The 57671-nt window shown below is 39.2% G+C and carries 44 protein-coding genes and 1 tRNA gene (2 of these 45 only partly in view); 25 read left to right on the forward strand and 20 right to left on the reverse strand.

From position 1 onward, the window contains the following. Positions 1–369, forward strand: the final stretch of a protein-coding gene (locus GQO80_RS06600; protein WP_157207545.1) for a DUF2797 domain-containing protein. The gene continues 426 nt to the left of window position 1, outside the view; 369 of the gene's 795 nt are visible here — the last part of the coding sequence; the start codon falls outside the window, past its left edge; the stop codon is at positions 367–369. Between the two features lie 59 nt (positions 370–428). On the opposite strand, the gene rpsU is transcribed toward GQO80_RS06600, so the two are convergent. From rpsU to GQO80_RS06615, 3 genes are all read right to left on the reverse strand, one after another. Continuing rightward, complete coding sequence (gene rpsU, locus GQO80_RS06605; RefSeq protein WP_157207546.1) at positions 429–623, reverse strand: 30S ribosomal protein S21; 195 nt, start codon at positions 621–623, stop codon at positions 429–431. Positions 624–654: 31 nt separating this feature from the next. Further along, entirely contained in the window at positions 655–1518 is an 864-nt protein-coding gene (locus GQO80_RS06610) for a sigma-70 family RNA polymerase sigma factor (RefSeq protein WP_157207547.1), read from the reverse strand. 111 nt (positions 1519–1629) lie between these two features. After that, entirely contained in the window at positions 1630–4323 is a 2694-nt protein-coding gene (locus GQO80_RS06615) for an AsmA-like C-terminal region-containing protein (protein WP_157207548.1), read from the reverse strand. Positions 4324–4494: 171 nt separating this feature from the next. Here GQO80_RS06615 and folK point away from each other — a divergent pair, with 171 nt between their 5' ends. Further along, on the forward strand, positions 4495–5628 hold the full coding sequence (gene folK, locus GQO80_RS06620; RefSeq protein ID WP_157207549.1) for a 2-amino-4-hydroxy-6-hydroxymethyldihydropteridine diphosphokinase: 1134 nt from the start codon (positions 4495–4497) through the stop codon (positions 5626–5628). Positions 5629–5679: 51 nt separating this feature from the next. On the opposite strand, the gene GQO80_RS06625 is transcribed toward folK, so the two are convergent. After that, positions 5680–6117: a DUF2383 domain-containing protein gene (locus GQO80_RS06625; protein ID WP_157207550.1), complete on the reverse strand. Its 438-nt coding sequence runs from the start codon at positions 6115–6117 to the stop codon at positions 5680–5682. Between the two features lie 123 nt (positions 6118–6240). On the opposite strand from GQO80_RS06625, the gene GQO80_RS06630 reads away from it, so the two are divergent. The 5 genes from GQO80_RS06630 to GQO80_RS06650 all read left to right on the forward strand — a co-directional run bounded on the left by GQO80_RS06630 (position 6241) and on the right by GQO80_RS06650 (position 13918). Beyond that, entirely contained in the window at positions 6241–6972 is a 732-nt protein-coding gene (locus tag GQO80_RS06630) for a tRNA1(Val) (adenine(37)-N6)-methyltransferase (protein ID WP_157207551.1), read from the forward strand. A gap of 51 nt (positions 6973–7023) precedes the next feature. Next, positions 7024–8202, forward strand: coding sequence for an acyl-CoA dehydrogenase family protein (locus GQO80_RS06635; protein WP_157207552.1), 1179 nt, complete (start codon positions 7024–7026; stop codon positions 8200–8202). A gap of 209 nt (positions 8203–8411) precedes the next feature. Continuing rightward, positions 8412–11891, forward strand: coding sequence for a hypothetical protein (locus GQO80_RS06640; protein WP_157207553.1), 3480 nt, complete (start codon positions 8412–8414; stop codon positions 11889–11891). Between the two features lie 403 nt (positions 11892–12294). Next, positions 12295–13011 carry an SGNH/GDSL hydrolase family protein gene (locus tag GQO80_RS06645; RefSeq protein ID WP_157207554.1) on the forward strand — a complete coding sequence of 239 codons (717 nt, stop codon included), beginning with the start codon at positions 12295–12297 and terminating at the stop codon, positions 13009–13011. A gap of 7 nt (positions 13012–13018) precedes the next feature. Next, a complete protein-coding gene (locus GQO80_RS06650) occupies positions 13019–13918 on the forward strand; it encodes a metallophosphoesterase family protein (RefSeq protein WP_157207555.1) in 900 nt (299 codons plus the stop codon). Here the strand turns inward: GQO80_RS06650 and GQO80_RS06655 are convergent. The 3 genes from GQO80_RS06655 to hflX all read right to left on the reverse strand — a co-directional run bounded on the left by GQO80_RS06655 (position 13915) and on the right by hflX (position 18023). Further along, the gene (locus GQO80_RS06655) at positions 13915–14244 is read right to left on the reverse strand and encodes a 2Fe-2S iron-sulfur cluster-binding family protein (RefSeq protein WP_157207556.1); all 330 of its coding nucleotides are present in this window, start codon (positions 14242–14244) and stop codon (positions 13915–13917) included. The two genes, GQO80_RS06650 and GQO80_RS06655, sit on opposite strands and share 4 nt — an antisense overlap. Positions 14245–14399: 155 nt before the next feature. Then, positions 14400–16667, reverse strand: coding sequence for a transglycosylase domain-containing protein (locus GQO80_RS06660; RefSeq protein WP_157207557.1), 2268 nt, complete (start codon positions 16665–16667; stop codon positions 14400–14402). A 144-nt stretch (positions 16668–16811) separates the two neighbouring features. Continuing rightward, positions 16812–18023, reverse strand: a complete 1212-nt coding sequence (gene hflX, locus GQO80_RS06665) for a GTPase HflX (RefSeq protein WP_157207558.1) — start codon at positions 18021–18023, stop codon at positions 16812–16814. Between the two features lie 75 nt (positions 18024–18098). On the opposite strand from hflX, the gene GQO80_RS06670 reads away from it, so the two are divergent. Next, the gene (locus GQO80_RS06670) at positions 18099–19067 is read left to right on the forward strand and encodes an endonuclease/exonuclease/phosphatase family protein (protein ID WP_157207559.1); all 969 of its coding nucleotides are present in this window, start codon (positions 18099–18101) and stop codon (positions 19065–19067) included. Between the two features lie 63 nt (positions 19068–19130). Here GQO80_RS06670 and GQO80_RS06675 read toward each other — a convergent pair whose 3' ends face one another. From GQO80_RS06675 to GQO80_RS06705, 7 genes are all read right to left on the reverse strand, one after another. Continuing rightward, positions 19131–19409, reverse strand: a complete 279-nt coding sequence (locus GQO80_RS06675; RefSeq protein WP_157207560.1) for a F0F1 ATP synthase subunit epsilon — start codon at positions 19407–19409, stop codon at positions 19131–19133. Between the two features lie 29 nt (positions 19410–19438). Further along, complete coding sequence (gene atpD, locus GQO80_RS06680; protein WP_157207561.1) at positions 19439–20947, reverse strand: F0F1 ATP synthase subunit beta; 1509 nt, start codon at positions 20945–20947, stop codon at positions 19439–19441. A 164-nt stretch (positions 20948–21111) separates the two neighbouring features. After that, entirely contained in the window at positions 21112–22674 is a 1563-nt protein-coding gene (locus GQO80_RS06685) for an SGNH/GDSL hydrolase family protein (RefSeq protein WP_232333124.1), read from the reverse strand. Between the two features lies 1 nt (position 22675). After that, positions 22676–25471 carry a TonB-dependent receptor gene (locus tag GQO80_RS06690; RefSeq protein ID WP_157207562.1) on the reverse strand — a complete coding sequence of 932 codons (2796 nt, stop codon included), beginning with the start codon at positions 25469–25471 and terminating at the stop codon, positions 22676–22678. A gap of 216 nt (positions 25472–25687) precedes the next feature. Next, positions 25688–27535, reverse strand: coding sequence for a glutamine--fructose-6-phosphate transaminase (isomerizing) (gene glmS / locus GQO80_RS06695; protein ID WP_157207563.1), 1848 nt, complete (start codon positions 27533–27535; stop codon positions 25688–25690). Positions 27536–27701: 166 nt separating this feature from the next. After that, positions 27702–29432, reverse strand: coding sequence for a DUF4270 domain-containing protein (locus GQO80_RS06700; protein WP_157207564.1), 1731 nt, complete (start codon positions 29430–29432; stop codon positions 27702–27704). A gap of 24 nt (positions 29433–29456) precedes the next feature. After that, positions 29457–30266 (reverse strand): glycogen/starch synthase, encoded by an 810-nt coding sequence (locus tag GQO80_RS06705; protein ID WP_157207565.1) that lies wholly within the window; start codon positions 30264–30266, stop codon positions 29457–29459. Positions 30267–30838: 572 nt separating this feature from the next. On the opposite strand from GQO80_RS06705, the gene panC reads away from it, so the two are divergent. From panC to GQO80_RS06735, 6 genes are all read left to right on the forward strand, one after another. Then, on the forward strand, positions 30839–31687 hold the full coding sequence (gene panC / locus GQO80_RS06710) for a pantoate--beta-alanine ligase (protein WP_157207566.1): 849 nt from the start codon (positions 30839–30841) through the stop codon (positions 31685–31687). Between the two features lie 13 nt (positions 31688–31700). Next, complete coding sequence (panD, locus tag GQO80_RS06715) at positions 31701–32051, forward strand: aspartate 1-decarboxylase (RefSeq protein ID WP_157207567.1); 351 nt, start codon at positions 31701–31703, stop codon at positions 32049–32051. Between the two features lie 5 nt (positions 32052–32056). Beyond that, the gene (locus tag GQO80_RS06720; protein ID WP_157207568.1) at positions 32057–33049 is read left to right on the forward strand and encodes a lysylphosphatidylglycerol synthase transmembrane domain-containing protein; all 993 of its coding nucleotides are present in this window, start codon (positions 32057–32059) and stop codon (positions 33047–33049) included. 64 nt (positions 33050–33113) lie between these two features. Continuing rightward, positions 33114–34262, forward strand: coding sequence for an alpha/beta hydrolase (locus tag GQO80_RS06725; RefSeq protein WP_157207569.1), 1149 nt, complete (start codon positions 33114–33116; stop codon positions 34260–34262). Between the two features lie 38 nt (positions 34263–34300). Next, positions 34301–35659: a DNA repair protein RadA gene (gene radA / locus GQO80_RS06730; protein WP_157207570.1), complete on the forward strand. Its 1359-nt coding sequence runs from the start codon at positions 34301–34303 to the stop codon at positions 35657–35659. A 334-nt stretch (positions 35660–35993) separates the two neighbouring features. Continuing rightward, on the forward strand, positions 35994–40220 hold the full coding sequence (locus tag GQO80_RS06735) for a LamG-like jellyroll fold domain-containing protein (protein ID WP_157207571.1): 4227 nt from the start codon (positions 35994–35996) through the stop codon (positions 40218–40220). A gap of 125 nt (positions 40221–40345) precedes the next feature. On the opposite strand, the gene GQO80_RS06740 is transcribed toward GQO80_RS06735, so the two are convergent. The 3 genes from GQO80_RS06740 to GQO80_RS06750 form a co-directional block, all read right to left on the reverse strand. Next, a complete protein-coding gene (locus GQO80_RS06740) occupies positions 40346–40786 on the reverse strand; it encodes a LexA family protein (RefSeq protein ID WP_157207572.1) in 441 nt (146 codons plus the stop codon). Positions 40787–40845: 59 nt separating this feature from the next. Further along, positions 40846–42102, reverse strand: a complete 1257-nt coding sequence (locus GQO80_RS06745) for a Y-family DNA polymerase (protein ID WP_157207573.1) — start codon at positions 42100–42102, stop codon at positions 40846–40848. A 67-nt stretch (positions 42103–42169) separates the two neighbouring features. After that, positions 42170–43663, reverse strand: coding sequence for an aminotransferase-like domain-containing protein (locus GQO80_RS06750; protein ID WP_157207574.1), 1494 nt, complete (start codon positions 43661–43663; stop codon positions 42170–42172). A 79-nt stretch (positions 43664–43742) separates the two neighbouring features. Between GQO80_RS06750 and GQO80_RS06755 the strand changes: the two genes are divergently transcribed. The 7 genes from GQO80_RS06755 (at position 43743) to GQO80_RS06785 (ending at position 49402) form a co-directional block, all read left to right on the forward strand. Beyond that, positions 43743–45584 (forward strand): TonB-dependent receptor plug domain-containing protein, encoded by a 1842-nt coding sequence (locus GQO80_RS06755; protein ID WP_157207575.1) that lies wholly within the window; start codon positions 43743–43745, stop codon positions 45582–45584. A gap of 71 nt (positions 45585–45655) precedes the next feature. Further along, on the forward strand, positions 45656–46522 hold the full coding sequence (locus GQO80_RS06760) for a cupin-like domain-containing protein (RefSeq protein WP_157207576.1): 867 nt from the start codon (positions 45656–45658) through the stop codon (positions 46520–46522). Positions 46523–46565: 43 nt separating this feature from the next. After that, positions 46566–47057 (forward strand): DUF6646 family protein, encoded by a 492-nt coding sequence (locus GQO80_RS06765; protein WP_157207577.1) that lies wholly within the window; start codon positions 46566–46568, stop codon positions 47055–47057. A 153-nt stretch (positions 47058–47210) separates the two neighbouring features. After that, complete coding sequence (trxA, locus tag GQO80_RS06770; protein ID WP_157207578.1) at positions 47211–47528, forward strand: thioredoxin; 318 nt, start codon at positions 47211–47213, stop codon at positions 47526–47528. 77 nt (positions 47529–47605) lie between these two features. After that, positions 47606–48151 (forward strand): ClpP family protease, encoded by a 546-nt coding sequence (locus GQO80_RS06775; RefSeq protein WP_157207579.1) that lies wholly within the window; start codon positions 47606–47608, stop codon positions 48149–48151. Positions 48152–48237: 86 nt separating this feature from the next. Beyond that, positions 48238–49167 (forward strand): DUF58 domain-containing protein, encoded by a 930-nt coding sequence (locus tag GQO80_RS06780; RefSeq protein ID WP_157207580.1) that lies wholly within the window; start codon positions 48238–48240, stop codon positions 49165–49167. Between the two features lie 161 nt (positions 49168–49328). Further along, a tRNA-Asp gene (locus GQO80_RS06785) sits at positions 49329–49402 on the forward strand. Between the two features lie 224 nt (positions 49403–49626). Here GQO80_RS06785 and GQO80_RS06790 read toward each other — a convergent pair. Next, positions 49627–51837 (reverse strand): patatin-like phospholipase family protein, encoded by a 2211-nt coding sequence (locus GQO80_RS06790; RefSeq protein WP_157207655.1) that lies wholly within the window; start codon positions 51835–51837, stop codon positions 49627–49629. Positions 51838–51920: 83 nt separating this feature from the next. Beyond that, positions 51921–53714, reverse strand: coding sequence for an excinuclease ABC subunit UvrC (gene uvrC / locus GQO80_RS06795; protein ID WP_157207581.1), 1794 nt, complete (start codon positions 53712–53714; stop codon positions 51921–51923). Positions 53715–53843: 129 nt separating this feature from the next. Between uvrC and GQO80_RS06800 the strand changes: the two genes are divergently transcribed. The 4 genes from GQO80_RS06800 (at position 53844) to GQO80_RS06815 (ending at position 56793) form a co-directional block, all read left to right on the forward strand. Then, a complete protein-coding gene (locus GQO80_RS06800) occupies positions 53844–54269 on the forward strand; it encodes an ATP-dependent zinc protease family protein (protein ID WP_157207582.1) in 426 nt (141 codons plus the stop codon). Further along, positions 54266–55144 (forward strand): 30S ribosomal protein S6--L-glutamate ligase, encoded by an 879-nt coding sequence (gene rimK / locus GQO80_RS06805; RefSeq protein ID WP_157207583.1) that lies wholly within the window; start codon positions 54266–54268, stop codon positions 55142–55144. The genes GQO80_RS06800 and rimK overlap by 4 nt, the downstream gene beginning before the upstream one ends. Positions 55145–55196: 52 nt before the next feature. Beyond that, entirely contained in the window at positions 55197–56168 is a 972-nt protein-coding gene (locus GQO80_RS06810) for a succinylglutamate desuccinylase/aspartoacylase family protein (protein WP_157207584.1), read from the forward strand. Positions 56169–56229: 61 nt separating this feature from the next. After that, on the forward strand, positions 56230–56793 hold the full coding sequence (locus GQO80_RS06815) for a 5-formyltetrahydrofolate cyclo-ligase (protein WP_157207585.1): 564 nt from the start codon (positions 56230–56232) through the stop codon (positions 56791–56793). Here GQO80_RS06815 and GQO80_RS06820 read toward each other — a convergent pair. Continuing rightward, positions 56790–57671: the final stretch of an OmpA family protein gene (locus GQO80_RS06820; protein WP_157207586.1), read on the reverse strand. 1002 nt of this gene lie beyond the right edge of the window; the window shows 882 of its 1884 coding nt (coding positions 1003–1884); the start codon falls outside the window, past its right edge — the gene reads right to left on this strand; its stop codon occupies positions 56790–56792. The genes GQO80_RS06815 and GQO80_RS06820 overlap by 4 nt on opposite strands.

Below are 57671 nucleotides of genomic sequence, written 5' to 3' on the forward strand. Positions count from 1 at the left end.
GTGCCAAACCGCTATTTAGCCGGTATTACCGAGGTGGCTTTAAAAGACCACGTAAGCGATAAAACCAATTGGCGCACCATGCTTAAAAATGATATTGTAGATGAAGATTTAGTGCAATGGCGCGAAAAATTAAAGCAATACGTTCCAGATGAAGCAAAGGATTATTTTATCGAGTCCAATACCGAAACCACTTTACAGTTTCCCGTTGAAAAATATCCAAAAAAACCAATTAGTTTGAATTTAATAAAAGACCAAACCTACACAGGCAAACTTACCGGCATAAAAGGGCAATACCTTATTTTTGAGGACGATACCGTTTTTAATATTCGTGGGAATGAAGGCTTGGTGGTAGCAATTAGCGTTCTATAAAAAATCCCATTTACAAGCTTAATGCCAATGGGATTAATCTATTTCCTGAACTCCAAACGTTAAATATCTTCTTGGTCCCTCATAGTTTGAATGTACTGTGCCTTCTGTATCTGGCGCCGTCTTTTAACGGATGGTTTGGTGAAAAATTGAGCATCCCTTAGGTTTTGCATCACTTTAATATTGCGGTGTTTCCGTTTATAACGTTTTAGGGCGCGTTCAATGTTTTCGCCTTCTTTAATGATAATTTTTAACATGTATCGGTTTTTAATTGGTTTGTATGAAGGACTATCCCAAATACGTTTTTAATACTTTACTTTTGGAAGCATGGCGCAACCTGCGGATGCCTTTTTCCTTTATTTGCCTAACGCGTTCGCGGGTTAACCCGAAAACTTCCCCTATTTCTTCAAGGCTCATGGCTTGTTTGTCGCAAACACCATAATAATAGCGTATTACATCTGCTTCTTTTTCCGAAAGCATGTTCAAGGCCCTGGTTATTTCAATGTTTAAGGAATCGTTCATTAAATTAACATCGGGCCGTGGCGATTCTTGGCTATTTACAACATCGTAAAGTGTAGAAGTTTCTCCGTCTTTTAAAGGCGCATCCATAGAGACGTGCCTACCCGAAATTTTCATCGATTGCTTAACCTCGGTTAAGGTAAGTTCCAAGGTGTTGGCAATTTCTTGGGCACTTGGGGCTCTTTCGTGCGTTTGCTCCAAAAAGGCATAGGCCTTATTTATTTTATTGATGGCGCCAATTTTGTTTAAGGGCAACCTAACAATTCGCGATTGCTCCGCCAACGCTTGAAGAATGGCCTGCCGTATCCACCAAACGGCATACGATATAAACTTAAAACCCCGGGTTTCATCAAAACGTTTGGCGGCTTTCACTAAACCGGCATTGCCCTCGTTTATTAAATCAGGCAAGGTTAAACCTTGATTTTGGTATTGTTTTGCAACCGAAACCACAAAACGCAAGTTAGCAGTAGTGAGCGTATCTAAAGCCTTTTGGTCTCCTAAGCGTATTTTTTGCGCTAATTCAACTTCTTCGTCAACAGTTATTAATTGAATTTTACTAATATCCTGAAGATATTTGTCAAGCGACTTCGATTCTCGGTTGGTAACTTGTTTCGTGATTTTTAATTGCCTCATGTAATATATTTAAGTTATAGATTATATAACCTACAACTTAACTTTTTTAATGAGAAAACCTAATAATTACGCCACTTTAGGATTATATAACAAGGTATATCTTACAACGGGCTATTTAACGCTGTCCTTTGCCTTTTTCTTACCGCCCAATAAACCGCCCAATACATTTTTTACGGCATCTTTAGTTTGCGTATTTGTTTTGGTTTTGGTAGAATCGGTTTTGGTTTTGTTACCGCCCATAATGCCTCCAATAACATCTTTTACAGCATTGCTTTGCGCTGTTGAAGTAGAATCTTTTTTAGCCTTATTGCCAGAAATTAAATCGCCCAACATACTATTTACCTTGTCTTTGCCCTGATTGAGCAATTTTTGCTTTTGTATTTCAACCAGTTGTTTGGTTAAGTTTGAAACCCCGCTTGTTAAATCGGTTTTTACAGAAGGGCTCGTGTAAGACCCGGTAATGTTTGCCGTTACGGGAATGGTAAGGTTTTTGGCCGAAACATCATCTATTTTCGCAATCAGGTTGGCAACTTCTGTGCCCAAATATTTTGCTGGCACGTTAAACACGGCATTATAGGCCATGGTTTGGTCGAAGCCATGAGCTCCGGCAACTTCAATATCAATATCTTGGTATTTAATATGGAACGGTTTTACGCTAACTTTTCCATTGTTAAATTCAAGTTTTGTTTTTAAATCGTTTAAATTTATTTTTTTGAAATCGATGAAATTCAAGGAATTCCCCAGTTTGTTCAATATTTCCGCATTTGATGGATTTACCGCAGAAGATAGAATTTCTGCAAATGCATTACCCGACAAGCTGTTCAGGTTGGGCGTAAAATCATCGGTTAAATTGCCTTTCAAACGCAATGTGGTGTTTAATTTCCCTTGAATCACTTTCGCTAAAGGGGCCAATTTTTGAAAAAGCTCCATGCCCATAAACGATTTGGCTATATCGAAACTGTTGATATCCAAATCCATGTTAAATGTGAGCGTGTTGGTTTTTGTTGAAACCATTCCTGAAACCGCCAATTTGCCATCAAACAAATTAGTTGTAAAATTTTGCAAGTGCACTTGTTCATCTTTAATAACCAATACACCTTTGGCATTTTTAAGCTGTAAATTATCGTAAAGCACGGTGTTGGCCTGCGCGTTTATGGTACAATCTAAAAAGGCAGGTATTTTTAAAGCGGCAGGTTTTGTTGTTGAGGTTTTTTTGGTGGCATGGGTCTTGTTTTCCGCAGAAGCGTCATCACTCATAAAATCGTTTACAGCAAACGTGTTCGAGTCTAAATTAAAATTACCCTGCAAGGTTTTGTTGCTAAACATGAACCCTAATAGATTTTTAATGGTGCCCGTAGCATGCATATCGCTTTTGCCGGTTTTCGCATTAAACGTGTTTAATGAAATAGTGCCGGGGTTAAAGGTAATGGCAGCGGAGGCAATTTCGAGCGGATTTTTAAAAGCATCCGAAGTGTATTTAAAATTATCAAGGCTGGTGTTTCCGCTTATTTTTATGCGCTCATAGGCATTTTTTTCAACAGCATCCATATCAAAAGCGGTATTAACCTTGGCTTTTAAAATACCTGTTAACGGGGTTTTAAAATCAACAGGATATACTTTTGCGATGTTTGCCAAATTGATAACACCATCAATATCGGCATTTACCAACATGTTGCCCATAATGTTTTTTAGGGTTGCAGACGACTTAAAAACATCTTGGTCAATTTTAAAATTCAAGGTGTTTATGGCGATATAGGTATCATCGGTTTTCCCCGTTTCGTTTTTAATTTCGGTGTCGATAATGATGTTTTCAACACGCTTTGGCAAGTCGGGATATTTAAAGGACGCATTGTTCGATTTGATGCTAATATCCAGTGTAGGAATGGTTGCATCGGTTACTTTGCCTTTTATGATGCCCTTTATTTTGAAATCGCCCGTAGTTTCAACATTTTCTATGTTTTTTGAATAGCTTTCCGGAATCACCGCCAAAAAGTTTTTAAAGGACGATTCGGGGTTTTCAAACGTAATATCAACATCTTGTCCGTCTTCAAGCAGTTGCACAAAACCGTTGAATTTTATGGGCAATTGGTTTACAAAGCCTTTGTTTTCCTTAAACGTGTATTTGCTGTTTGCCAGATCCAAACCAATAAGCGCGTCCAACTTTATTGGGTTGTTGTTTAAGTAATTGGTACTATCCATGGTAAAACTTACCTTGGCTTGACTTTTGGTGTCCAATTCCGATTTTTCAGCTGAAAACGTGCCCTTTCCTTCATGGTTGAATTCAGAAATCCTGAAATACAGTTTCGATGCATCATCTAAATAGTTAATGGTGCTATTTTGAATTTGATAATCCTGAATGTCGAACGCAAAACTGCTGGGGGTTTCGGCGGAAGCGTTATCCTTTTCCTTCGTAATGTCGTAGTTGGTTTTCCCTGCGGTATTGGTTTTTAAATTCAACAAAATGGCATCGGCGGTAATGGAATTTACAATGATGGGGTCATCGGCTTTTTTAAACAATTCCTTGACCGACATGGTAAAGGCTATTTTTTTGGCGCTCACCAAGGTATCGCCCTTAAACGGTTCAAAATTGGTAATGGCCAAATCGCTAACGGTAACGTGTGCCTTAGGAAACCCTTTTATAAAACTTAAGCTCACATCGCTAAACTCTACCTGCGCATTTAGGTTTTGGTTAATAAACCGTTTTACCATATCCTTAATTTGCGATTGGAACACGAAAGGTGCCGCAATAAGAAGAATGATGACGATAAGCAGGGAGATTCCAGAAATTTTAAGCGCTTTTTTCATAGAGTAACTTTGTGAAAATATACGAACAAAAGTAACCAAAAGGATGCTGAAATGTTAAAAATTAACACCCATTTATAGTTTTAAATAAATACAATGCCCCATAAATTGTGAATAAATACACTTTAAAAACTTAAAAGATTAGCATTAGTTTTACTTATTTTGCCACTACTTATGGCACAGGCAAAAACGTTTTACATAGCATTAGGAAGCAACAAAGGCGATAAATTTAAAAATCTGCAGGAGGCTATCGATTTAATATATTTGAAAATAGGCACGATATCGCGTATTTCAAAAGTGTACAAATCGCCTGCTCTTGGTTTTGAAAGCGACGATTTTTTTAACGCCTGTTTGGTTGTTGAAAGCGATTTGCAACCAGAAACCGTGCTTCAAGAATTACTGGCCATTGAAACCCGTTTAGGGCGTGTAAGAACAGGAACAGCCCAATACGAAGCCCGAACCATCGACCTGGATATTATTTTTGTTGAAGACAGCATCATTCACACCCAAACACTTCAAGTACCGCATCAAGACATGCAGAAACGCTTGTTTGTTTTAATGCCATTGAATGATGTGGCACCCACTTTAAAGCATCCAACATTAGGGGAAAACGTTGCCAATTTATTGGAAACTTGCACCGATACCAGTGTGTTGGAACCCATAAACATTTGGTTAAAAAACCCAAGTAAAGCCTACGATTTCTCAAAATTAAGCTACATCGCCATTGAAGGAAATATTGGTGCCGGAAAAACCAGTCTAGCCACTAAAATAGCCCACGAATTTAATGCAAAACTTATTTTGGAACGTTTTGCAGACAACCCGTTTTTGCCCAAGTTCTATAACGACGCAGCACGTTACGCCTTTCCTTTGGAAATGTCGTTTTTGGCCGATCGCTACCAACAAATTAGCGACGATTTATCGCAACTCGATTTGTTTAAGGATTTCATAGTGAGCGATTACGATGTGTTTAAATCGCTTATATTTTCAAAAGTAACCTTGCAGGAAGATGAGTTTAAGCTCTACCGTAAACTGTTCTACCTTATGTACAAAGACTTGCGCAAACCCGATTTATATGTGTATTTGTACCAAAATACCGAAAGTTTACAGGCCAATATTAAAAAACGGGGGCGCGATTACGAACAAAATATTGAAAACGATTACCTAGAAAAAATAAACACCGGCTATTTGGAGTTTTTAAAGACCCAAACCGATTTTAACGTAAAGATTATTGATATTTCAGACAGGGACTTTATTGAAAACCGCATGGACTACTTATGGATTTTGGGCGAAATTTGCTCCAAAAACTAAGTGATTAAAAAGTTTTTGTTCTCTTTTAATTGGGTTCCTTTTAGCGGAGTATCAAGCTACATTGGCCTCGTGCCGCTTCATGGCATGCATAGCGGTTTCAATGGCGTCTCTTTGTTTAACCAATAATTTGCAAACAGATAAGGGCATGTTCATTTCCCTCAGTAAATCATTATAGTGCTCAATGTTCAATTGCTTTATTCTATAAACTTCATCAAGCACATCGCTCTCATTTTCCATCAGCACGATGTTTCTAAAATTTACATCTATTTTATAAAGATGGTTGCTTCTGGACCCCGAGTGTGTAACCTTACCGCCAAATTTTTCAATTTCCGCGCTTAAATCCTTGCCAAATTGGTGCCTTTTATAACCTTGAGCCCTAAAAAATGATTTTAAATTATTATCCGTTACATTTTCAAGTGCCCCTAAGTATATTTGCTCTATCTCATAATTCATGTTCAATAAATTATTTAATTTTCTTAAATGTTCCATAGCTATCCGTTTTAATTATTTTCCCTATTTCACTATATATACGATTACATAACTGGGTTTAGAACCTAAAATTTTATATTTTAACACACTTTAGCATATTTTATCATTTTTTAACAAAAACACATGTCAAACCATCCATTTGTTTTCAAGGAATTTTCCATAAACCAACACCAATGCGCCATGAAAATTGGCACCGATGCCGTTTTGTTGGGCGCATGGACATCTTTGGATAAAAACCCGTTTTCCATACTCGATATTGGCGCGGGCACAGGCATTTTGGCCCTTATTTTGGCACAACGTAGCGCTGCGGTGCCGATAGCTATCGAAATAATTGATGCTATTGAAATAGATGCCGATGCCTACGAACAATGTGTGGAAAACTTTGAAGCATCACCCTGGGGCGACCGCTTGTTTTGTTACCATGCCTCATTACAAGAATTTGTTGACGAAATTGAAGATAGATACGATTTAATAATTTCAAATCCACCGTTTTATTCGGAAGATTATAAACCAAAAAACCATCAGCGCGATCTGGCACGTTTCAATGATGCCATGCCTTTTGAGCACTTAATTGCGGGCGTTTCAAAATTATTGTCGGATGAAGGCATATTTTCGGCAATTATCCCTTTTAAGGAAGAAACTAGGTTTCTCACCATTGCTTCCCGTTTCAACTTATTTCCCAACAGGATTTTGCATGTAAAAGGAACCCCAACTTCGGAAGTGAAGCGTAGCCTTTTGGAAGTATCCTTCCGCGAAAGCGCTATTGAAATGAAGGAATTAATTATTGAAACCGAACGCCACCAATACACCCAAGATTATATCCATTTAACCAAAGATTTCTACTTGAAAATGTAACGAACCATGCTGAATTTGTTAGATTAGTGATACCAAAAAGCCTTTAAGCCCATGAAACCAGATGCATTTGAAGCCCCCGATTATTACCTTGTTGACGAACTGCTAACCGATGAGCATAAACTGGTTAGAAACACCGCCAGAACTTGGGTAAAACGCCACCTATCGCCCATTATTGAAGACTATGCCCAAAAAGCCGAATTTCCAAAACAATTAATAAGCGGTCTAGCCGAGGTTGGCGCTTTTGGTTCCTACATTCCTGTGGAATATGGCGGTGCTGGCCTGGACCAAATATCGTATGGGTTGATTATGCAGGAAATGGAACGCGGCGACTCGGGCATTCGCAGTACGGCCTCGGTGCAATCATCGCTAGTAATGTACCCTATTTGGAACTATGGAAGCGAAGCCCAACGCCAAAAATACCTGCCCAAATTGGCAACCGGCGAATGGATGGGGTGTTTTGGCTTAACCGAACCCGACCATGGCAGTAACCCCGCAGCCATGAAAACTCATTTTATGGACAAAGGCGACCATTTTTTATTGAACGGTGCCAAAATGTGGATTAGCAATGCACCTTTTGCACAAGTGGCCGTGGTTTGGGCCAAAGATGAAACCGGGCGCATTCATGGCCTACTTGTAGAACGCGGTATGGAAGGGTTTACAACCCCCGAAACCCATAACAAATGGTCGTTGCGCGCGAGTGCCACGGGCGAACTCATTTTCGATAATGTAAAAGTGCCCAAAGAAAATATATTGCCCAACAAATCGGGTTTGGGTGCTGCACTTAGTTGTTTGGATGCTGCACGCTATGGCATTGCGTGGGGCGCTATGGGTGCTGCCATGGATTGCTATGATACCGCGCTTAGATATTGTAAAGAACGCCAGCAATTCGGAAAACCTATTGGGCAATTTCAACTGCAACAAAAAAAATTGGCAGAAATGATTACCGAAATAACCAAAGCGCAACTTTTAACTTGGCGCTTAGGCGTTTTAAAAAACGAGAACAAAGCAACCTCGGCACAAATATCCATGGCAAAACGAAACAATGTTGCCATGGCCATACAAATTGCTAGGGAAGCACGCCAAATGCTGGGAGCCATGGGCATAACGGGCGATTATTCCATTATGCGGCATGCCATGAACCTTGAAAGCGTGATTACTTATGAAGGCACACATGATATTCATTTATTAATAACCGGCATGGACGTAACGGGCTTAAATGCTTTTAAATAAAATGAAGCAATATGGAATAATTTGATGTAAAAATCGTTCAACAAGTTGTCTTTTTTAAGCAATTGCACAGCATTTATCGTTCAGAATCAATCCTATAAAAAAGTAACGTATGACAAATATCATCTTTATTAAAAACCGCAGCGAGTAATTTTGGCACGTCCCAATGGAAAACAGGAAAATTTCAACCACAGCATCTAATTAATCTTCAAATGGAAAACAGCAGCAAAATAACAAACGATACCACCAACCAAAGCAGAAAAGACACCGTTCAGTACATCAATCTTCAATTGGCCGCCCTAGGGCAACCGCTTTTTCAGGACCATGAGGATGATTCCGTTAAATTTTGTAACCCAAAATTTCAAACTTTAACCAACGGACTAATTAAGGGTTTTAAGGAAAAATCGCGATTGTTGTCGCAACACTTGGCACCAGCCGATGCGCGTATCCAAAATTTCTTAAATGATTATTTAAAAGAATTGGATTTTAACAAACCGTATGCATTACCAAACAACACGCTTATATTAACCCAAAAAGGTCATGCCCGCGAAATTAGTTTGCCTCCCAATGGAAATAGTTTTAAAAGTGACGATATAATATCGCACCGCATAAAACAAGGCATCTTAAATAACCCCATTAACGATAAACGGACTACCAAAGGCACCTTTCATATCGTTGAAGGCCCTTTGCCCGTACCATTGGATAAAAAGGAAGTGCCAAAAATTGCTTTTGCCCACTTTTTAAATGCTGCTTTCAATCCGTCGGATGCGCTAAAAACCTTACCGTTTACAGCCAACCAAAAAGATCAGGCCAAATTAATGGTATCCCTGTTATTACGTCCTATGGTTTGCCCCGAGGTAAAAGGGGTTATTTCCAAAAAAAGTATGGAAGTGCGCTTTTTCGCCCCAGGAAGTTTAGTAAGTAATCTGGATTTTGTGGAATCTATTTTCGGTAATGCCGGCGACCCCAATTTAGCGCAAAACGATGCGGCCTTAGATACCGAACATTGGACAGGGCATACCGGTTGCATCATTTTAGCCCCTCAATTAAAAACACTTACCAAAAAAGAGGTGGGCCTACCACACTGGGATCAAGCAACAGACCGCCAAAAAAGCGAAGGCATGTGCTGGAAAAAAGACAACGAACTATACAACGATGGCGGTGCGTTTAAAGTAACCTGTAGAGACGACCGTGGCGTGGTGGTTACCATTATTGCCGATAATTATTTTGGCTATTCCAAAAAGGAAATTAAAACACAAATAAGTTATTCAGCCAATTTATTTGGGTTGGTTGAAGAAGAACACTCTGGCGGTGCCATTGCCTATCCACGTGGTGTTATGGGCGATATTGTTGATGGTGCTACTTTCACTAAAAAATTCGACAACCGTTTTATGTTTGAGGATGTAAAAACATTACTGGGCGACCGGATAGACCTAAAACCCGAAAATTATGCCATCGACAAAAACTATCCTAATTTAGTTTATATTCCAGAGAATGCCTACATAAACACAAATACCAACAGCATCACTTGGACTCACAATAACCAAGAACAAAAATTAACCTTATCGCCCAATAAAACGTACATCCACCCCACGGGCAATAAATTCAAACTGGAAAAACATAAAGCCATTTCGTTGTGGCGCATCGTAAACACCGCACCCGAAGGCACTTTTTGCCATAAACCGTGTACGGTTTCCGGTGGCGGAAAATCGGAAATCTCAAAATCGATGCTAAATGCGATTACATATAGCGCTTTTAACGTAATTGACATTGATGCCGATTTTAAAAAAGCCGATGAAATTATCGAATACGATTATTCAAAACGCTGGAAACATTACGACCCAACGTTACCACCATCCGAACCGTTTTTGAGCCCGAAACGAACCTTAGGTTCTGCTGTACGCTTATTGCAGCCTTTAGACGAATATAGCGATGAATACAACCAATTTGTAAAAAACATACCCGTTCACATTCGCTCGTTGGTGCTTTTTGTGAAGCGTTTGTACCGACAGGATTACGACTCGTTAAACTGGAAAGACTGCATGTCGGTTGATATCATAAATGGCCAAAAAGGCACCGGACTTAATTACTTTAACAACCCCGTGGTTGGTAGCTATGTGCGCATTGGCTTTAACCAAGAAGGGCGTTGGTTGCTCAATAAATTGCGATCCGATTTTTCAGCGAGCCAAAAAATACAAATGGAAGATGACATTTCCGCATCCATCACTTTACCTCGAAGCCAATTCAAAAACTTAAATCCAGAATTAAAAAATGCGAGTTTTAAAGTGGTTGCCAACTGCGAAAGCTATCTGTTCCAAAGGCCCGACGAAGCCATCATTAGAGGCTATGATGAAGGTGCCGAACGCGATATCGTTTCACCAGATACCTTCCTAACCAATTATGAGCTGCTTACAAAAAAGGATGCCATCAAAATTTACGAAGACACCATTAATTTCGATAAATACACCCAACCTGTTAAAGACCTTATTTTAAGCATGGTTAACAGCGAAAATGAAGAAGAGTATTTTTGTTTGCCTTCGCACACCCGCATTGTTGATGGCGAACCCACCAAAAACCCGCGTTATTTAGAAAAAAACATTTTTATAAACGAAACGGAAGCGAGTTATTTAGGTGAAATAGGGGTGCGATTATACCGAAAAATAAAATCGGAAGACCCCGTAATCCATGTGGTCAATGCCGTTTTACCGGGCAGAAGAAACAACCCCGTTGATAAAAAAGCGGGCATCCGTCCTTTGGCGGTTTATAACCCTATACATTACCAAGAAACGCCCGAACTGTTCATGGATTTTATTTGTAGCCTTACCGGTAAATCACCATCAACCACCGGTGCGGGCTCTGAGGGAGCTTTAACAAAAGGCCCTTTCAACATGTTAACGCCCACAACCGATTTAAACAATGCACTATTATCGCATATTTTAACAGAATCGAATGCATTTAGTACCGCGGCGGGCTATGTAGGGGCCGAAAATAAAGTGGACCACGACATTAGTTTATTGATTCCCGAAATTTGGGCGCGTTTGGATGAAAAAGACCGCGACCCAAAATTACTTATTGAAGATGGTTCACTTGAAAAAATAGATGATTTTGAATATCATGGTAAAAAAGTATTGGCAAGTCGTTTGGGTTACAGAATAACCAGTAGGTTTTCTTTAAGATGTTTGAACAAATTGTTTGATGAGCCCAATGCTGTTTTCAATGAAAAAATGCTGAAACCAGAATTACAGGGCATGGACGATTATGTTGACGGCATTAACAACATTGTTGAAGCACAGCAAAAAGTGGCCTTACGCTATTTTGAAGATGGCAGTGTAGCATCGGCCATTCCGCCATTAAAAATACTTTTGCACATCATGGCGTATGGCCATTTTGAAGGCAAAGCGATTAACGACCCCGAATTAAGACAGTATTTTGAGCGCGACTATATTATTAAAAGCGACTGGTACCAAGAGCGGTTGAAGCTAAAACAAACAAAAGATGCGGCTTTTTACAGTTCGCAAATAACCTATTTGGAAACATTTATTGCCAACCCCAACAATGCCGGTTTAGTTGCTGAAATGGCCATTGAAGCCCGCTTACAAAAGGTAAGGCAATGGCATAAGGAAGCAATATCGGAAGCCTATTTTAACAGCTTGATAGGCACCATTGGCGCAGACCCTTTGTGCCGAAAGTAAATGACAGCCATTTAGTATTTTAAGACTTGCTCTTTTTCCAGACCTCACAGGAGTTAAAAAAACCTGTGAGGTCTGTTTTTTCCAATAAAAGGCGCGTCGTTTTTTTTTATCCTATTTACTAAACCCGTAGTAAATTCTTGTAGGATGATAGAATGCTTAAAAAAGATACATTTACAGCTTATATTTAGCCTATTTTCATTTTCAAACAACCCTATAATCCACGCTGTTTTTAACAATCTGCGTAACGATTGATTTCTTAGAACAACCAAAACCAATGGGGCTTTTTACAGAGGCCTTTTTTTTTTTAGAAACCTTCATATCAAAAAATGTGTATATTTATTTAAAAAAAATTATGATGATAAAGAACTTATATTTTCTGTTAAGCTGTTTTTGTTGTTTATTTATGAATTGCCAAAACGACCCGATTCCAAAACAAGAAAAAACCGAAATAGTAGGTATTGAAACACAGCAGCCCGAACCACAGCCACAACCCGAACCCAACCCCGATATGCCGCAAAACCCTTCAAACATAAAAATACTTGCGCTTGGCGATAGCTATACCATTGGCGAAAGCGTATGTGAAACCTGCCGATTTCCTGAACAATTGAAAAAAGGCATGAGCGAAAAATTAAAAAATGCACTTGTTACTTTAAATATTGTTGCCCGTACGGGATGGACCACGTCGTCGTTAAAAAATGCCATCTCAAACGCCAATTTGTCCACGGATCACGATTTGGTAACGCTTCTTATTGGGGTGAACAACCAATACCAAAACCAACCGTTTGAAATGTTCCAAAACGAGTTTCCGGAGTTGGCCAATGCTGCCATTCAATATGCAAAAGGAGAAAAAAAGAACGTTATCGTTATTTCCATTCCAGATTATGCCTATACACCCTTTGGCAAGGGAAACAAGGCCATTTCTGAAGCCATTGACCGCTACAACAATTTTATTGAATCCTATTGCTCTCAAAAGGGCATTACCTATATTTACATTACCGACATCACACGAAAAGGATTGCTAGAACCCAATTTGGTAGCCTCCGATGGGTTACATCCTTCGGAAGTTGCTTATTCCAGATTTGTCGAACGCCTCCTTCCTGTGGCATTAGGAAAACTTTAGAACTGCTATGTTTACAACCAAACGAAGATTGGATAACGCTTATAAAAAAGCAAAAATCATTGATTTTGATGATAGTAGCAAATTCATTTTATTCAGTGATTGCCACAGAAGCGACAATAGTTTTGCCGACGATTTTGCCAATAACCGGAACATTTATTTTCACGCACTTCGCCATTATTACAACCATGGTTTTATGTATTGTGAAATTGGCGACGGTGATGAGCTATGGGAAAACATAGCGTTTGAACCCATTTTTGAAGCCCATAAAAACGTGTACATGCTCATGCAACTGTTCCATAAACAAAACCGTTTGCACATGCTTTGGGGCAACCACGATATGGTTTACCGAAACCCCAATTATGTTAAAAAACACCTTTCAACCTATTTCGACAAGGTAACGGGTGAAGAGGTTGAATTGTTTAAGAACATCAAGTACCATGAAAGCGTTATTTTAAAACATACCGAAACGGGACAGGAACTTTTTTTAACCCACGGACATCAGGCCGATGCCTGGAACTATATCTTTTGGAAATGGAGTCGGTTTTTAGTTAGGATTCTGTGGAAACCCTTGAACGTGATGGGTATTTCAGACCCCACACAACCTGCCAAAAATTACAAGGAACTGATAAAGATTGAACGGCGCACCAAAAAATGGATCATAGAAAACAATAATATCATTACCATAGTGGGCCATACCCACCGCCCCAGGTTTCCAGAACATGGTGATATTGCTTATTTTAACGATGGTAGTTGTGTGCACCCTAGAAGCATCACCGGCATAGAAATTGAAAATGGCGAAATTTGCTTGGTAAAATGGCAAATCAATACCAATAACGACGGTATTTTACAAATTGTTAGAGATGTTTTAGAGGGCCCCAGAAAAATAAGTGGCTATAAAACCAATTAGCACTCGGGGGCAAGCTGTACTTCCAAGCCGTTTAAATCGGGCGTCATTTGTATTTGGCAACCCAAACGGCTATTGACCTTCACATCAAAGGCTTCAGAGAGCATCGCTTCTTCATCATCGCTCATTTCGGGCAATTCCGTATTGCTTAAAACATAACATTGGCAAGAGGCACACATAGCCATACCACCGCAAACGCCAATGGTACCTTCTGGCGCAAGTTCATACGAACGTACCACTTCCATAAGGTTCATAGCCATATCGGTAGGTGCTGAAACTTGGTGTTTTTTACCGTCTCTATCTGTAATGTTTATGGTAATATCTATCATTTTTACTGCGCTGGTATTTTAATTCAGGGTTCTATTCTTTTTGGTCTTTCGTAATTTTTAAACGAAAGTTCGGCAAAAATAAAACATTTTTTTTTATCAGCAAATTTTAATTCCTATTATTTTTATAGACTTAATAGGGTAATTTTTGCATCATCTTACTTATCATTTTTATTAGTTTCTTTATTAAATTTCCGTTCTTTTTTCTTGCTGCCAAAAATTCGTTTAAAAAAACCATCGCGTTTTTCTGCATCACAATCCAAATCATCCAACACTTGCGCCGAAGGTTCCTCGAACTTACTTTTGGTAATCGCATCATATCGGGAATCGGCATTTAATTTTTGATAAAACGCAGCAAACATGGGCAATGCCGCATTAGCACCTTGGCCTATTGCCGTTGACTTAAACCCGATACTTTCGTTATCGTTCCCGACCCAGGAAACCGAAACCAATTTGGGCGTAATACCCACAAACCATGCATCTTTATTGTTTTGGGTGGTTCCTGTTTTTCCCGCAAGAGCGTTTGGAAGGTTGTATTTAGTGCGTAACCTACTAGCGGTTCCAGAGTTGACTGTGGCCTGCAAAATTTGAAGCATGACCTGGCGGGTATAATCGCTAAAAGCTTTTTCCTGCGAAATTTTAGGTTTAAAGGTTGCTATTATACGGCCGTTTTTGTCTTCAATTTTAGTAATTGCATAAGGCTTTATGGGTTTGCTCCCATTCACGTAGCTCGCATAGGCACCCGTTAATACTTCCAAATTAAGGGTTGCCACCCCTAATGCCAGCGACGGTTGTTTGGGCAACTCTTTTGAAATACCCATTTTTTTCGCTTGTTCCATAACGCTCTCAATGCCAACCTCTTTAAGGACTTTTACTGCAATGGTGTTAATGGAATTGCTTAAAGCAGTCTCTAAATTATAATTAAGGTGCGGATCTGCTTCCGTTTCACCTGAATTTGTTGGGGTCCAGTTATCAAAATCGGTATAGGTTACCGCCGCCAAAGGAAAATAAGTACATGGTTTCATACCGTTTTCAATCGCTGCCGTGTAAACAATGGGTTTAAACGTGGAACCTGCCTGCCGTTCGCTTTGTGAAATATGGTCGTATTTAAAAAACCGAAAATCAATACCGCCAATATAGGTTAGAATAGCTCCCGTTTGGGGTTCTATGGAAAGCATGCCCGTGTTTAAAAATTTGAGATAATGCTTTAAGCTATCTATAACCGACATATTTTGAACCGTATCACCTGTCCACCTAAACAATTCCGTTTTTCGCTTTACGGACAATGAGTCAAAGATTTGTGATTCAGATAATCCTGCTCCTTTAAATGATTTATAAGAAGGCATCCGTTGTAAAGATGCCTGAACAATCCTCTTGTTTAGCCATGGAGCAGCGTTTCCATAGGATTTTTCGTGGATGCTTTGCAAAGCGGCAAGATGTGTTTTCATGGCGTCTTCCGCATAGGCTTGCATGGTAGAATCTAAGGTTGTATATACCTTCAATCCATCTTGATACAAATCGTAGGCATCGCCATTGGGCTTTCTTAATGTATCGAGAATTGCGGCCAATTCATTTTTTACTGCTGCCCTAAAATAAGGTGCCAACCCTACATCGTGATTAAAGGAGCGATAGTTTAGAACGATATGCTGTTTAGCAAGCAATTGCACCGAATCGGCAGATATGTAACCATATTTAAGCATTTGGTGGAACACCACATTGCGCCGCAATTGACTTCGCGCTGCGTAAAGACGCGGATTATAATAGCTCGTCGCTTTCAATGTTCCTATAAGCGTTGCTGCTTCCGAGTGGGTTAAAGCCGTCGCTGGTTTATTAAAAAATTTGCGAGCTGCACTTTCAATACCATAGGTGTTATCGGGAAACGGAACGGTATTCAAATAGAGCGTTAGTATTTCTTCCTTTGAATAAATTTCTTCAATACGCTTGGCTATAATGGCTTCCTTAAATTTATTGATAAGCATACCGAAAAGCGCATAATTCTTTCTACCAAAAAGATTTTTAGCCAATTGCAGGGTGATGGTGCTACCCCCGCCAGCCGCTTTATCTTGCAATACGATATTTTTTACAAAAACACGTACTAAACTTACGTTATCAACTCCATCGTGCTCGTAAAAACGGGCATCTTCGGTAGCAACCAGCGCATTGATAAGTGGTTTGGGAAAATCGGCAAATTTCAATGGTTGCCTATCATAAATAAAATATTTGCCAATTAATTTCCCGTTCCTATCGAATAGTTGGGTCGCTTCTGCTTGCTTAATGGAACGTAACGCTTCCTTGGTAGGCAATTCCCCAAAAAAACCCAAAAAGGTGCTACAAAAAATAATTGCAAAAAAAACAATTACCGAGCCAGCACATATTAACGCCCACTTAAACCATTTCTTTTTTAAAAAAGATGAGATCACGTTCATTTAAAGGATTCCTTTTGTTACCATAGCAAGCAAAAATCGGTATAATCGTATTTTAGGCTTGAACATATCGAAACCATTTTTGATGGTATCAGAAAATAAATGGCAGGATAGGCAAAATCAAATTAAGTTCTTCGCAAACTTCATCTACAAAGTCTCATCATAATCGGGATATAAAAACTTGTTGTAGGGAAAACGGGTTATGTGAATGTTGCGAACTTCGTCATAAACACGTTTTTTAAAATCTTCTAAGTTCTCTTTATTTATGGCCGAAATAAACAGCGCATTATTACCAATCTTGCTCATCCAGGTGCTTTTCCATTCGTTAAGCGAATAGTGCCGCTTGGTTCGTTCGGTTTGCAAATCATCTGAATCTAAAGGTTCCGCCTTATAAGCATCAATTTTATTGAAAACCATGATGGTTGGCTTGTCGGCACATTTAATTTCACCTAAAATTTTATTTACCGATTCAATATGTTCTTCAAAATTAGGATGGGAAATATCAACAACGTGCAGCAATAAATCGGCTTCCCTAACCTCATCCAGCGTTCCTTTAAAACTTTCAACGAGTTGGGTGGGCAGTTTTCTAATAAAACCTACGGTATCGCTTAACAAAAAGGGCAGGTTTTGAATGACTACTTTCCGAACAGTGGTATCCAACGTTGCAAATAATTTGTTTTCAGCAAACACATCGCTTTTACTAATTACGTTCATTAAGGTTGATTTACCAACATTGGTATAGCCTACCAAAGCCACCCGCACCATGGCGCCCCGATTACCACGTTGTACCGACATTTGCCTGTCGATAGTTTTAAGTTTTTCTTTAAGTAAAGCTATTTTATCGCGCACAATTCGCCTGTCGGTTTCAATTTCCGTTTCCCCCGGCCCACGCATCCCAATGCCCCCTTTTTGGCGTTCCAAATGCGTCCACATACCCCGTAACCGTGGCAACAAATATTCGCACTGTGCCAGTTCCACTTGGGTTCGGGCGTAACTGGTTTGGGCACGTTGCGCAAAAATATCGAGTATTAAATTGGTACGGTCCAGCACTTTACAGTTTAATATTTTACTGATATTGCGCTCTTGCGATGCCGATAGTTCGTCATCAAAAATAGCAGTTCCAACATCGTTCTCGTCAATAAATTGACGCACATCTTCCATTTTACCAGTTCCCAAAAATGTTTTAGGATTCGGCATTTCCATTTTTTGAGTGAACCTTTTCACTACCTCCCCGCCTGCGGTATAGGTTAAAAACTCCAATTCATCTAAATATTCTTTAGATTTTGCTTCATCTTGATCTTTAGTTACAACGCCAATTAAAACAGCCCTTTCTAAAGAAACATCTTTTTTTTCTATCATAAATTTAAGGTAATATGCAAAGTTACATAATTGCATCCATTTTAATTTTTATATTTTTGACCACAATTTTGATTTATGAGTGACTATTCCGAAGCCTTTTTATTGAAAGATGATTTGTACACCGTGGCATTTTACAATCTTGAGAATTTATATGATTTTTATGATGATGCCAAGAGTAACGATAACGATTTTTTACCCATTTCAATAAAAAGATGGACTCCAAAACGCTACGACAATAAACTTAGGAAATTAAGTTTCGCCATTTCCAATATCGGGAAAAAAGAAACAGGAAAACACCCTGTTTTAGTGGGTCTTGCAGAAGTTGAAAACGCCAAGGTTATAAACGATTTAATAAACTACAAGCATTTAGAGCCCTGCAATTACGGGTATGTACATTACAACTCGCTGGACGAGCGCGGTATAGATGTCGCTTTGTTATACGATAAAAAGGCCTTTACGGTTACCCATTCTGGAGTGTTCCGGATACCATTGCTCCATGAATCGGGCTTGCCCGATTATACTAGGGATATTTTAATGGTTACCGGCTTATTGCATGGCGAAGAAATAACTGTTTTAGTGAACCATTGGTCGTCCAGACGGGAAGGTGAAAAGGAAACCGAGCCAAAACGGATGGCTTCGGCACTGAAAGTGAATGAAATTATTGCCGATTTAAAACTAAAAAAACCTGAAGCCAAAATTATTGTGATGGGCGATTTTAACGACGACCCATCAAGCAACAGCATTAAAAGTTTGGTTTTGGGCTCTAATCTGTACAATGCCATGGCTACCTTGCGCTCGTTCAGCAAAGGCTCGACCAACCATAACCGACAATGGAATTTATTTGATCAAATAATCATTTCAACTAATTTTTTTGAAAGCACGCCCAATGCATTAGCTTATGAAAGTGCCCATATTTTTGATGAAGATTTTTTGAAAACGGCACAGGGCAAGTTTAAGGGCACACCTTACAGGACCTATGTAGGCAGAACCTACCAAGGCGGTTATAGCGATCATTTTCCGGTGTACGCTATCTTTAGGAAATAATTTCATAAAAAAAACCCAAAACACGGTAAAGCGTTTTGGGTTTGGATTTTGAAATAAAAATTTCTAGTCGGCTAAAATGATGATTTTATTATCTTTCATTTCAAGGGTACCAGAATTAATCTTCAATAAGGTTGCGTTTTTTTCGCCCTTAATAAATTTATCTTTTACAGTGTCATCCAGTTCAATGTTTCCTGAAATCTTAACATACCCTTCTTTCAACAATGAAACTATTGCTGCGTGGTTGTTCAACATTTCAAAATTTCCATTCACTCCAGGTACAGCAACACTGGTTACTTCGCCACTGAACAAGGTTGCTTCAGGTGATACAATTTCTAAATACATCTTTTTTAATTATGGATTATGAATTAATACTACGCTTCCGCAAGCATTTTTTCTCCGGTCTCGATAGCTTCTTCAATGGTACCTTTAAGGTTGAACGCTGCTTCTGGCAGATGATCTAGCTCACCGTCCATAATCATGTTAAAGCCTTTGATGGTTTCTTTAATATCAACCAGTACACCAGGAATGCCGGTAAATTGTTCGGCTACGTGGAAAGGTTGCGACAAGAAACGTTGTACACGTCTTGCGCGACCAACCGCTAATTTATCGTCTTCTGAAAGCTCTTCCATCCCAAGAATGGCGATAATATCCTGTAATTCTTTATAGTGTTGTAATAATTTTTTAACACGTTGGGCACAAGCGTAATGGTCGTTTCCTAAAATTTCGGCCGTTAAGATACGTGAAGTAGAATCTAACGGGTCCACCGCTGGGTAAATACCTAACTCGGCAATTTTACGCGATAATACGGTTGTTGCATCTAAGTGGGCAAAGGTTGTTGCAGGAGCGGGATCGGTTAAATCGTCGGCAGGCACATAAACCGCTTGCACCGAAGTAATAGAACCTCTTTTTGTTGAAGTGATACGCTCTTGCATGGCGCCCATTTCGGTTGCCAATGTTGGTTGGTACCCTACCGCCGATGGCATACGGCCTAATAGTGCAGATACCTCAGAACCCGCTTGTGTAAAACGGAAAATATTATCAACAAAGAACAACACATCCTTTCCTTGGCCTTCGCCTGCACCATCACGGAAATACTCGGCAATGGTTAACCCCGATAAGGCCACACGCGCACGTGCTCCGGGAGGTTCGTTCATTTGTCCGAACACAAAGGTTGCTTTCGATTCTTTCATTCCGGCTTTATCCACTTTTGATAGATCCCATCCACCTTCTTCCATAGAGTGCATAAAATCTTTTCCGTATTTAATAATGCCAGATTCCAACATTTCCCTTAAAAGGTCATTTCCCTCACGGGTTCGTTCACCAACGCCCGCAAACACTGAAAGTCCACCATGGCCTTTGGCTATATTGTTAATCAACTCCTGGATCAATACCGTTTTACCTACGCCTGCACCACCGAACAAACCAATTTTACCACCTTTTGCATAAGGCTCAATTAAATCGATAACTTTAATTCCGGTAAATAATACCTCGGTAGAAGTTGATAAATCTTCAAATTTTGGGGCTTGACGGTGAATTGGCAAACCTGCATTACCAGCCTTGGGCAAATCTCCAAGACCATCGATAGCATCGCCAATTACATTAAACAAGCGCCCATAAACATCATCACCAATGGGCATTTGAATGGGTGCGCCTGTAGCCACAACTTCTGTACCTCTGCTTAAACCGTCGGATGAATCCATCGCAATAGTACGCACGGTATCTTCACCAATGTGAGATTGTACTTCTAGCACCAATAAAGAACCGTCGGGCCTTTTGATTTCTAGTGAATCGTAAATTTTTGGAAGTTCAGAACCTGCGCCGAATTGAACATCGATAACGGGACCTACTATTTGAGCAACTTTACCTGTAACTATTGACATTACTTATATGTTTAATATTATGCGTTTTAATTCAGTGAAACCCATTTTGGTTTTCGCGTGCAAAGATATGTCTTTTAATTTAAAATGAAAGTTGTTTTTTTCTTTTTTGCAATAAAAAAACACCTCCGTTTTGAAGGTGTTTTTAAAGCTGTAATTTTTATTGATTATTGCAACGATGGCGAATAATTTGTTGGATAATCGCCCGCTTTCGCTACGTTTCCTGACGCAACAAAGTTTGAGCCAAATTTTGCATCGATAGCTTCTAAAAACTTGTTTGCCATAAAAGCGTAACCCCTTGCGGTTAAATGAATGCCGTCTAAACTTATGGCACCGCCAGTAACCAGTTTTGCATTCATTTTGTAATTATCAAAAGTAATGCCTGTTGAAGCTAATTGCTTTAAAATAGCGTTTAAATCTACCAAGGCTATATTGGGGTTTGAACTTGCAATACTTCCAATAGTAGCATTATACGCATCGGTCGCTGCCTTAATGGCGGCTTGTTCGCTGGGGATTAGCACCCATTTATCTTCTAAAGGCACTGCAACACCGTTTACAGTTTGTGCGTTACCGGGAATTGCCAAAGTGCCAATAAAGTTTGATGCTGGCAATACAAGCAAATCTTCGGGGGTAGCTTGTCGCATGCTTTTTAGGGCAGGATTAATGGTTGTTAAATCGGTTAAGCTCTCGTCCATTATCACAACCGCATTGTTTGGTGAGGCCGTGAACATAATTTTTCTCTTAGCAATTTCGGCTGTTGCCTGTGCTTGGGTTTTAGCACCAACACTAACTAAATAGGCAAATGCTTGAGCAACACCTGCGTTATAGGCCCCATAAGCCGCTGCACTGTTTAAATACCCTGCGGTAGCAGCATCTAAAGGAACAGGATTGTATGGTACCGTTGTAAAATGGGGCAAATCGGTAATGTAGGGCACATTCGTAATAACACCCTTTGCGCCTCCCGATGTTAAGCTGGTAACCAAATAAGCAAATGTAGCATCAAAACCAACACCCACAGCACCCGCACTTGGCGTAATAACATCAGACCCATCACCGCCAGATAGTGCATAGCCCAAAACATCGTTTCCACCAATTTCCGACAACGTAAAAAAGGTTGGTTTTTTTGCAACTGCATCGCCCAACATGGTTGCCGTTGGACTTGAAGCCATTCTTACAAAGTAAGGATTTGCCGTTTTGGTGGCTAAATTTGCAATATTTCCGTAACCATTAAAAAGCAAATGATAACTTTTTGCACCGGGTACGCCCATATTATTAAATGGTCCCTTTACATTGTTTTTTGCCAAATCTGTTGTAGAAATTTTTGGGCCTATTATAGTTGTTATAGAAACTGGGCCTTTACCACCAAACACCAATCGTGGCGCTACGGTTGAACCAGGTAATTGCACCCCATTTAAGGCTATACCTCCAAGATTATCGCTCATTAAAGGCTGCGTGAAGGAGCTGTTCCCTAATTCGGCAAAATGTTTGGCCAAAATATTTGGGAAAGAATTTTCCTGAGAGGCCTTAAACAAAGCACTATCTGTAAAACCTGCTGTAAAAGAAGCCCCTATGGCTACATAGTTGGTAAAATCGGCATTACCAGCGGTTAGTTCAGGTAGCGGCATTACGGGTTCTTCCCTGCTAACGTCTTCAATATCATTACAAGCTGTTAATCCTAACAGGATCGCTATCAGCCATATATATTTTGTGTTCATAATGTTCTTTTTCATTTTATAAGTTATTAATTGTCCAAGATACATAGTACATGGATCCTATAAAACCTGTACCAAATGCAGTAAAATATTCATCACCCAAAAGGTTTGTTGCGCCCGCTTTAAATGTAGATTTGAAACTTGGCACCTTAAAATTAATTTGCGCATCGACTACATGAAATTCTGGCACAACTCCATTTCCAAAAGTTGCTTCCCAGAAATAATCATCACTAAATCTATAAGCTATATTGAATCCGAAGTTCTTAAACAATTCGGTGTTACCAAAAGAGGCCTTAAATTTATGTTCTGGCGTGTTGAAATTGGTAGTAAAATCTGGAAATTTATTTTGGTCGAAATCCAATTTTGCATAAGTGTAGCTTCCACTAATATCGAAATTACCAAATATTTTAGTGGATACACCAACAGATGCACCGTATGAATTAACATTGGCCGGTGAGTTTGTATAGGTGCTGTACGCCTGAAAATCGCCATTGGCAATAGCCGCAATTGATAGGCCGTTATCACCAACTGTTCCATAATAAGGGGCTACTACAACTTCTTGGGAAATAAAGTCTTTGTATTTGTTGTAATAAGCACTCATATCTACAATAATATTACTGAACTTGCCCCTGTAACCAACCTCGGCGGAAGTAACCTGCTCTGGCTTTACCAAACTGGGGTTTGCAATAGCATCAGGATTTGTTAATACTGCTGGATTTCCTGTGGCTTGCAGTTCTAATAGCGCACTTCTGGTATAAGAATTATTATAAGCAACACCACCTGTTTGGGTTATGCTTGATGGTTGCCCTAAAAGCACACCACCACCACTTACGTTAAAAGTCCTTACATACCTATCTAAGTTACTGGGTGCCGCACCCACCAAAATAGCCCTACCTGCATCTAAACCAATGAATAGGTCTTGGGTTGTTGGATTTCTAAATCCGGTTTGAACGGATGCTCTAATATTATGATTGTTATTAACGGTTAAACCGGCAGAAAGTCGTGGAGAAAAGAAGCCATCAAAAAATTCGGATTTATCATATCGTATAGAACCTGTAAGTTTTAGTTTTAAGGCTTCATTCAGGTCTAAGTCTTTTTGGATTTGTGTATAAACGCCATATTCAGAATAACTAATGGACCCATTTTTATCGGTATAGATAGTTCCCGAAGAATTTAGGTCGTATTTTCTGTAAGAGCCACCTACTTGTATTTCGGCAAAATCTATTAAATGGCTTAGATTATAGTTTCCATCTGCATGATAATAAATAGATGCGTCCTGGAACTTAGAACCCGTAGTTAAATCTGGGTCGTTTATACTTTTGTTATAGGCATCAATAAACCCTTGGGATCCTGGTAAAAAGCGTCCATTCTCTGCCACTGCTCTAGCCGCCGCGTGAGCTTGGTCTTCAGTTGCTCCACCCAAAGTAGCTTGCACAAAAGCCCCTGTGTATTGTCCGAACCAGGTTTGGTCGGGCTTCCATGCACGGTTAATGTTTATTCCTGTAAATACCATGTCATAGGAATCGCCAGCTTTATCAGACACCATATAACCCCTTAAGAAGAAATTATCGTTTTTAATTTCGATTTTGTGTTGCTGTTGGAAAAAGTTGTCTATGCTATATCGATTGGTGCCTTGGTAGATTGTGGAGCCAGTACCCACTTTACCAACGTACTGGATCTCAAAATCGTTTTCCCACGGCCTGTAATAAAGTCCCCAATCAGCCTTGATGCTTTTTGCGTCATAATCGGTGAGATCACGTTCATTATAGCCTGTTCTACTTACGTTAACCGACGGTACTAAAGCGGATGCCCCCGAAGGTAAAATACCCAAACCTTCAAGTGTTTTAGCAACCCCGTTTATATTTGTAGATACTTCATCGCCATAAACGTTTACACCATTATAATTTATATTTGATTGACGGGTACCACCAATCATATCATTATCAACCTCACTTGTTGCAGCCCAATCGGTTCCTTTTAGGTATCCAAAATTTATTTTAGCGGCAAATTTTTTGCTAAATTTATAGGCTGCACGCATGCTTACATCGGTGTATTCATTATCTCCAGCAGACTTTTGGGAAGTAATACCTCTTTTAATAGAAGTACTAATACCTTGGTAGTCGAAAGGATTTTTGCTTCGCATAAATAGGATGCCGTTAAAAGCGTTGGCTCCATAGAGTGCGGAAGATGCTCCTGGTAAAAGCTCTACACTCAAAACATCGGTTTCTGTCATACCTATTAAGTTGCCTATTGGAAAATTAAGGGCTGGAGTAGAATTATCCATCCCATCTACCAATTGCATAAAGCGGTTGTTTGCAAATGTGGCAAAACCCCTGGTGTTAACCGACTTAAATGTTAAACTATTGGTGTTTACGTCAACGCCTTTTAAGTTCTCCAAGTCATCATAAAAATCGGCCGATGCCGTATTTTTAATTTCCTTTAGGCCCAATCGCTCCACCGTTACTGGCGATTCAAAAATGCGCTCTGGAGTTCTGGAGGCCGAAATAACCACTTCGTCGAGTGCCGTTCCTTCTTTAAGAACAAAAGCCAGGGTTTGGTTATTGGCCGTAACCTGTTTTACAACTGTTTCAAAACCAATACTGCTTGCCCGAACACTAAAAGGCGGAGTTTGGTTAACTGAAATTGAAAAACGACCGTCAAAATCGGTAATGGTGCCTGTTGATGTGCCCACCAAGATGATGTTTGCCCCTGGGATAGGCTGACCATTATCATCAACAACAGAACCTGAAATTTTTGTTTGAGAGTACATAACTCCACAAAAAAATAACAGTAAAAATGGGAAAATTGTTTTCATGTATTTTATTAAGTTAGTTTTTAGAACAACAATATATATATATAAATTATTACTTGTATATAAAATTGCAAAAAAATTATGCGCGCATAGAATGATTTAACAAAAAAAGGTGCAAAAAACTACTTTATTCGCAATGAAGACCGCGATAAAAAGAAATTGCCATAACGGTTATTGAAGTTATGGCAATGTATGAGTTGAAGTTGTAAAGCTTTAAAATCACTCTACCGTTACAGATTTTGCTAGGTTACGTGGCTGATCGACATTTTTACCCAACAATACAGCAATGTGATAGGACAATAACTGCAAGGGTATGGTTGTTAATAAAGGCGACAAGGATTCTAAAGTATCTGGAACCTCAATAACATGGTCGGCTAAATCCCTAACCTGGGTGTCGCCTTCGGTAACAATCCCAATTATTTTACCTTTTCTTGACTTTATTTCTTGAATGTTGCTCACTACTTTTTCATAATGCCCCTTTTTGGTTGCTATCACAACAATAGGCATATTCTCGTCAATTAAGGCAATGGGGCCGTGTTTCATCTCAGCAGCAGGATAGCCTTCGGCGTGTATGTATGAAATCTCCTTTAATTTCAATGCGCCCTCTAGGGCTACCGGAAAGTTATAACCCCTTCCTAAATAGATGCAATTACGGGAGTCTTTATAAATTTCGGCAATCTTTTTAATATGGGCATCCAATTTTAAAGCTTCTTCAACTTTTTTAGGAATCATTTCCAGCTCAAGCAAATGATGTCTAAAATCGGAACTGCTAATCGTACCTTTTGCCCTTGATAAACGCAACGCCATTAAGGTTAACACGGTAATTTGTGTTGTGAACGCTTTAGTTGATGCCACCCCAATTTCTGGACCGGCGTGGGTATAGGCCCCTGCATCGCTTTCGCGAGCTATGGATGAACCTACCACGTTACAAACCCCAAAAACAAACGCTCCTTTAGATTTTGCCAATTTTATGGCCGCCAAGGTATCGGCCGTTTCGCCAGATTGCGAAATGGCAATAACCACATCTTTTTCGGTTATTACAGGATTTCTATATCTAAATTCTGAGGCATACTCTACTTCTACAGGAATTCGTGCCAAATCTTCAAAAATATATTCTGCCACCAAACCAGCGTGCCACGATGTACCACATGCCACTATAATAATACGGTCGGCATTGAGGAATTTTTTCATATTATCTTCCACTCCAGCCATTTTTATAATGGCCTCGTTTCTTAAAAGGCGTCCTCTATATGTATCGGTGATGGCTTTTGGTTGTTCATGGATTTCCTTGAGCATAAAATGGTCGTACCCGCCTTTTTCAATTTGCTCAAGGTTAAGTTGAAGTTCCTGAACGTAGGGATCAACTAAAGAATCGTCCTTGATTTTTCTAACTTTTATATCTTTATGAAACCTAATAATGGCCATTTCCTCGTCTTCAAGATAAATGGCATTTTTAGTGTATTCCAAAAACGGGGAAGCATCACTAGCGATAAAAAACTCATCTTCGCCAACTCCAACCGCTAAAGGGCTTCCTAAACGGGCCACCACAATTTCTTCTGGTTTATTTTTATCGAAAACAGCTATGGCATAAGCTCCAACTACTTGGTTTAAAGCTATTTGTACCGCTTTCCCGAGTTTAACGTTTTCCTGTTTTTTAACATCTTCAATTAGGTTGATGAGCACTTCGGTATCGGTATCAGACTTGAAGGTATAACCACGTGCCATCAACTCTTTTTTTAGCGAACCGTAATTTTCAATGATTCCGTTATGGATGATAACCAATTCACCGGAATTGGAGATATGCGGATGCGAGTTTACATCATTCGGTACCCCATGGGTTGCCCATCGGGTATGGCCAATACCTACGCTTCCATGTTTTGAAATTTGTACATCGGCTAGGGCTTCCAAATCGGATACCTTGCCCTTTGTTTTACATACTTTAAGGTCGGTGCCATCAAAAAGGGCAATACCAGCGCTATCATATCCTCTATACTCTAATCGCTTAAGCCCCTCGATTACAATAGGGTATGCTTCTCTTGTTCCTATATATCCTACAATTCCACACATAATTTTTAATTTGATTTGGGTTTTAAATTCAACGCAAATATGTAAAATAAAATATTACCGACAGATAATAATTATATAAAGTCCAATTATATACGATGAAATTCACTCTTTAAATAAAATCAGGAATAAATTTTCGTTTTAATAAGGTAAAAATGAATTTGAAACACTATTTGGGCGCTGTAAAAAACACTTGTAAGGTCATTTTTGCAGCATCTGAAGTGTTGGTACCCCTTAAAACAGTACCTCTTGGCGTTATTACTGCTGCCGCAGGAATTGCAGTTACTTCACCGCCAATGTTCAATAATTTAGCACTATTTACTTGGTTCACATTGCTTGAAAGTACTAACCCAATTTTAATATCATCGTTGGATGCATCTCTAAGTAAAATATTGTTCAAGTGTTCGGTAAGGTGTATTTTGTATTTTGAAACACCTGCTGCATCGGTTTGCCGTTGCCCTAAATGAAAATAAGTTGAGTTGAACGGATCGGCAGTATTGTTTGTGGTAGGGTCAAAACCATAATCTGTTAACGTTGTGTTGTTTTTAATATCGTAAGCGAACAACCTGTCGTATTTATGGTAGGCATCGCCATTGGCATAGGGCCCTTGTGTAGCCATATCTTTATCCTCATACACGGTTAAAATGGCATCGTTTATTAAGCGCTTTAGCTTATAATTACCTGTAATGGCATCTTTTTTATATCCTCCGTTACCGTCGGACACGCGGTAGGTTTTTTTGAAATAGTCCAATGCTGAAACGGTGCTGCTATTTCCGTTTTCATCGGTATAGACTTTTTGTCCGCTAAACAAATCTACTACGGCCATCGCGCCTTCGGCCCCTTTTAAGTAAAGTTTGCTATCGCCCAAAACCGGATCGCCAGATGCCAAGGGCTGGGTAAAATTATTAGTAAACGTATTTAATATATTACCGCCTTTAAAATTTAGCACATAGGTTCCTTTTATACGCGCCCCCCCTTCGGTTGTAGGGTTTTTAGTGTAATTAATGGTGATGTTTGCGTTTGTTCCCGACAGGTTCAACAAAATCATGTTGCCCTTACCATCTATGGCCTCGGCTTTAAAATACAAGCCCCTAAAATAATTTTTAAAACTACTTGCATTGCTTAATTCGGTTGCGCCACCTTTGTCTATAATGGCTGCTTGCCAAAAAGCGGTGCTTAACGACACATTTAAAGCGGGCGCCGATTGGGTTGTAACCGCTGCATCGCCTTCGCCAGTGGTGGTTTTAATTGGGTCGCTACTTGGTTTAAAAGAGGTGTTTTCATAAATAAGTTCTCCTTTAAAGTCATCAAAATTTATTAATGAAGCCCCGTTGAGTACAAAGTTATTGGTAGCGTTTAAACTGCCCTCGGCCCTAGAATAATAATTTTGCTGGTCGCCAGTTGGCAAATTAGGATCGAAGTCCCTTAAAAAATAGTTGTTTTTATAAATAGTTAGCTTCATTGGGTTGATGGAACCATCGGGGTTTTTTCCGTATAGAGAATCGGAAATGGTGTAGGTAGAATTTCCATCAACAACACCCGTAACCCGACTGTAATAAGGTATGTTCAAAATAACCGACTCTACTTGAGGGTTGGTACCAAAATCTGGGTTATAGGTAACAGGTAGTAGCTGTGTAACAATACTTGCGGTGGTTTGCCCAAAAGCTGGATCGTTATAAACACCCAATAAATTTGATGGCAGGCCGTTAATTTGTACTGCCTCCAACTTTTTATTATAGGCTACTATTTGAAAAAGTTCGGTGTTGGTATTAAAATTGGTGTTTTCTTCACCTAAAACATCGCTTTCTAGAACGGCGTAATCTTTGTCGCAGGCTATAAACAATAAAACAATGGCAAGGGAAACTATGGGAAATCTTAGGGCTTTAACGGTATTTTTCATATAATATTTTAACGAACAGATGGGTTAGCTTAATACGTTGGCATTAAAAAATGCTTTGTAGGCTTCGCCAAATTCTTCTTTATTTTTGTATTCTAAAACAGGTTTATTTGATGCGTTTAAGTAGGCTTCCAATTCTTTGGGCATGTTTTCAGACCCAACAATCAAGGCATCGGAATAATCGATGGCTACTTTCATTAAATTTACATACGATGGTTCTTCCAAAACTTTAATGGCCTCTTCTTTTATGTTGTCAAATTTAACCTTATTAAACATATCTTTATTTAAGGTATTGTTAAAACTTTGATTATAAACGGAAGTTACTATTTTGCTATCGCTAAACAGGGGCTCATCTTTATAATATTCCTTGAGATAAATGGGCAATAAGGCTGCCAACCAACCGTGAACGTGTATAATATCGGGCGACCAATTTAATTTTTTTACTGTTTCAATAACGCCTTTTGCGAAAAAGATGGCACGTTCGTCGTTATCGGGAAACAAACTTCCCTCCTCATCCGTCAAGGTTGCTTTTCTTTTAAAATATTCGTCGTTATCAATAAAATAAACCTGGATGCGTTCTTTGGGAATTGAAGCTACCTTAATAATAAGTGGCATATCCAAATCGTTGATCACTAAATTAATACCGGAAAGCCTTATGACCTCGTGCAATTGATGGCGACGCTCGTTAATGTTGCCGTACCGTGGCATAAAGATGCGTATCTGTCCTCCTTGTTGGTTCACCAGTCTGGGCGCTTCAAAAGACATTGAAGAAATTTCGGTTTCTGGTAAATACGGCATTACTTCAGATGATACATATAATATCCTCTTATCTTTCATGTGTTCAATTTTATTGTTTTTTAACGGTCACATGGTGCTTCCATATCATAATCTCGTAAAATATCAAAATTTCGTAATGGAAGGTTCATGTGTTCAATTTTATTGTTTTTTAACGGTCACATGGTGCTTCCATATTATAATCTCGCAAAATATCAAAATTTCGTAATGGAAGGTTCATGTGTTCAATTTTATTGTTTTTTAACGGTCACATGGTGCTTCCATATCATAATCTCGCAAAATATCAAAATTTCGTAATGGAAGGTTCATGCATTTCTACTTATTCTTTTTATTCTTTCTTTCGTACACATACCACACTCACCTAATCATTTTTAAGTATGATTAAAATGTTGGTTAGGTATTTCATATAAAGCAAATTATTGTGTTTTTAATGGTCGGTTATCATGCACTTGTGGGCATTGTTGCATACGGTTGGTGTTGGTTCATGCTCATTTCATAGGATTGTTTTTGGCATATTTTTGAGAATTCGAAATAAAAAACACGCAAAAGTACAAAATTTTATGCAGATTGATTGTAAAATCTTAAGTTTGCACCCATTAATTTTAAATTGAAACGTGGATATTTATTCAGAAAAACAGCAAATTGCAACTGCTATCCGCACTTTAAAAGCAGAAAAAGCAACTTTAGGCTTGGTGCCAACCATGGGCGCTTTGCACAAAGGCCATTTGGCGCTGGTAAAAAAAGCCCTTGAAGAGAACGACAAAGTATGTGTAAGCATTTTTGTTAACCCTACCCAGTTTGACAATCCCGACGATTTGGCTAAATACCCACGAACCCTTGAGCAGGATCTTGAACTTTTGAAAAGCTTGAGCGACAGTATTTTAATTTTTGCGCCCACAGTAGAAGCGGTGTATGAAGGACGAACCCTATCGGAAAAGTTCCATTTTGATGGTTTGGAACACGAAATGGAAGGCAAATTTAGAATCGGCCATTTTGACGGCGTGGGCACCATCGTAAAACGCCTGTTCGATATCATACAGCCCGACAAGGCCTATTTTGGTGAAAAGGACTTTCAGCAGTTACAAATTATAAAAAAGCTGGTCGAAATACACAAAATCCCCGTCAATATAGTGGCTTGCCCCATTTATCGCGAACCATCGGGTCTGGCCATGAGCTCGCGCAATACCCGACTAAAACCCGATTATAAAAAAGCGGCCCCTTTTATTTACAAAACCTTAAAAACTGCCAAAAAACAATTTGGCACAAAAAGTGCTGTTAACGTTACACAATGGGTTGAAAAACAATTTGCAAGCCATAAACTATTAAAATTGGAATATTTTATTATTGCCGACGAAACGTCGCTGAAAACCGTAACACGAAAATCAAGCACCAAGCAATATAGAGCGTTTATAGCTGTATATGCAGATGATATAAGACTTATTGATAATATCGCTTTAAATTAATTATCTTTGCCACATGCAAATACAAGTAGTAAAATCTAAAATACACCGCGTAAAATGCACCGGCGCAGAACTTAACTACATCGGTAGTATTACTATTGATGAAGATTTAATGGAGGCTGCCAATATTATCCAAGGCGAAAAAGTACAGATTGTAAATAACGATAATGGCGAACGCTTGGAAACCTACGTTATACCAGGCCCCAGAAATAGCGGCGAAATTACGCTTAATGGTGCCGCTGCCAGAAAAGTCTCGGTGGGCGATACCTTAATTTTAATAACCTACGCCTTTATGGATATTGAAGAAGCTAAAGTATTTAAACCTTCCTTAGTGTTTCCCGACGAGGCTACAAACCTTTTAAAATAAAGGGCTTGAACCAACAAATTAAAAAAATATCTAAAATTGTACTCCCATTGCTATTGGGAGTTTTTTTAGTTTGGTACTCCCTATCAAAAGTTTCTATTGACGACATTCTTGTTTATCTAAAAAAATCGAATTATTTCTGGCTCCTTGCAGGTTCCTTTTTAGGGTTTCTCAGCCATGTATCGCGGGCTTACCGTTGGCGCTTTCAATTAGAGCCCATGGGCTACAACATTAAACTGGGAAACAGCATGATGGCCGTTTTTGCTACCTATTTAATAAACTACACCATTCCGCGTGCGGGCGAGGTAGCCAGAGCTTCCATACTTGCAAATTATGAAAATGTGCCCTTTGAAAAAGGTCTTGGAACCATCATTGCCGAACGTATTGCCGATTTAATTGTCATGTTCTCAATCATAACCATTACCCTTTTTCTTCATTTCGATTTCATCTACGGGTATTTACTTCAAAAGTTCAATGCCACAAAATTGGGCGTTGCTTTGGTTTTGGCTGTTGTGGCATTTCTTGTTTTTACAAAATACATCAAAAAAAGCAAGTCTAAATTAGCATCCAAAATAAAAACAATCATTAACGGGTTGATTGAAGGGATATTAAGCATTTTCAAAATGAAAAAAAAATGGGCTTATATTTTTCACACCTTATTTATTTGGTGCATGTACGTGCTCATGTTTTATGTAACCTCGTTGGCCATTAGCGATTTAGGGCATTTATCATTGGGCATTATTTTAACGGGTTTCATTGCTGGCAGTTTTAGCATTGCGGCTACAAACGGCGGCATTGGCTCGTACCCACTTGCCATTTATGCGGCATTTTCTATTTTTGGAATTGCCCAAGAACCCAGCATCGCGTTTGGTTGGATTATGTGGGCAGCACAAACCCTCATGATTATAATTGCGGGTGGTTTATCGCTTATTTATTTGCCCATTTACAACAGAAACAAGTTGAAAAACGAAAAACCAAACTCGGAAGAGGCTTCCGTTTAAAACCGCGTTTTTTGTTTTAACTTATTTCTTACCTTGCGTTACAAATCTCAAATCAATTCATAAAATGAAACACATCCTTTACGTTTTGTTGCTTTTCTGCTCACTTAATTATGTTGAGGCGCAAGTTAAATACGAATCCATAGAATCTGCAAAACTTGGTCAAACACGCGAATTAAAAATACAATTACCTCGCAGCTATAGTAACAATACCGATAAAAAATATCCGCTGTTCATTGTTTTGGATGGCGATTATCTGTTTGAAGCCGTTGCCGGAAACGTAGATTATTATTCCTATTGGGAAGACATGCCCGAAGCCATTGTGGTAGGCATAAACCAATTTGATACAAGGGATGATGATTGTTTGTATTCCGAGCAAAATTCACTTCCCATTGAAAAAGGAGCGGCATTTTTCGAGTTTATTGGCATGGAACTAATCCCACACTTAGAAAAAAAATACCGAAGCGCCAATTTCAGGGTTGCCGTTGGCCATGGTGAAACCGCCAATTTTATCAATTATTTTCTGCTGAAACCCCAGCCCGTATTTAAAGCCTACATTGCCATAAGCCCTGAACTGGCACCTAAAATGCTGGAATATATACCCGAGGTTTTAGGAAAAACACCCTCTAAACTATTTTACTATTTGGCTAACACCAACAACGATTCCGCGTCCATAAAAAAGATGACAGAAGCATTACATGCCGATATTTCGGCATTGGAAAACAAAAACCTAACCTACAAATTCAATAGTTTTGAAGGCCCATCGCATTATTCTGTGCCCACGCACGCGATTCCGAACGCTATCGAAAAAATATTTAAAGTGTTTCAACCAATAAGTAAGGAAGAATATACGGAAACCATCCTAAAACTTGAAACCTCTCCGGTAACCTATCTTGAAGACAAATACAAAACCATTGATGAATTGTTTGGTATAAAAAAACAAATTTTGGTCAATGATTTTAAAGCCATTGCAGCCGCTATTGAAAAGAACAAAAAGTTCGAGCATTACGAAGCCTTAGGGAAATTGGCACGCGATGCCTACCCAAAAACGCTTTTGGGCAATTACTATTTGGCGCGTTTTTATGAAGAAAGTGGCGACACAAAAAAAGCGATGCGAACCTACCAATCGGCCTTTACCTTAGAGGAAATAGCAGGACTTACCAAAGATTTAATGCTAGAAAAGGCAGAAGCCATTAAAACCGATTTTGGATATTAATAAAATGCCTAAAACCTAAAACCCTTCACCAAAAAAAAATGGCCAAAGTAAAAACAACGTTTTTTTGTCAGAATTGTGATTCGCAATACGCCAAATGGCAAGGGCAATGCAATGCTTGCAAAGAATGGAACACCATTGTTGAAGAAGTAATCCAAAATCCTGAAAAAAGCGACTGGAAATTACCCACTTCCGCAGTAAAAAAAGCAGCAGTACCTTTGCGCATTAAAGATATAGACGTTTCCAACGAAGCCCGAATGGACACCTGCGATGGCGAGTTTAACCGCGTTTTGGGAGGTGGAATCGTTCCCGGTTCTTTAATCCTTTTAGGTGGCGAACCCGGTATTGGAAAAAGCACGTTGCTGCTTCAAATTTCATTAAAATTACCGTACAAAACGCTATATGTCTCAGGTGAGGAAAGCCAAAAACAAATAAAAATGCGTGCCGAACGCATTAACCCAACCAACAACAATTGTTATATCCTTACTGAAACCAAAACACAAAATATCTTCAAACAAATTGAAGCCTTGGAACCCGATATTGTGATTATCGATTCTATCCAAACGCTCCATTCCGATTATATAGAGTCTTCATCTGGAAGCATTTCACAAATAAAAGAATGTACTGCTGAACTTATCAAATTCGCAAAGGAAACAGCCACCCCCGTATTGTTAATTGGCCATATCACAAAAGATGGCAACATTGCAGGCCCCAAAATTTTAGAGCACATGGTGGACACCGTGTTGCAATTTGAAGGCGACCGCAACCATGTATTTAGAATTTTGCGTGCACACAAAAACCGTTTTGGCTCCACCAACGAACTGGGTATTTATGAGATGCAGGGTTCTGGGTTACGTGAGGTTTCCAATCCTTCTGAAATTTTAATTTCCAAAAAAGACGAAGAACTTTCGGGCAACGCCATTGCCGCCACTTTAGAAGGCATGCGCCCATTAATGATTGAGGTACAGGCTCTGGTAAGTACCGCTGTTTACGGCACGCCACAGCGCAGTGCTACCGGTTTTAATGCCAAACGTTTAAATATGTTGTTGGCGGTATTGGAAAAACGCGCTGGGTTCCGTTTGGGTGCAAAAGATGTATTTTTAAACATTACCGGCGGCATTAATGTTGATGACCCTGCTATAGATTTGGCAGTGGTTGCCGCTATCTTGTCTTCCAATGAAGATGTGGCGCTTCAAAAAGATATTTGTTTTGCTGCCGAGGTTGGCTTATCTGGTGAAATTCGCCCCGTACAACGTGTAGAACAGCGCATTTTAGAGGCTGAAAAATTAGGTTTCTCCACTATTTTTGTTTCTAAATACAATAAAATTTCACTAAAAAAAACAACTATCAAAGTTCAATTAATTTCTAAAATTGAAGATTTGGTTACCTTTTTATTATAGGCTTTATTTAAAATTCAATGCTTTTTATCGGACAAAACAATCACTTTATCTATAATTGTTTTGGTTTTGTCGATTTTTTATGTTAATATTGTGCTATTATAGAATCAATTACATAAAATATTGGTTCTATAATGCTGAAATATTCTTCCCTCAAGTTTAGATTCAAAAATCATTTCAAGTAAAAAAACTAGGTAAACACCTCAAAACGAGATGTACTTCATCGATTTTTTTCATGGAAGTTAACCGTTTGTAGTATAATTTTGATTTTTCAACGAAAAAAATACATAACTATTTGAATATAAGCTAATTTTGACCCACCCAAATCTATCGCATAATGAAAACAAAACTACTGTTCAGTTTTACTGTATCTGTATTTGTGCTAACTTTTTCCTTTGCACAAAATTCCGATGTTCAAATAACAGTCTCATGGCCCACCAAGGCTTATGAAAACAAGATCGAGGTTTATAATACCTCCAACGATTTAATTACCACCCTTTGCGACAACAACCAATGTTACACAACTTCGCAACAAGGGGTAACAGATGCTTACGGTTCTCGATACAATTTAGGATGTGTGGCCAATGGCAATAATTACTATATAAAAATTTACGACATTGCCAATGATGGATGGGCCAGTGGCAGTAAGGTTTCGGTAAAAGTTGCTGGGGTCGAGGTTATTAACAATAATGGCAGCACTGCAAATACCACTGGCAAAATAATATACTTTAATGTAGCGGGTGGCGATGCTACTTGTAATAGCCTATTGGATACCGATCGCGATGGCGTTATTGATAATTTAGATTATGATGATGATGGCGACGGAATTCCAGACGGCGTTGAGAATTTAGGCGAAAACAGGTTTGAATGTACATTGCCTGAATTGGCCTTTCAAAACGGTGCTTACGATGCCTCGGCAAGCGCGGGCCCCATAGGAACGGTAGGGGCCGTTTACCGATTTAGCAACTCCATACAAGGTTATGATGTATTAATGCAAATTACCGAACTAACGGGTACATCCATCGCCAATATTGATAACGATGCCGTAGATAACCCTACATTTTTACAAACCGAACTTACACTTTCGGGAACAGGAACACCGGGTGCTACGTTTAAATTCACCATTGTTAACGCAGGTACCACAACGCCCTCATCTGAAATATTTAGGGTAAATGGTATTACCTGGGATTGTGATGGTAGTGGCAATTTACGCGAATCGGTAATTTATTATGATGCCGCCGCTTATGGCACCGAAAACCCTACCTCGCTAGAAGTGCAGGATTTAGGCGCTGGCGACATACAAATTAGCGCCTCCGGACTGCAAGAAGGCCCCGGCTTTTCAACCTTAAAAGTACTGCGCGCCTATTATCAATTTATTGGAAACTCGTTTACAATGCGCATGCAGGCCATCAAAACAACCGCAGGTGCTTCAACGAGGCAATTTGGCATGTCGTTTACCCAATGTGAATTTTTAGATTTTAATGCCAACTCTTTAATAATTGTTACCGGTGAGGATTTTGATGAAGACGGAAAATTCAACCATTTAGACCTAGATAGCGACAATGATGGCATTCCCGATAATGTTGAAGGACAACAAACACTGGGTTACATCGCACCATCTGGTGTTGTTAAAAAAGAAACAGGTATCGACTTGGTTTACGGAAATGGCATTCAGGTTGTGGACACCGATATGGATAAAATCCCCGATTTTATAGATATTGATTCTGATAATGATGGCTTATGGGATATTGAAGAAAACGGTATGGCGAATGAAATTGTTGTTTTTACCGACCCGGATAATGATGGGTTAGACAACCTTTTTGAAGGTTCCAACCTAAACGACCCCAATGATGTAAACGATGAAATTGATAATCCTTCTGCATCCATTTTACCCGATGTTGACGGTGATTTGTTAACTGGAGGCGATTTGGACTATAGAGATTTATTTGATGGCAACCCGCCCATGTATGCCACCATCGATTTTGATGGCGTTGACGATTATTTAGCTGCACCAGGTTTTATAAATGGCAAAGGCGAAGTAACCATTATGGCATGGATAAAAATTGATGCACAAAACGCAGGCAACCCCAAGGCCGTCATTGTGGGCGAAGGCGAGTGCAGTGTGTATATAAAAGATGGGAATATGCCTCATTTTCAAATAAAAACGAGTGCCGGATTACAAACGGTAGGCCCCATTAACGGAATTAATTATAACGAATGGCACCATATTACGGGCGTATTTTCAAACGTAACAGGAAAAGTGCTTGTGTATGTTGATGGCGAAGTTGATTCAGGAGCCATTTTCCCTATTGTCGTAGGAAAAACATTGGTGAATTCTACCTCATGGAACGGAAACTTTGAAATAGGAAAAGCCTCAATAGTCAATAAAAAAGACTATTTTAAAGGATATATAGATGAGGTGCGCGTGTTTGACGTGGCTCTAACCACCGATCAAATTCAGCGCATGGTTTATCAAGAAATTGAGAACAACTCTGGAAAGGTTAAAGGAACGCTTATTGATAAAGATATTGTGGATATGGACACCTCAGCTACCATTCCATGGCCCAACTTATTGGCCTATTACCCTATGACTCATATAGTGAATGGAACTACAACCGATTTCTCATCCCATTCAAGAACACTGCGCCTGCACAATATTACCACCATTCAACAACAAACGGCACCCATGCCCTTTGAGACTAAGGCAGATGGCGATTGGGCACAAACAAACACGTGGTTACATGGCGATGTTTGGGATATTGAAGACGCCACTAAAAACAAAAATTGGAACATTGTACATATAAAAGACCTGGTAACATCAACCAATTCGCATACAAACTTAGGCCTTTTTATAGATGAAGAAAAATCACTTAAAATATTTGGAGACCATAAAGTTGAAAACTCCTGGCTCCTTGAACTTAATGGCACGCTCGATTTGCAAGGCGACTCGCAATTGATACAAGGAATTCATAGCGATTTGGTAACCTCAACCACAGGCAAGATTATACGTCGCCAAGAAGGAACATCCAATAAATTTAGATACAATTATTGGGCTTCCCCTATTGGTGCTCTGGGTTCAACAAATTTAACCAATAACAATGCCCCAACCAACAACCCCAACAACAGCCCTTTTAAAGTAAATATGCTAAAAGATGGTGCGGGCGTTAATTTCCAGTTTACCTCTGCTTACGACCAACTTGGTAAAATAAGCACCTATTGGCTATACACCTACATAAACGGCTTAACCTATTGGGATTGGGCTTTTTTAAACCCCAACACCCCATTAAGCCCCGGCGTAGGCTATACGCAAAAAGGCACTGGTAATGCAGGTTTAGAACAGCAATATATTTTCGAGGGCAAACCAAACAACGGCACCATTTTAGTAAATGTAACCGACACAGGTGGCCCAGGAGATGTTGCCGCTGTTTCAAAAACCGAGTATTTATTGGGCAATCCTTACCCTTCTGCCTTGGATATCCATAAGTTTATTGATGACAATGAAGGCGTTATAGATGGCGTTTTACAATTATGGCAACAATGGGCAGGCGATTCCCATAATTTGGATGAATACAAGGGAGGCTATGCACAGGTGAATAAATTAGGCTCTTGCAGAGCGTTCCAGTTTGTGGGAATATCGGGTGCACATAACGGCTCGCAAGATGGCACTATAAAACCTTCCAGATACCTGCCCGTAGCACAAGGGTTTATAACCCAAATAGTGGCAAACGGTAACGTGGAATTCAATAATGGCCAGCGTGTTTTTATAAAGGAAGCAGATGCTGATGGCACGTTTGATACGGGTTCAACATTCTTCAAATCGGCAAATTCAAAAGCAAAAAAAGCAAGCGATTCCGATAAGCCACTGGAAGATACGATGCAAAAACTGCGCTTGGAATTTACCGCGGTGGTAGGGCCAAAAACAAAAAGGGAAGTACTTTTAGGCTTTAGCAATACAACTTCCGATGGTTACGATTATGGCTACGATGCCCCATGCGACGAGGCCAGCAACAACGATTTTAATTTGAATTTAGATGGAAAAAACATGAACATGCAAGCATACGGCCCAATTACCAAAGACAAGGTCGTTCCATTAAACTTTAAATCGTCTGGCAATAATACGTTTGAAATAAAAGCTACCGAATTTGAAAACATACCCGAAAACCAAGAAATTTATTTAAGAGATAATGAAACGGGCAGCTATTTCGATTTAAAACAAGCCATGGCCTACCGTTTCTCATCGGCACAAGGAAAGTTCAATAATAGATTTGAAATCGTGTTCCAATCGGATAAGGCACTTCTAAGTACCGAAGCATCGCAAATTTCAGGGAATTTTATTTATTACCAAAATGAATCGAAAACCTTGTTCGGCAAAAAGCTAAGTACTGCCATCGATAAGTTGGCGATTGTAAATATGCGCGGGCAAACGGTACTGGAATACACCAACGTATCGCAAGCAACTTTAAATAACGGCTTAAAATTATTAAACGTAGCATCGGGAACTTACGTGGCTTGGTTAAAAGCCCAAACCGGCGAAGTAATCACTAAAAAAATAATCATAAACTAATTTTTATAACCGTTGTTCATAAAGATTGGTTGACTAAAAAAGCGGAACCTTCCTGTTTCCATGAAGGTTCCGCTTTTTATTTGAGGTTGAAATGGCAGGTGGCTTCGTTCTGAAAAAAAAGGGACCTATACCTTTTTAATCACATTGGTAACGATGCCCCAAATGATAAAATCGTTTTCCTTGGTTATTTTTATAATAGGGTAATTGGGGTTTTCTGGTTGCAACCAAACCTCGTTTTTCTCGACTTTCAGGCGTTTTACGGTAAATTCGCCATCTAAAAAGCAAACAGCAATTTTATTGTTTGCGGGTTCCAAACTTCGGTCTATTACCAGCAAATCGCTATCGTCAAGTCCGGCACCAATCATCGATTGGCCGCTCACGCGTGCAAAAAAAGTGGCTTCTTTATTTTTTATAAGCTCTTTATCTAACGATAGGCGTTGTTCTTTAAAGTCCTCGGCGGGCGATGGAAATCCTGCTGAAATGCCCGTATCGAAAAAAAGCGCGCCCAAACCGCCAATTTCTTCGGGAGCAAAAAAAGTTAAGGTTTTGGATTGATGTAACAGCATGTCTTTAATTTTAGGGTAAAGATACTATTTAAAATGCTCTCTTTGGATGCGTAAAATTTTCATTTTACCTTAATAATATCGTTAATATTGGTGGTGTAACGTGGCGATAAACGTTCCTGCCGCATTTTCCAAGTACGTTTTAAATCTTGGTTTGCCAATTTCACTTTATTGTCGGCATATTTGGCATTCAGCCCGTCAATGGCTTTCATTAGTGGTTTGTGCTTGGGGTTTTCGGCTTCAAACAGGTGCAATTGATGGTTGTGCGTGGGCACCAAACCCATCACGATAACGCCTGCACGCTTATAGTTTATGCCTTCCTTAAAAATAGTGCTTACTGCCTGTACCGCTTGTTGACTGATAATTAAACTGGAATCGGTTGGAAACGGCAAACTTATCAATTTACTGGCACGGTGTTGCTCCATCGCCGTTTTATGCCTATCGCTGCTTAATATTACATAAATAAGATGGCAACTAGACCCTTGTTTTCGTAATTTTTCGGCGCAACTGGTGGCGAATGTGGAGATACGTTCCTTAATGTTTTCAAGGTCTGAAAACGTATATTCAAAACTGCGTGTGGTAGCAATGGCTTGCTTGGTTTTTACATCGTCCAATTGCAATGTTGGAATGCCTTCCAAATCTTTTTTGAGTTTCCACTCGACTATTGAGAAGTTTTTGCGCACCCATTCATCCGGAAGTTGCACAAAATCGAATGCTGTATGGCAATTTTTAGCTTTCAACCGTTTGGATAGCGCGCGACCAACGCCCCAAACATCTTCAATTTTAATCCATTTTAAGGCCTTTATGCGTTTTTCTTCGGAATCAATTACATATACGCCATGGGTTTGCACCGGGAATTTACGCGCAATTTTATTGGCTACCTTGCTTAACGCTTTAGTTGGTGCGATACCTACACAGGTTGGAATGCCCGTCCATTTTAAGACTCGGGTTCTTATTTGGTTGCCGTAATCGTTAAAATTGCAGTTCCCAAAACCTTTAAATTGCAGAAAACCTTCATCGATGCTGTACACCTCCACATTGGGTGTAAACTGTTGCAAAATGGCCATTACCCTACTGCTCATATCGCCATACAAAGGATAATTGGATGAAAACACCAGGATATTATTGGCTTTACAAAAGGCTTCCCATTTAAAAATAGGCGCTCCCATGGGTAAACCCAAAGCCTTCGCCTCATCGCTACGCGAAATAACACAGCCGTCGTTATTACTTAATATAGCAATGGGTTTATGGCGTAAATTAGGGTTGAAAGTGCGCTCGCAAGACGCATAAAAATTGTTACAATCTACTAAAGCGTACATAATTACTTAAATAAAACTTGCCTTGAAACAAGATTTTAAAATTACGCTTTTTATAAGAAACGTGCTTTTATTTTATAACGAAATCGTAGGCTATTTTTAATTTTTTAACAACACTTTCAATTTCTTCTGCGTTTAAATGGCCAAATCCAAAACGGATGCAACAGTGGTTTTTATCTTGGTACAGAATGGTTTTGGGAAGAAACACATCCTGTTTTTGGGCCTCGTCCGCTAATTTAACCAACGCTATTTTAGGCTCGAAACGCAACCATAAAGCCAATCCTCCAGATGGTTTTTCCCAGACCAAATTTTGTTTAAAATTTTCGGCAAGGCACTGGCATAAATAATCGCGCCGCTGCTTGTAAACAAGCGTGTTTTTTTTGATGAGTCGATGCATTTCACCTTCATAAATAAGTTCAGAAAGCATTTGTTCCTGAATTAAATCGCCTTGTTTATCGAGAATCTGCAAATAATTTTTAGCCTCGGAAATCAAGTTTTCCGGTGCTACCACAAAGCCCGTTTGAAAGCTCGGGAAAAGCGATTGCCCCAGTTTCCCTAAATAAATAATCATGCCATGCGCATCCGAACTTGCCATGGGCAACATGGCAGAGCCATCAAACTGGAAATCGTAATCATAATCATCTTCAATAATAGCAAATTGATAATCTTCTGCAAGCTGCATCAACTTTAAACGGCGTTCCACGCTCAGGGTTTTCGTTGTTGGGTAATGCCTGTGGGCACACACATATACGCAACGAATGTCGTGTTTTGAAAAGTGTTTCCTAATAAATTCTACATCAATCCCATGGTCGTCAACAGGAATGGTTTTTATGGTTGCACCAACTTGCTGAAAAATCATGTTTGCCGCATAATTGCTTAAATTTCCAATTAAGACAGTATCGTTGGGCTGTAATAGCAATTGGGAAACGATATACAAACTCATCTCCGTACTGCGCGTGCTCATTAAATTGTGGGGTTTAATGTGAAAACCACGCGTGGCATTTAAGTAATTACATAATTGCATCTCGAATGTCGAATGGGACGACAATGTATTTTGATTCCATTTTGAGATTAAGGTTTTACGTTTCATGGAAGCACTGTACCAACGTGAAAACTGATGTGTGGGATGCAGCCTTAAATCGGGTTGGCCATCATTAATACTGAATTTCTTTTGGGTCACTTCGGTTGTTGATGCCAAATGAAACGACGGCTGAAAAGGGAAGCCCGTGTTTTTTGGATAGGCGTTTACTTGATCAATGTGGTACGAAGTAGCCTTTATGGTTGCTGTTTTTTGTTCGGGCACCAATACAAAAGTGCCTTTGTTCGGAATGATTTCAACCCACCCTTGCGAAGCCAATTCATCGTAAATAGCAACAGCGGTGTTTCTGTGGATGTTGAATAATTTACTAAACGTGCGCGTACCGGGTAAGGGCATGCCTTCGGTTAAATAACTGCGCTGTATGGCGTTGATAATTTGTTGTGCCACCTGAATATAAACGGCCGTGTTACCCGATTTTTCAAAATGGATCAACTGTTTTAAAAGAGGATTAACCGGACTATTCATTGTTTTGAAACTGGACTATTTTACTCGTCCAGAAAGTTACGAATTTTGCAGCATCAAAAAACACTTTCAACCATTATTTATGACACGCATTTATTGCCTAGGCTTATTAATTTTATGTTCGCTACCGGGAACTGCCCAAAACAATCAGCATAAAGAACAAGATACCACCAAACTTGGCGAGGTCGTTATTACTTCAACCCGTATTAACTTACCGTTTCCGGAAAACTCGCGCACCATTTCAATCATTTCTTCAGAAAGCATAAAAAATAGTGCCGCCAGCACCTTAACAGATGTGTTGCAGCAAGTTGCGGGCATCGATGTAAAACGCCAAGGTACGGGTGGTACGCAGGCCGATTTGTACATTCGGGGTGGCAGTTTCGACCAAACCCTCATCCTTATTGACGGCATTAAAATGGACGATGCGCAAACAGGCCACCATACCTTAAACGCCACTTTGCCCCTCGATGTTATTGACCGTGTTGAAATTATAAAAGGCCCTGCTGCACGCGTTTTCGGCCAAAATGCCTTTACGGGCGCAATCAATATCGTTACGAAAAAAAAACTGGATAACGGCGGATCTGCAGCCATCGAAACAGGATCGTACAAACAGTTAAACGCTTCGGTTACGGTAACTTCCAATTTGGAAAACGCGTCGCACCTAATTCATGTGAACCGCAATACTTCGGATGGATACCGTTACAATACCGACTACGACAACCAAAATTATTTCATAAAAAGCATCTTCAACAAAAAAAGAAAAGCTATTGAAATGATTGCCACCTTCACCGAACGTAAATTTGGCGCCAATGGGTTTTATGCTATTCCAACGGCCATCAACCAATATGAAGAAACCCAAAATAGCCTGATTGGTTTTTCAACGGATTTTTCAACCGAAAAACTAAGCATCAAACCACGCATTTACTGGAAACGCAACCAAGACGCGTACCTGTATGTTCGCCAAAACCCCGCTGCTTTCAGGAATTTCCATATTAGCGATAAAATGGGCACCGAGGTAAATGCTTCCTACACATCCAGCGCGGGCATTACCGGTTTTGGCATCGATATATCGAAAACTTATTTAAGAAGCGATGGCACCACGGGCGGTTTGGGCAACAGGAATCGATTTATGGCGAATCTATTTTTAGAGCATTTGTTTAAACTAGCCAACGATAAACTGGACATAACCCCCGGTGTTGCCGTAACCTATTTTTCCGATTTTAAGTTTCACGCATTCCCGGGCATTGATATGGGCTACCGCTTAAACCCCAATTTAAAAGTGTACGGAAACATGGGCTATACTTACAGAATTCCCACTTATACCGATTTGTATTATAACGGCCCAAGCAATATTGGAAACGAAAACCTAAACCCTGAAGAGGCCCTTTCGGAAGAGATTGGATTAAAATATTTTTCGCCTACTTTTTCAATTTCCGCAGCACTTTTCAATAGGGATGCCAGCAAGTTAATAGATTTTATAAAAGAAAATGAAGCCGATAAATGGCAACCCGTTAACATTAGGGACTTAAACACCAAAGGTCTGGAAATTAATAGCTCGTACACTTTTAAACTAACTCATTTCAACCAAAGCATTTCATTAGGCTACACCTATTTAGACGACCAGGTAAAATCCTTAAACGTGAATTTTTCAAAATATGCCATTAACTCGTTAAAGCACCAAATAACCGGCCGTTTTAGTTCCCAATTAATTAAAAACTTGAGCCAAAACATAGTTTACAAACACGCCGAAAGAACAACGGGCACCAGCTATAACGTGTGGGATGCCTCGGTAGCATTAACCTTAAAACCATTTGAAATAACCTTAATGGCAAACAATATTTTTAATGCCGACTACAGTGAAGCCAATTTAATACCCATGCCAAAGGGCAACCTGCTTTTTGGCCTACGGTATAATTTTAACTAAAGTGTAACACGTAAATTAGATGACAATTTGCTAAGGATTTATTAACTTTGACCGTTCTAAATTTTTAACCGTTGAAATTAAATCTGCAAGATATTCCTCGTGTAAAAACCATTAGCAAAGAGGATTTTTTAAAACACTACTTCAAACCACAAAAACCAGTGGTTATTGAACGTTTTATCGAGCACTGGCCAGCCTTCACCAAATGGAACCTAGACTATATGAAAACCATTGGGGGCGATCTTACCGTACCTCTTTACGACGATCGACCGGTTGATTATAAAGATGGCTTTAACCAACCCCACGCCAAAATGAAATTGGCCGATTATATCGATTTGTTAAAACGCGAGCCCACCAGGTACCGCATTTTTTTATGGAACGCCATTAAGGAACTGCCCCAGCTACAAAACGATTTCTCGTTTCCCGATTTCGGGTTACGCCTCATGAAAGGCATCCCCATGCTGTTTTTTGGCGGGCGCGATTCTTATACGTTCATGCATTATGATATTGATTTGGCAAACATTTTCCATTTTCATTTTGAAGGAAAAAAACAGATCATCCTGTTCGACCAAAAACAGAACAAGTACCTGTACAAAGTACCGCACTCCCTAATTACCCGCGAAGATATTGACTTTGCAAACCCCGACTTTAAAAAATGGCCCATGCTTAAACACGCACAAGGCTACAGCACCGAACTTAACCATGGCGAAGTACTGTATATGCCCGAAGGCTACTGGCACTACATGCGTTACCTAACCCCAGGGTTTTCCATGAGTTTGCGCGCTATTGCACGAAACCCAAAAAACTTTGGTCTAGCCGTTTACAACCTTTTTGTAATGCGCCATTTTGATAATGCCATGCGCCGTTTTAAAGGCCAGAAATGGATAGATTGGAAAAACCAACAAGCTATTTTAAACACCCATAAAAAAATAGTTTCTTAAATAACTTATGGTATCTTTGCACACTTACATTTAATCTCAAATCATGAAAAAATTAATTTTATTGGCAGTCCTTCTTTGTGCGTCGTTTGTTAACGCCCAAGCTTATAAAGGTAGCGGCGATAACAAATTACAGTTAGGCACCAGTTTTCAAGACAATGCAACCGGCATTAACATAAGTTACGATTTTGGTTTGGGCGAAAACATATCAATAGGCGTATCGTCATCGTATGCATTAGGGCTTAACGATACTGTTTCTGCTAGTTTTGGCGATCGCTTTGATGTAAAAGGGCGCTTTAACGCCAACTTGGGGAACGTTATAAATGTTGACGAAAATTTTGATGTTTACCCAGGTTTAAACCTGAGCCTTAAAAATTTTGGTGGTCATTTAGGCGCACGCTACTTTTTTTCTGATGGTTTTGGCATTTATACAGAACTAAATGTGCCATTTGCAAAATACAATACCGATACCTTAGATGCGGGCGAAAAATTATTCAACCAGTTTACCATTAATTTGGGTGCTTCATTTAATTTATAGAATACCGATTTTTTTTCTTAAATTGCAATTTACCACTACATAGCCATAAACAATTAGGCTATAAATAAAACAAATATTACCTTTCAATATTTAGTAATTTTTTTGACTAATTTTGTAAAGTAAAACAGAACACGAATTAAAAACATACACATTATGGCATTAGAAATAACAGATGCAACATTTGAAGAAACAGTTTTAAAAAGCAGCAAACCTGTTTTGGTCGATTTTTGGGCAGCTTGGTGCGGCCCATGTAGAATGGTAGGCCCTATCATTGAACAAATAAGCGAGGAGTACGAAGGAAAAGCCGTTGTTGGCAAAGTAGATGTAGATGCTAACCAAGAATTTGCAGCAAAATACGGCGTGCGCAACATCCCTACGGTGTTGGTGTTCCAAAATGGCGAAGTGGTTGGCAGACAAGTGGGTGTTGCACCTAAAAACGCTTACACAGAAGCTATTGACGCACTTTTATAATCCATATAAAAAAGAAAACAAAAAAGGTTTGCCATTTGGTGAACCTTTTTTTTATTTTAGATAAAAATTAGAAGAAAATGAGTGATAAAACAAAAATTCAAGATGCCATTGACAGCAAATTAATTGAACAACGCAAAGTTTTTTTATGGGGACAAGTAGATGACAAATCTGCCAAACATGTAATAGATAGGTTATTATACTTAGATGCCCTTGAAACCAAGGACATCCATTTGTACATTAACAGCCCAGGCGGTTACGTTACCTCCGGATTTGCGATTTACGATTGTATGAAATCATTGAAAAGTGAGGTCTCAACAATTTGCACCGGGTTTGCGGCGTCTATGGGCTCTATCATTTTATCGGCAGGACAAAAAGGAAAACGCTTTATACAGCCCCATGCACGTGTGATGATACATCAACCCAGTGGAGGCGCCAGTGGACAAGCCAGCGATATTGAAATTACCGCCAAAGAAATCATCATAACCAAAGAATTGAGCGCCCACATTTTGGCAGATAATTGCGGCCAAACCTTTGAAAAAATAATGAAGGATTTTAACCGCGACCATTGGATGGGTGCGGAAGAATCGGTTGCCTATGGAATTGTTGATAAAGTAGCCCTCTGAAAAGGCCCCTGCCTTCGAGAATTCCCAAATAATTAAGATTATACCCAAAAGGGTGTTCCTCCTCTTTGGTGAGGGTGGTGAGGCTTATGAACTTACAAAACGAACTTAATAAAACGGAAGGTTTCAAAAACCTGGAACTGCTTGCAAAACAAGTGGTCGAGGGTTTTATAGCTGGCTTGCATAAAAGTCCGTTTCATGGGTTTTCATCCGAATTTGCCGAACACAAAATATACAACAAAGGCGAAAGCACCCGCCATATTGATTGGAAATTATTCGCAAAAACCGAAAAACTATACATCAAGCGTTATGACGATGAAACCAATTTACGGTGCCATATCATACTCGACAACAGCAGTTCGATGCACTTTCCAGAAATGCGCACATTTTCAATTGAGCATCTCAATAAAATTGGCTTTTCGGTATTGGCGTCCGCTTCCTTAATGCATATTTTAAAAAAACAACGCGATGCGGTTGGCTTAAGCATATATAGCGATGCCTACGATTATTATGCCCCCGAAAAAGGCAGCGAGCGCCACCACCAAATGCTGTTAAACCATTTAAGTGAGGCCCTTATTTCGACCCCGAAAAACAAACAAACCGAAACGTACAAGTATTTGCATGAGATAGCCGAAAAAATACACAAACGTTCCATGATTTTTTTATTTACCGATATGTTTCAAACTTCCGAAGAAGAAACCAAACTATTTGAAGCGCTTCGCCATTTAAAATACAACAAGCATGAGGTTATTCTGTTCCATGTATTTGATAAACAAAAAGAATTGGCCTTCAGCTTTGATAATAAGCCAAAGCGCTTTATTGATGTGGAAACGGGCGAATACATAAATTTATATGCCGATACCATTAAAGAAAATTATACCAAAGCCGTAACGCAGTATTTTGAAGCTTTAAAACTTAAATGTTTACAATACAAGATCAAGTATGTGGAGGCCGATACAAACAAAGATTTCAACACCATTTTAACAACCTACATGATAGAACGTAAAAAGTTTGTTTAACCAAAAGCCTTTTTAATAACAGAAATTGAAAAAACACAAAATTGGTTATGGGGCTGTAATTTAGTGCGTTGAAACATAAGATGAAAAAAAAATAAAAAATACAAAAAAAAGGTTTGACATATTAAAAAAGGCGTGTATATTTGCAACCGCAATAATGCAACGGTCTGGTAGTTCAGTTGGTTAGAATGTCGCCCTGTCACGGCGAAGGTCGCGGGTTCGAGTCCCGTCCAGACCGCAAGTATTGCTAAAGAAGCTCTAAGAGATTAGGGCTTTTTTTGGCACTTTAAAGAAGTTGTGTTGTTAGTAAACACCTCGTGTTTGCTAAAGGTTTAAGTAGTTAAACCAATGAGAAGCTTTCCTTTTTTCTTAACAGAAGATTGGGATGCTTTTTTGTTTAGGGGTGTTTGGTTTAAGAAGTATTTGCAAATGAAGCTTTTGTTAAAAATGAAAGTGTGCCCATTAAAACCAAAACCCTACATTAAAAAACCAATAGGTTTGCTGCCTATCGGGTGTATAACTAAATTTTGCCTGTATCGGGCCCAAAAAGGTTTCAATGGCATACCCTAGCGCGTACCCGTTATAATTGGGCAACGTAAACCACTTGCCAGATTCAAAAATATCGTCTTCAACGTTTGCCCAATTGCCTTCAAGGGTAATGTGGTTCTTTTTAAAAACCTCGTAATCGGCACTTAAAAATGTTTTTACATAACTGTTCCCCGTAAGGGAAATAAAATCGTAACCAACAAATGGCACAAAATTATTTATTAGGTTGTTTCCGTTTCCGCCAAGGGCAAAATCCAACTTCCTGGTAGCTTTATTGCCAATTTTAAAACCGCCGCCCATTTGTAAATTAATTGCCAATTTATCGGTTATACTAAAAGCATACCCCATATCGGCCTTAGCGATTGAAAAATTATCAAACTCTTGGTTAAAATGCGAAGCATACAGGTACATGTGCAAATCGCCATTAAAGTACACGCCTCGCTTTGGAAAATATTTATTATCGTAAGAATCTAGTTTTAAACCTCCAAAAACGCTCAAATAATCGGTGCTTTCAAATATAAATTCATTTGTTTTGTTGTTGGTTGCAAGCGTTTGGGTTTTAATTTCCAAGCGTTTATGTTCTGCACCAAGGCTTAGCGCAAAGTCTTTTCTAAACAGGGTTTGCACATAAAATTGGTTGGTTTGGTCTTGCAGTTCGGCATCTATTTTATTGATGCCAGTAGAGGATATCTGTGCATCATCCAACAACAATTTTGCATTGATGTCTTTGTTAAACTGGTGGTATCTGGATTTAAAGCCCACGCTCCAATAAAAACCATTGTCAATAAAATACTCAAAATTATAGCGCACATTATCGCCTAAAATTACATCTAGTGAGGCAACGTCATTATCAAACAACCATCTTTTTTTTGTTAGGTTTACTAGTGCAGCACTTTTGTACAAATCGTCAAAATGCAATCCTAACTTTAAAAAAGTACTTGTTTCCAGTTCCTTTAGGTTGGCTATAAGGTTGTAACCTTGTTTATCTTCGGTGCTTAATAATTCGTATTCAATGGAGCTAAAGTTATTGGTGGCAACTAAATTGTTAATGCCCAGGTTAAAATCTTGATAACTAATTTTTTCATTGTTTTTAAATTTAAGCTTTCCTAAAATATAAGCACGCGTATATTTATTGTTTCCCTTTATAACTATGGTATTGATTGTAATACTATCATGGTGCACAATTTTTAATTTAGAGGTATTTTTTAACTTTATGGGACGTACCAGTTTTTTTAAATCGTCCATCTTGTAGTTGGTTGCCTGTTTCCCGTTTTCAATTATTTTGGAACCTTCGCTAAACGAAACCACACTATACTCCTTAATGTCTGGTTTTATATAAATATCGGTTTTTTTAACCTTCAATTTCATGTCGTTAATGGTTCTGAAATTGTTTATTTGTGCCAATACGTCGAGTGCAGATGCCAGTTCCTCCCTTTTCGCCAACCCGTCTTGAACATCAACCCCAATAATAACGTCCATCCCTTTTTCACGCAATTCATCAATGGGATAATTGTTAACCACGCCGCCATCAACCAACACCTCGCCGTTAATTAGTACGGGCTGAAACAATGAGGGCAACGCGCCACTGGCCATTACAGCCTGTGCTAAATTGCCCTTATCGAGCACCACCGCTTTTCCGGTTTCGATGTTGGTTGCTATACAGAAAAATGGAATGGGCAATTTATCAAAATCGGTAATACCGTTAACGTGCAAGGTTAACCTGGACAACAGGCCATACGTGTTTTGCCCCCGGGACAAGGCAGAAGGCAAATTGATCTTAAAATTTTCAAAGGGTAGCGTAACGGCATATTTTTCAGAATTTGTACGTTCATAAAACGCTTTGGAAGCCCTTGGCAAATCATCGTTTATGAGTCGGTTAAAATCAACTTCCCTAAAAATGGAATCAAGCTGATTTCCCGTATAACCAGAGGCATAAAGTGCGCCAATAATAGCGCCCATGCTGGTTCCTGCCACATAATCGATTTTTATGCCTAAACTGTCAATTACCTTTAGAACGCCAATATGTGCCAACCCTTTGGCACCACCGCCGCTTAATACCAACCCAATTTTTGGCGCGTTGGTTTTTAAGCTATCGTTTTGCGCTTTCGCGGAAAACAAAGCAAGCATAAATAGGGCTACTATGATGGTTTTGGTTTTCAATGGATGGTTTATATCTCTCTACTTGTTGGCATTGGGCTACTTACATTCTTTTAGTTATTTTGATAGTAATTATATACTTTCTCTGCACGCGAAACGCCAATAATAGGCTCCAGCTCATCCAACTTTGCATTGGCAACGCGTTTGGCCGATTTAAAATGTTTTAACAAATCAACCACTGTTTTTTCGCCAATACCCGGAATGGTTTCCAACTCGGTATTTAAGGCACTTTTACTTCGCTTATTCCTATGGTGCTCTATACCAAAACGATGCGCTTCGTTACGCAACTGCTGGATCACTTTTAAGGTTTCACTTTTTTTATCTAAATATAGTGGAATTGGATCGCTTGGATAAAATAATTCTTCCAAACGTTTCGCAATACCGATAATGGCTATTTTTCCTCTTAAACCCAGTGCTTCCAAACTTTTTAATGCCGAACCTAACTGCCCTTTGCCCCCATCGATGATGATGAGCTGCGGTAAGGGTTGAGCTTCATCCAACATACGTTTGTAACGCCTGTAAACCACTTCTTCCATCGAAGCAAAATCGTCGGGCCCTTCTACGGTTTTAATATTAAAATGCCGGTAATCCTTTTTACTGGGCTTCCCGTTTTTAAACACCACACAGGCCGCTACGGGGTTGGTGCCCTGTATATTCGAGTTATCGAAACACTCAATATGCCGTGGTTCTTCATGCAAACGTAAATCGGCTTTCATTTGTGCCATAATGCGGTTGGCATGCCGGTCGGGGTCCACGATTTTATCTTGTTTAAAACGTTCCATCCTGTAATATTTGGCGTTTCTTAGCGATAAATCCAGGATGTGCTTTTTGTCGCCCAACTGCGGTACGGTTACCTTTATGTCTTCCCCAATTTCAACTTTAAAAGGTACATAAATTTCTTTTGATTTGGAATGAAAACGTTGACGGATTTCGGTAATTGCCAACTCCAGTAATTCCACATCGGTCTCGTCTAGTTTTTTCTTGATTTCCAGGGTATGCGCCCGAATAATGGAACCATGCGATAGCTGTAAAAAGTTCACGTAACCAAAACTTTCATCGCTCATAATGGTGAACACATCCACATTGCTAATTTTCGGGTTTACAATGGTGGATTTTGATTGGTAATTTTCAAGAACCTCAATTTTTTCCTTAATTTTTTGGGCCTCTTCAAAATGCATGGCTTCGGCACATTGCCTCATTTGCTGTTTAAAGTGGTGCAGGGAATCCTTAAAATTTCCTTTTAAAATTTCCTTAATGGCTTTAATGCCTTCATTGTAGCCCTCTTCGGTTTGCAAACCCTCACAAGGCCCTTTACAATTTCCTAAATGGTACTCCAAACACACTTTGTACTTGCCCGCTTCAATTTTGGGTTCCGATAAATCGTAGTTGCAATTCCGCAGTGAGTACAGGCCTTTTATCAATTCCAATAATGTTGAAACGGTTTTCATGCTGGTATAGGGCCCGAAATATTCAGAACCATCTTTAATAACGCGGCGGGTTGAAAAAACTCTGGGAAAACGCTCGTTCTTTACACAGATCCAGGGGTACGACTTATCGTCTTTCAACATGACGTTGTATTTGGGCTGATACTTTTTAATGAGGTTGTTTTCCAGCAACAGCGCATCGGTTTCGGTAGCGACCACAATATGCTTTATGGTGGCAATTTTATTAACCAGTACACGTGTTTTTCCGTTATCGTGGGTTTTGGTAAAATAGGAACTGACCCGTTTTTTTAGGTTTTTGGCTTTTCCAACGTAAATAATCGTGCCATCGGCATCATAATATTGATACACTCCCGGTTGGTTTGGCAGGGTTTGTAGTTGGATATCGAGCGTAGGTTTGTCCATTACCCAAAGATAATTATTTTAAATTTTTTAACGATGAAATACCTCGCGGGAAATCTGTTAAACTTTCAGTACAAATTCATCATATAAATAACTAAATTGGTACATTGCGACACCTTTTTAAAACATAAAATGAACAAAAAAATAATTGGACGGGTTGATAAAATAGATTTTCCGAAGTTGGAACTCTACAATATCGATGTTAAAATTGATACCGGAGCTTACACCTCAACCATTCATTATTCTGAAATTATTGAAGAAAACAATACCTTGCGATGCGTTTTTAACAGCGACGAACATAAAAATTTTGGCAAAACCGAAATCACTTTTAACGATTATTCGCGTACCACCGTAAAAAGCAGTAATGGTTTGAAAGAGAACCGTTACAAAGTAAAATCTGAAGTCATTTTTTTTGGAAAGACCTACAAAATCAACCTAACGTTAAGCACTCGCGACGACATGAGATTCCCCGTTTTAATTGGCAGGCAATTTTTAAAACGCAAATTTATGGTTGATGTCGATTTGGAAAATGTTTCATACAACACAAAAACCTTATGAACATAGTTATTTTATCCAGAAACTCAAATCTATATTCCACGGATAGACTTGTTGAAGAAGGCGAAAAAAGAGGGCATAAAATGGAAGTTATAGACCCTTTAAAATGCGATATTATTATTGAAAGGGAAAAACCCACCATTTATTATAAAGACCGCTATTTGGATTATGTAGATGCCGTTATCCCCAGAATTGGCGCTTCCATTACCTTTTACGGTTGTGCCGTAGTGCGCCAATTTGAAATGATGAACGTGTTTACCATCGCCACTTCCGATGCCATTCAGCGTTCCCGCGACAAACTGCGCAGTTTGCAACGCCTAAGTAAGGCAGGTATTGGCATGCCAAAAACCGTTTTTACCAACTACTCGCGCGATGTTGAAGAAGTGATAGAACATGTGGGCGGTGTGCCCGTAATTATTAAATTATTGGAAGGCACGCAAGGATTGGGCGTGGTTTTGGCCGAAACAAAAAACGCTGCCGAATCGGTTTTGGAAGCCTTTAATGGTTTAGAAGCACGCGTTATTGTACAAGAATTTATAAAGGAAGCCAAAGGTGCCGATATTCGAGCACTTATTGTTGATGGTCAAGTAATTGGCGCCATGAAACGCCAAGGAAAAGAAGGTGAATTTAGGTCGAATTTGCACCGTGGCGGCACCGCCAACATCATCAAACTAAATGATGCAGAATTGCGATTGGCCATCAATGCCGCCAGGGTGCTAAAACTGCCCGTTTGTGGCGTGGATATGCTACAATCGGCACGTGGACCCTTGCTTTTGGAAGTCAATTCTACACCCGGACTTGAAGGCATTGAGGAAGCGACCAACAAGAACATAGCCAAGAGCATTATTGCTTATATTGAAAAAAGCCGACGTAACTAAACTAAAAAAAACAAGTCCCATAATAACAAACACGAAAAAACATTAAAATAGAATGGCAGCACCAAACCACATTTTAACCATTCAGGAAACGAACATTTATCCGGGCGAAAGCAAAGAGATTAATTTTGATGTTGCCAATTTACATACCGCATCGCCCGTAAACGTACCTATTATTATTGAACGTGCCCATAAACCCGGGCCCATTGTATTGTTTACCGCCGGTATTCATGGCGATGAAGTAAATGGTGTTGAAATTGTACGGCAATTGATTGCCAAGGGCATTAACAAACCCAAAATGGGCACCATTATTTGCATACCGGTTATTAATATTTTTGGATTTATAAACTTGAAGCGCGAATTCCCCGATGGCAGGGATTTAAACCGGGTATTTCCCGGTACGGTCGATGGGTCTTTGGCTAGTAGGGTGGCCCATAAATTAGTGCACGATATTGTGCCCCATGTGGATTATATCATCGATTTCCACACTGGCGGTTCGGGCAGGTTTAACGCGCCTCAAATACGCATTTCCAAAGAAAACAGGCACCTCAACGAGTTGGCCAAAGCCTTTGCAGCACCATTTGTGCTTTATTCAAAAAACCTAACCAAATCCTTCCGAGATGCGTGCTACAAATTAGGAAAGCCCATGCTGCTTTTTGAAGGCGGCAAATCGTTTCACATTGATGAAACCATTGCCAACCACGGCGTTAACGGCTCAAAACGCATTTTAAAACATTTGGGAATGTTAAATACGAACCACAAGGTTTCAAAACCCAAAAAAGATACCGTTTTTATTAATGAAAGCCGCTGGCAACGCGCAAGTTTTTCGGGCATGTTTAGTGCTACCATTGCCATTGGCAGCCATGTAAAAAAAGGAGAGGTTTTAGGCCAAATTACCGACCCTTATGGAAAATTAAACCATGCCGTAAAAGCACAAAATGCCGGTTATATTATTAATGTGAACGAATCGCCCATTGTATATCAAGGCGATGCGCTGTTTCATATTACAACAAAACTTAAACGTTAGATAAGTTAACCCCGTCAGGGTTTTGAACCCTGACGGGGTTAAAGATTAAAAATTTTAAAAGATGACCAAAAGCACCTTACGAAAAAAATACAAAACCCTTCGCAAAGCGTTGTCAACTTCACAAATTGATGCTTTTAGCATTTCCATTGCCAATCAACTTTTAAAATTACCTATTTGGAACTTTTCTTTTTATCACATTTTTTTAGCGATTGAAGAACAAAAAGAAGTGAATACCGATTGTATTTTGAATATCCTTTCGGGAAAAGATAAGCACGTTGTTATTTCAAAAAGTGATTTTGAAACGGGCACTATGACAAATTTCTTGCTAACCGATAATACAATTATAAAAAAAAATCAACACAACATCCCAGAGCCTGTTGATGGCATTGAAATTCCAAACGATAAGATTGAAGTAGTTTTTATACCGCTTTTAGCTTTTGATAAAAAGGGAAACCGCGTAGGTTATGGCAAAGGTTTTTATGACCGTTTTTTAGCACATTGCAACCCAAAAACCATAAAAATAGGTTTATCGTTTTTTGAGGCTGAAGCTGAAATTTTTGATGTTTACGAAAGCGATATCCGTTTGGATTATTGTGTAACTACAAAATCAATTTATAGGTTTTAATTTTCGCAATTCTCGCAATAGGTGTCGCTCAAATAATCATCTTCCAATAATTGGAATGTAACGCCTCCCCTATCAATAGAATTGAACAATTTACAAAAACGGGCTTTATTGATGTTAATGGCATTAAGCATGATGGTCCTATAATTTTCATCTTGCGTTAACTGCTTGTCGATGAGCGTTAAATTTAGATAATAAAATAATAGGTCTTCATCAATATCGATGCTTTTTGCTTTATTCTCAAGTAATTTCACCGACAAATCCGTGTTGGCATAATAACTGAAAAATTGCGCTAAGCTTAAATAATCATAATCTGAAAGCGGAAAATTTTTATACGTGGAATTAATAAATGCAACCGATTTATCCTTATTCGCATAATCTCTTTGCTGCATCAATGTTTCTGCTTTTATAATATGGATGTTCACCAACATTCTATCAATTAAGGATGCATCAATTTTATAATTTTTTAATGCATTAATTTGGCTTATAAGTTTGTTTGGCTCAACCTCAACCGCTTTATTTCTCCATAAAATTATTTTAATGGCGGCAATATTATATTTCACTTCGCCATTATTGGGGGCTAATTTTTCAAGTTCCAACAACTCATTGTAAACAATTAATGATTGCCTTACATCTTGCATACTCCTAAAGGCCGCATTTTTATTGAATATTTTTACGAATTTCGATTGCTTCGGAATTTCCATTTTTCGTAAAAAATCGGGCGTTATCTCTTTTTCTTTTATTTTCTCAAAAATAGAATTTTGTATTTCCATCGCTTTTTCTAGTTCCTGTGAAGTTATTGCCGTATGAAATTGGGCCAACAATACATCGGGTGGCATGTTTTTATAAGTATCTTTTTTTTCTAGCTCCAACTCTAAAAG

It is taken from the genome of Mariniflexile maritimum (assembly GCF_009746565.1).
GTDB classification, from domain to species: Bacteria; Bacteroidota; Bacteroidia; order Flavobacteriales; family Flavobacteriaceae; genus Mariniflexile; species Mariniflexile maritimum.

Coding starts and splice junctions, on each gene's coding strand:
- rpsU (WP_157207546.1), bottom strand. CDS start 623: ATGTTAAAAATTATCATTAAAGAAGGCGAAAACATTGAACGCGCCCTA.
- GQO80_RS06610 (WP_157207547.1), bottom strand. CDS start 1,518: ATGAGGCAATTAAAAATCACGAAACAAGTTACCAACCGAGAATCGAAG.
- GQO80_RS06615 (WP_157207548.1), bottom strand. CDS start 4,323: ATGAAAAAAGCGCTTAAAATTTCTGGAATCTCCCTGCTTATCGTCATC.
- folK (WP_157207549.1), top strand. CDS start 4,495: ATGGCACAGGCAAAAACGTTTTACATAGCATTAGGAAGCAACAAAGGC.
- GQO80_RS06625 (WP_157207550.1), bottom strand. CDS start 6,117: ATGGAACATTTAAGAAAATTAAATAATTTATTGAACATGAATTATGAG.
- GQO80_RS06630 (WP_157207551.1), top strand. CDS start 6,241: ATGTCAAACCATCCATTTGTTTTCAAGGAATTTTCCATAAACCAACAC.
- GQO80_RS06635 (WP_157207552.1), top strand. CDS start 7,024: ATGAAACCAGATGCATTTGAAGCCCCCGATTATTACCTTGTTGACGAA.
- GQO80_RS06640 (WP_157207553.1), top strand. CDS start 8,412: ATGGAAAACAGCAGCAAAATAACAAACGATACCACCAACCAAAGCAGA.
- GQO80_RS06645 (WP_157207554.1), top strand. CDS start 12,295: ATGAATTGCCAAAACGACCCGATTCCAAAACAAGAAAAAACCGAAATA.
- GQO80_RS06650 (WP_157207555.1), top strand. CDS start 13,019: ATGTTTACAACCAAACGAAGATTGGATAACGCTTATAAAAAAGCAAAA.
- GQO80_RS06655 (WP_157207556.1), bottom strand. CDS start 14,244: ATGATAGATATTACCATAAACATTACAGATAGAGACGGTAAAAAACAC.
- GQO80_RS06660 (WP_157207557.1), bottom strand. CDS start 16,667: ATGAACGTGATCTCATCTTTTTTAAAAAAGAAATGGTTTAAGTGGGCG.
- hflX (WP_157207558.1), bottom strand. CDS start 18,023: ATGATAGAAAAAAAAGATGTTTCTTTAGAAAGGGCTGTTTTAATTGGC.
- GQO80_RS06670 (WP_157207559.1), top strand. CDS start 18,099: ATGAGTGACTATTCCGAAGCCTTTTTATTGAAAGATGATTTGTACACC.
- GQO80_RS06675 (WP_157207560.1), bottom strand. CDS start 19,409: ATGTATTTAGAAATTGTATCACCTGAAGCAACCTTGTTCAGTGGCGAA.
- atpD (WP_157207561.1), bottom strand. CDS start 20,947: ATGTCAATAGTTACAGGTAAAGTTGCTCAAATAGTAGGTCCCGTTATC.
- GQO80_RS06685 (WP_232333124.1), bottom strand. CDS start 22,674: ATGAAAAAGAACATTATGAACACAAAATATATATGGCTGATAGCGATC.
- GQO80_RS06690 (WP_157207562.1), bottom strand. CDS start 25,471: ATGAAAACAATTTTCCCATTTTTACTGTTATTTTTTTGTGGAGTTATG.
- glmS (WP_157207563.1), bottom strand. CDS start 27,535: ATGTGTGGAATTGTAGGATATATAGGAACAAGAGAAGCATACCCTATT.
- GQO80_RS06700 (WP_157207564.1), bottom strand. CDS start 29,432: ATGAAAAATACCGTTAAAGCCCTAAGATTTCCCATAGTTTCCCTTGCC.
- GQO80_RS06705 (WP_157207565.1), bottom strand. CDS start 30,266: ATGAAAGATAAGAGGATATTATATGTATCATCTGAAGTAATGCCGTAT.
- panD (WP_157207567.1), top strand. CDS start 31,701: ATGCAAATACAAGTAGTAAAATCTAAAATACACCGCGTAAAATGCACC.
- GQO80_RS06725 (WP_157207569.1), top strand. CDS start 33,114: ATGAAACACATCCTTTACGTTTTGTTGCTTTTCTGCTCACTTAATTAT.
- radA (WP_157207570.1), top strand. CDS start 34,301: ATGGCCAAAGTAAAAACAACGTTTTTTTGTCAGAATTGTGATTCGCAA.
- GQO80_RS06735 (WP_157207571.1), top strand. CDS start 35,994: ATGAAAACAAAACTACTGTTCAGTTTTACTGTATCTGTATTTGTGCTA.
- GQO80_RS06740 (WP_157207572.1), bottom strand. CDS start 40,786: ATGCTGTTACATCAATCCAAAACCTTAACTTTTTTTGCTCCCGAAGAA.
- GQO80_RS06745 (WP_157207573.1), bottom strand. CDS start 42,102: ATGTACGCTTTAGTAGATTGTAACAATTTTTATGCGTCTTGCGAGCGC.
- GQO80_RS06750 (WP_157207574.1), bottom strand. CDS start 43,663: ATGAATAGTCCGGTTAATCCTCTTTTAAAACAGTTGATCCATTTTGAA.
- GQO80_RS06755 (WP_157207575.1), top strand. CDS start 43,743: ATGACACGCATTTATTGCCTAGGCTTATTAATTTTATGTTCGCTACCG.
- GQO80_RS06765 (WP_157207577.1), top strand. CDS start 46,566: ATGAAAAAATTAATTTTATTGGCAGTCCTTCTTTGTGCGTCGTTTGTT.
- trxA (WP_157207578.1), top strand. CDS start 47,211: ATGGCATTAGAAATAACAGATGCAACATTTGAAGAAACAGTTTTAAAA.
- GQO80_RS06775 (WP_157207579.1), top strand. CDS start 47,606: ATGAGTGATAAAACAAAAATTCAAGATGCCATTGACAGCAAATTAATT.
- GQO80_RS06780 (WP_157207580.1), top strand. CDS start 48,238: ATGAACTTACAAAACGAACTTAATAAAACGGAAGGTTTCAAAAACCTG.
- GQO80_RS06790 (WP_157207655.1), bottom strand. CDS start 51,837: ATGCTTGCTTTGTTTTCCGCGAAAGCGCAAAACGATAGCTTAAAAACC.
- uvrC (WP_157207581.1), bottom strand. CDS start 53,714: ATGGACAAACCTACGCTCGATATCCAACTACAAACCCTGCCAAACCAA.
- GQO80_RS06800 (WP_157207582.1), top strand. CDS start 53,844: ATGAACAAAAAAATAATTGGACGGGTTGATAAAATAGATTTTCCGAAG.
- rimK (WP_157207583.1), top strand. CDS start 54,266: ATGAACATAGTTATTTTATCCAGAAACTCAAATCTATATTCCACGGAT.
- GQO80_RS06810 (WP_157207584.1), top strand. CDS start 55,197: ATGGCAGCACCAAACCACATTTTAACCATTCAGGAAACGAACATTTAT.
- GQO80_RS06815 (WP_157207585.1), top strand. CDS start 56,230: ATGACCAAAAGCACCTTACGAAAAAAATACAAAACCCTTCGCAAAGCG.